The organism is uncultured Nitrospira sp. (genome assembly GCA_902500695.1).
Lineage (GTDB): Bacteria > Nitrospirota > Nitrospiria > Nitrospirales > UBA8639 > Nitrospira_E.
The window spans coordinates 18,481-64,906 of sequence record CABVRQ010000018.1 but is presented as its reverse complement, the minus strand read 5'-3'; the positions used below and the strand labels follow the sequence as shown (position 1 = coordinate 64,906).

The window sequence follows — 46,426 nt, the reverse complement described above, 5'->3', positions numbered from 1 at the left end:
CTAATTAAGGAAAGACGACAAATCAACTTCTCACTTTTATATTCATTGCCTAATCAACTCCCTCGACTTCCAGCCACTCTTTCTTTTTAAATTTTTCCGTCCGCCCTGGTCAAAGACAGTTCGCGATTTTTCAGAATTTACACCCTACCAGCGTTCAAACAGGTTCATAGCAATAAAAATAGGGGAAGAGCGCTTTTTGGCCGAAGGTCAGTCAAGCGCTTTTCTTGTGGATGGAAAAATACCCGTTGGGAGGTTATTCTGACGGGGACCTAGAATTTTCAGGCTTTGGGGCCTGGAGCGTCCCTAGATAATACGTGAGAGCCTTTGCATCTTTCTCTGAAATTCCCAAATTCGGCATCCTTGTATGCTTTTTCATGGCTTGAGGATACAGAATCCACCGATAGACCCATGTAGGATTGAGGCGAAACCCCGCTCGATCCAATGCAGGGCCAACCACCCCACCTTCATCGTTGAGACTATGACATCCCTGGCATCCGTATTTATCGTTATATAATTGCTTTCCCAGCTTCGCTTGGGCCACACGGTCTTCTTCAGCTAAGGAAAGATCAGGTCGGGATACTTGTGGCTTTTTGGGGCGCTTTAAAAAATTATCAACGGCGGCTTTTGCCGTTTCATACTTTTCATTGGCTACAAGGAATACTTCCTCTTCTGGAATCGTCACTTCTTTCGGTTCGTAACTCTCAAGTTGCTCATCAGTCAACGTTTCTTCATAGGCTGCTTGCGCGGCCTCTGCTTTTTCGGTTGCCGCTTCAAAGGCTGACTTTGCCGTTTCCATTTCTTGCTCTACCGCCTGAAATACCTCTTCTAATTCTTTCTTTCTGGTTTCCAAATCATAGCTCAGCGACATCCCGTGAAGAGTCCGAACGTATCCCACAATTGACCATATTTCTTCCTCCGATAACGTATACTTAAATGTCGGCATGGTGGGTACTGCAAAGTAGTTCTCATCATCAATGACTTTTGGATCCGTCGTATCTTTCATGTCCCGATAAACGGTATGAAAAATTTCTTCATCACTGAAAGTGGACATCTCGGCAGTGGATGCCAGATTTTTAGGTCTGGGGTCCGACATGCGCTCCCAATTAAAACCTTCTCCCTGTTGTCCAGTTTCCCCATGGCAATGGCTACAATAATGGTTATAGAGCTTTCGACCCTTCGCAGTTCTTTCATCCTCAAAAACCGCGCAGCCAGAAAATAGCGTGAAGGTTATTCCGAGTACGGCCACCCCGATGACTGTCATATCGCGACCGCCTCCCGCTACCCGTTTCATACTGATTGCCCCTTTCTCAGTTTTCTGACTATCACCATTTCAAAGGCCGCAGCGAGGGCTAATCCCAAAATGACCCAACCAAAAATGGAATTATCTGCACTCGGTTCTGCCCGAATATACCACCAAGTGGAGACGGCTTTCTGTCCACCTTTTTCCTTTACCAGACCATCGACAACGGCCCCATCCCAAAAGGCAAATGCTACATTACGCCATTCGCCTTCCTCCACTTGAACATCCTGGCCATCTTCAGTTTTCAATAAACGGGAAAAGACCACCTTCCAGGTGCCATCTTGCCAAACCCCTTTTGCCTGAACATCCTGGTGGGGTTGGGTTTCCAAAGTCTTAAACCCTTTCGCGCTCATATCAACTGCCTTGGCACTTTCATTTTTCCAAAACCAAATGTTTACCGGTCCCCCTTCAACCTGCATCATCTCTTGACCATGGGCGAAATGAGCCGGTTTATCACCCACCATAAATTCAAGCGCTGCCGCATCGGCCGCATCTTGGGTAGGATCGGCATATTCCACGAGAATAGCCAGTTCTTGGCCATTATGAACCCCTTTGACCTTGACCGACTTCACAGTCACCTCCTGGATTCTAGGAGGCCAATGCACCTGAGGCGCCAGGTTAAATTCAGAACTAGGAACCGAATCCCATTGTGAAGAATTGGGGTCTTCGGACGGCAAGCTGCCTTCTAATTGATACATTCGAACCGAGACACTACCTGGCTCTTCTGAAGCAGGAGGCTCACTGGCAAAAGCTGACGAAAATCCCAGGACTCCGAACAGCCCAATAATGGATAGTGTCCTTAGGCTTCCTAGTCCGTTCAACATGTCATATTCTCCACTCATTCATCCATAACATGATTGGCTTGAGTCTACTCTTCTTCTTCTTCCCAAGTCCTTGGGGATTGGTGTGCCCCATCATATTCACCCATAATAATTTTCCAAATAAATTCTTCCGGTAATTCAACTTCCCATCGGGGCATAGCTGATTTCCACGGCATTCCTTCTACCGGTAAACCCACCCCCCCTTTCTTTATTCTCCAGAACAAATACGCCTCTTGTAACTGCGCAATAGTCCCCGGGTCACTAAAATTGGCCGGAGGAGGATTAAAGCCAGGAGCAGCTGGACCCTTTCCATCATAATTTGCTCCATGGCAGGGCGAGCAGTAGGCGGCATAGAGTCCTTTGCCCATCATAATATTTTCAGGTGTTTTTGGATAAGGGTTTGATAAACCAACAAATTCACCAGGTGGGGCAGGATGAATGGTCCTGTTTTCAGCAGGCGGCAGATCGCTAGGGGCTAAGCGACTGTAGGTTTGCCATCCCACCAAAAGCGGAAACATAACCAACACAGCCAACCTGGCCATCTGTCCTGCTCCTGTCTGTCCTTTTCCGGATAGAAATCTAAAAATTGGACCCATCATGGCCTCTAAAGAAGGAGCACTCATGGTCCCATAGATCATAATGCCACTCAGAGCAAGGGCTAAGTACAGATAAATTAAACTGGCTGGAAGGGGTGCCGTCACCAACGGAAGAATAAACTTTAAAAATATAAACACTCCAGCAAGAATAATCGCTCCACTAACGATAGGGCCTTTCATGATGTTCTCCTCATTCTGGCTATTCCCTTTAGCGTCCGGCCAATTTATCCGTCTGAGATTTAAGTGGCGAAATGACCGAAGCCACTTTCAAGGAATTGAGCGGTTCTTGTGCAGAATCCATTATATCTTCAACTTTGATACTTATGGGCTCACCACTCATCTTTTGGAGAAACGCTATGACCGAATATATTTCCTGCTTGCTTAAGCCAATGGGATCCTTGTCGATATGGGGCATCTGTGCCGGATATTCTTTTGGAATACCATCATGCCTGAAGTCCAGATAAATATAGGCTTGAGGCTGGGTTAAACTTTCATAGATAAATTCAGGAGCCAGCTTCGCTCCAATTCCATTCAAATCAGGGCACCGAGCCGACTCACTTGGTCCAATGGAATGGCACAAGGCGCATTGTCCTTTGCTAAAAAATATCTTCTGCCCAATTGAGGCCAAATCATCTGGACTTTTCACGCTGGCAAGATCGAATGTTTCTACCGCGGGAGGTAATGAGGCCATTTGTGGAACACTCAGGGCAATCAAACTAAAGACGCCCAATACCATCGCGACGAAACCAAGCACACGAAGGAACATCCCCTTAATAAACAGCAGGATGAGTATACCCACCCCAATGACACACATGCCTATTATTTGCAATAGCGCGACTTCACTCATATTTGCTCACCCATGCTTTCCAAAGATGTACGGCCATTGAGTTTTTCTCTTATTTCATACCCTAATCAAGTTTTTCCACTGAACTTGGGGCACCACCAGCCATCGCCGGAGTTGTGTGGCCAGGAACATCCACAGTAGAAGCCTTTGGTGTCTGAGCTTTGGCTTTATCCCCCAAGGTTGCCACCCAAAAGATAAAAGCGACGATCAGGCAAAACACAAAGGTATTCAGGGACATAAATGCCGCCGCATAACCCAACGCGGGAGAATAGGCATAATCCGAGGTGTCTCTCATGACCCCATAAATGTGCCAATGAACCCGAGATGATGACCGTGCATATCCCATCAGGGACATAAGTAAGATCACCATAACCGCATTTAAGACTAAACTATACCCTGCTCGAATTGGCATTTTTCCCCACACCATTTCGGTTGTCGTCTTCGCACTTTTCATTAACAAAGCAGTTAATGGAGTGAACGTAACCATGATGAACAGGACAATTAACACCTGCGCAACCGAGAAATAATTAATACGGATAATAGCTGGGACAAAATACCCCCAAACCCCGAGGACCACCACGGCGATACCTGCGATGACCAGCAAGGCGCCCATAATAGCTTTGGCCGCCTTGGCCCACCCAGCGGTTTCTTGTTTTCCCGCTCGCCAATACATAATGAAACTCATAAACGTGACGAGAATCATCAGATTCGCTACCGTCATTTTGGCTGACATTACCCCGAAGACACCAAGTAACGGATGATGGGTGCCACCCATTTTTTGTGCTTCGGCCAAGCTCGCTACCAAGGAATGTGGAGTCATCCACACACCAAGGCATAATAATAAGACGAGAAGCATCGCCATGACCGGTTTTTTATATTGGGCTTCAGACCCTGGTATTCTGTAGGTAATTCCCATCCAAAAATAATAATTTGCTCCAAGGAAAAGCACACCTATCAGCATGGCCTGAAGAATAAACAGCCATGCCAAGAACCCACCCATAAGGGTAATCCCCATTTGTTGGTTGTATTGGTAGACCTCCCGCATGAGCCAATAGCCGGCAAATGGGAGTGGCAACATACCAAACACCCCAATAAAATTCCCGACATACCCCATCCAATCGTAATGTTCGCGCTCTTCACGCGAAACCGCTAGTAAATAGCGAACACCTGCATAGGCACCGACTATAAATCCACCCAATACGACGTTTGCGATCAATCGATGGATGTTGACAGGCCACCAGGTAGGGTTTTGCATAGCCATCCACGCCCTTGCCCAAGCATCACCCTCTCCCACCACCACCGGACTGGCCTGAAAGGTTGCCCATGAGTTGGGGACGATCATGATTCCGAGGGCGAAAAGATTCAGAAGAAAGCCTAAAAAAAGATGGAAAGCCTTTTTATTTCCCTGCATATAATCCCACCCATACCAATACATATAGAGGGTGGCCGTTTCTAATAAGAAGAGCAGGCAATACACTAGGAAAGAAGGGAAAAACATGTCGGTCAGGTAAGCCATCAACTTTGGATAGAGTCCGATCAGAAGGAACAAAAGTATTCCACCAAAAAGTGCTGTCGTGGCATAGGCTGACGTCAAAAGTTTTGTAAATTCTTTGGCGAGCTTGTCATACCTGGTTTCTTTTGTTTTCCATCCAACCAATTCACAAATCCATGCAAAAATCGGGACGCCTAGAACGAAGCCAGCCAGCAACAAATGCTGTTGAGCGACAATCCAAACCAGGTTACGACTACCGATTCCAGGTACATCACGATATTCCACCGACATGGCCTGAATTTCAGCCCCTCCAGCCGCTATAGCCAAAGCCGGTAGAAAGAGAAGGGCCAAAAAACTTGCTAACTTAAGCAATCCAGGCATTCTATTCATTCCTTGCGCAACGGTTGTATATCCCAATTGGCCGGCCGATTTCATTCTGGCCCCCCTTCGATCGTTTATTATTTTGTCCAAGGCTACATTCCCGAATTCACAAAACTTAGTCTAGGGTTTTTCTTCAGCCTTGATCGGAACTTGTGTCCCTATTTTATTTTTCTGTTTGGTTTCAGGTGAAAGGTCCATAGATTTTACAGACGATTCTGAATCCGGCGGTTTCTCATCCTGAAGCTTTATTACTACAAGCTCGGCATTTGCCAAAACTTGCTCTGCTTCCATTAATATCTTTTTTGGTTCAACTATCACCTTTTCTTTTTTTTCAAAAGTATAGACATATTCTTCATGTGGATGGGGTGTCGTTGAAGGCAAGAGAACCCAGAAAAGAAACACCAGCACGACTCCTACCCCGGTAAATGCTGTTAGGAGCAGGGGCTGATCCGTTGGTATACGTAAACTATCCCAAAAATTAGCCTGGTCCCCTGCTGAACCGATTACCGGTTTCGCATTTTTCACAAAAGGCTGAGCAAGCCACCCTAGTCCATACAGCCACCCCAAAAGACAAAGAATGAGGGCGACGGTTGCCACACTTCCCCACATGACCAATTCAAGACTTATCTGCTCGGCTACCGGAATGACAAAGATATTCTCTTTAATAGATTCAATAATACTGGAAACCACCGACTGAGCAGTTGCCGTCACCGTGGACACCACGAACATTATGATCGGTATTGCCAAAGCACTAAACACTGCCCATCGAACCCAAAGATGAAGGCCAATGCCTGGCTTCGGATCAACCTTCAACCGGTCAATAAAAACGGTTCTCGCACAAAGGCCAAGCGCCCAAATATCCACCGGTATGGAAACAAGTAACAATAGAAATAGCCCAGCCCCCTCCCAAGGGTGCATGTGTGCCGCGAGCAACAACAAGGCCACAACCATCTTTATTGGAAATCCGGTCCAGAATGTAGGCCAAAAAACAAGAAGTCCTAACTTCGTATTTGACATATGTTTCCAGAGATTAGTCTAAAAAGTGCCGGTTTATAATGGCTGACACAGTAAACACCAAAATAAAGACCATGATTACCGTCCACCCAATCAGAGCGATGGGGCGCTTAAAAATATTTCGCTCTGAATTTGTATCCAAAAAAGGCAGCGCTGCTAAAAACGCCATAAAGGCACCTGGTATGGCCATCGCCCCAAGGAATTGGCCAAACTCGCCACCAAAAATTTTCAATCGAAGCAACTGAAACAAGAACAAGAAATACCACTCCGGCTCAGGATGGTAATCGCCAGGATCAGGAGTTGCCTTCTCCAGCAATACCACCGGCTCAATGAAGGCCAGTGAACAAATGATTAAAAATACAGTGGCCATAGCCACAATATCTTTCCAGATCTGACGAGGAAAGAAGTAATCCGTTTTTGCTTTAATCTCTTCAGGAGTTCCCCTGAAAGGACCTGCGGGGCCAGCCTTTCTAAAAAGAAAAATATGAAGGCCGGCCAACCCTGCTAACGCTGCAGGCAAGACCATGACATGGATAACAAAAAACCGGCTCAGCGTCATTTGGCCTGGGGTTGGACCTCCCTTAAGGAATCGAGCCAAAAAATCCCCAATAACTGGAGTTTTATCCATGATTTCTACACCCACCACCGTTGCCCAGTAGGCGCGTTGATCCCACGGAAGAAGATAGCCAGTAAAACCAAAACCCATCACAATGCCAAATAATGCAAGACCCACTAACCAGACCAGTTCTCGCGGCTTTTTATAGGCTCCCCATAAAAATACTTGAGACATATGCGCAAAAACCATAACCACCATGGCAGAGGATCCCCAAAAATGGTAGCTCAACAGAAACCATCCGTAATCCACCTCGTGAATGATGTATTGAGTACTCGCATAAGCATGATCTGTACTGGGGACATAATAAAACATCAACAAGATCCCAGTAACGACTTGAAGAATAAAGATAAATAACAACACCGAGCCAAAAGCGTAAGCCCAGCGAGACCCACCTGGGATTGGCTCATTCAGCATTTTGGCCTGAATTGTTTTCAGACCTACCCGCTCATCAACAAATTCCACAACCTTTTCAAAAGCATTTTGTGGACTTGCGACTTGACTCTCTTCCTTCATGCGCCTTTCACCATTCCATCCTAGGCTTTTATAGAAGCCGAATTTGGTTATTAACCCCGGCTTTATACTCCACATCAATTATTTTTACTTCTCCACCGGCATCAACTTGCAGAGGAAGGACGTCGAGCGGTCTTGGTGCCGGCCCATCGATAACTTTTCCAGCCTCATCATAAATACTCAGATGACAAGGGCACAAAAACACCCCATCCGGAAAATTTTTCGTCTTTCTCCATTTATACCCACAACCAAGATGAGGGCATTTCCCAGAGTAGCCGATATAGGGAGAGTTTGATTTGTTCACCCAAATAACATCCCCTTTATCATCGAAAAACTTCCTATCATTTCCCTCATATACGGCTTTTTGTACCGCCGGAGTCGCCTTGACTACCCAAATATTTTTTTCAATCTCTTGTTCCGGCATAAAGGCTTCTTTAAACCCGCGGGTAAATTTAAATTGGAATCCAATATTCTCTTTATTCACCTTTTTGACATTGCCAACCGAAAACCAGGCATTATCGTAGGGTTTAAACATGGGCTTCATAAGATACTTCAAAACAGGAAACACTAAAGGCAACGCAATTAACGTCCCAATTGCATGCGTCATATTGGTAAAGAACGTTCGTCGTGGAACACCCTGCTCTAACCGCGGAAGAGGAACCAGGATTTCTCCAGGCTCAACATGCAAATGATCTTCTAAGTGCGCAATTTCAACTTCCTTAATTGTGACGTACTGATCCCGCTCAAGGATTGGAAATCGACCAAATTCCTCCTGTGAACACCGAAGGACAATTTCCTCCTCATTCACTACCTCCTGAACCTGGCAGATAGGAACCTGGCGTTCGACTCCCTGACCATTTAATTCCCGTACAATTATATGGCTAATTTCGTGGGAAAGAGGGTCAACGATAACTTTAGAAATCTTCCCGACTTCTTTGTCCGCACACAATGCTTTTGCTGTCAATTTTGGTTGCATAGCCAGAGGAAAACCTTAGATTTGGATTAGTTCATTTTAATTGGCTTCGGAGTTTTTACCGATTCATCTTTTAAAGAAGCCAAAAAGGCAATAAGCGCATCAATTTCTTGTGGGAACATGAGATCTTTATACTTATCAGGCATTTTCCCTTTATCGTAATCCTTATCAAATCCTTCTGCTTTCCAAGTCTTTGGATCTAAAATCTTTTCTTTCAACTGTTCAGGGGTCATGAGATTACCAATATTATCCATCTCAGGCCCACGCTTCTTTCCACCTTGACCATACAGCTTATGGCAGTTATAGCATTCTTGAAGTTCCCATTGATCCTTTCCCATTGCTACGAGATCACCAGAGGCGGCCCCACCCCCTCCGCTGCCCGTGGTAGCCGCAACCTCTACTTTAACCTCAGCCCCCAGGGAACTCAGTTGCTTGGAAATAGCCTTAGCCCGTTCATCCAATTCCTTTGCCCTGGCTATCAATTCATCTGCCTTCCCTTGCTCTGTTTCAGCCCGGCGAAGCTTTAAGACTTTTTCAATTTTTCCCTTTTCATCTTCTGGGTCAAACTGAGGCAGAATCGACGCCCCGGCAATATAGAGACCCGAAAGCAGTAGGTAAAATACAACCAACGCCCCAACCGCCTTCACCCCTTCCAACCGTTTCATCGCTGGAGCATCCAAAAGAATGAACACCAAAGCCCCTAGCATCGCATAAAGAAAAAACATGATCTGAAAGACTGGTGGGAAATGAGTATATTTGGCCCCAACTACCAACAACACTCCAATAATGACCCCCAAGGCGGTCTTTTTCATGACACTCTTGGCAAAACTTTGGTTAGCCATTTGTTTCCTCTTTTTTCAAGCTTCTCATTTAGCTTCAACTGGGACTGCCGATGCCATTGACGTTGCAGGCTTCGGACTCCCAGCTCTTAGCGTGACAAGAATAGCAAAACTCACAACAGCGTAAAACACAATAGTCACCCCAGTTATCCACCATGCCGAATAGGCCAGGGTCGGGGTAAACGCTTCAGGAGTAAAATCCGGAACGAGGTTATAAACATGGTAATACTTTCGCGTCAACGAACGTACTGTTCCCATGAGGCCCATTGTCCAAATCACACTAAAGGCTAGGAAGATGAGGACAAACTGTGAAGCGAAATCAATTTTTCCCCAGATGATTGTCCCTCGCTTAATGGCCCTGTTATATAACAGATAATTGACCACAGTCAGGAACACGAGTGTAAAGGCTGCCGCATTTTTTGCCGGCATGAGCGCTAATTCACTAGCCCATGAAGGCAACTCGACTTCCTCGGTTGCCAGACCTTGGGTCGGGACAAAACCATGAGGGGTCATCCAAATCGCATCGGCCACCACGATCATCAAAAAACCGACCTTGATCATAGTGAATGCCGAAACCGTGAAATTCTTGAGACCTGGAACCTTACCGAGAACCACAGGTAGAAGAACCAGGATTCCCAGGACGATCAAAGACTGCCACTCAGGTGGAGGAAACATTTTCCATGTAAATCCCATGATGGCTGGCATAAACACCACCACCACCGCGACGAATCCAGATATTCGTACCTGCTCCACACCCTGAATTCGCTTAAGGCTTAACCAGATATAATAATTACTGGCTAAAAATATCAGTCCAATCATGGCCCCCTGCATTTCAAAAAACATCGACAATTGGTCAGCCATCATGTAGGGACAAATGGATGCGTCATAATCACACAACTCGTAGGCTAGGAGATAACCCATGAACGGAAGAAGCAAGAGCGCCCCTACGCCGATCATGTTCCCCACAAACCCCATCCAGTCGTAATAGGCTCGCTCCTCATCTGTTTTTGATCCCATAAACATGTAGGCCGCAATAAGTCCGGCAATAAATCCACCAAACGTGACATTTCCTACCAGGCGATGAAGATTGAGGGGCATCCAGCTAAAATTAGCCATTTTGTCCCACAAGCTGGCGGTCTGAATAAACTCCACCAACGACAGACCTTCCACAGCTTTAGCTGGGGTATTCATAAATGAAGTCGGACCGTCAATGACAAAGAGCGTCACCGTTCCCACTATATTCAGTAGGATGCCAAGAGCGATATGCCGCCCTTTTTTTGCTCCTTTCATGGAGTCCCATGAATAAAAATAGGTATACAAAATTATTGTTTCAAGGATAAACAGCAGAGGGTAGATAACCGCAAACACAAGGAAAAAATGCTTGATCAACCATGTCGAAAAGTCAGGATATGTCCCGAGCAGGACAAAGATGAACAAACCTCCAGTTAAAGCAGTCATACTGTACAGAATGACTGTGACTTTAATAACTTCCTTGGCCAGACGGTCATACTTCGGATCGTTATTTTTATACCCAAGCCATTCAGCAACCACCACGAAAATCGGCGCGCCTAAAATAAATGCCGCAAACAGGATATGAAGTTGAGCGACGACCCACACCGCCGTTCTATTTCCCGAATAGGGAAAATCTACAAGTGGAGCATCAGGCACCTGGCCAAAGGCAACAGCCGCCCCACTCAGGCCCAACGCTAATACTATCCATAGACTTCGATTCAGTGTTTTCAAGGGTCCCCGCCCTCCTTCTTGTTCATTCAATTCCTGGATTACTCTGCGGCTTTTTCAGCCTCTCCACCGGCAGGTTCTGCGGCAGCAGGAGCGGCACCAGCTCCTCCCGAAGGAACCCATTGTCCTTTCGCAACATCATACTCCTTGCCCTTGAGCCCAAAGTTGGCTTCATACGCAATGACTTTCCAAATGGCGTCCTCTGAAAGCTTGCTCTTCCATGCTTTCATCTTTGTCCCAGATACCCCCTCAGATACTCGCCAAAACCATACCGCATCAGAATATAGCTCCATTTGCTCAGTTCGTCTGAAATCGCGAGCACCAGCCTTAACGGGTTTTCCATCTTTACCATGGCAACTCGCACAATTCACATCAATATTTTGCTGCCCAGTAAATATGGCTTCTCCCTCTTTTAAAATTTCGGGATTATTCCAGTAGCCTGCGGGCATATGCTTGTCCGCATATTCCGGTGGAGCAGGAGGAGGAGGTTGCGGCGGACCTTCACCACCACCACCACATGCTGACATCGACAGGCCAATGACGGCCAACCCACTAACTAAAAGACTTTTTACAAATTGAAACTCGTTCATTGTTCCCCCTCGTTTACCTGAATCTTGGTTTGCCAAATTCCACATCACCCTACCAAATCGTAGTCTCCCTAGACTTAATGACCAGAATCGCTCCTACTACATTTCTTCCTTCCGGTTCTTTTCCTCTTTTTATGCCTAATCAAACCCTTTCCACTTGTTCCTACTCAATTCCGCCTAGTGGTCTACAAAATTACCGAAACTTCTTCCAACGTAACGGCCCCAATAGCATGATCCAGAGTTTGGTGCCGAAATAGAATGGCAGAGGTTAGTTCCCCCAAATTAAGGAGAAGGATGCTCTCCGTCTTCGAATCATCGTAGCCACGCTCAACTTGCCCTGTCGACCCAATCTCTCCTGATTGAATGTCGAAGGGAGCCCTCGGATTTCATTGTGCAAGTGAAGGATAACTTTCTATAAACCATAGGCATAGGCTTTCCCATTCTCCGAAATATCTGCCAGAGCAACCCTCACGGAAACAACAGCCGTTTCAATGCCACCCCCGTCAATTTGGCCATCGATCGATGGTCTACCTCTGAATGGCATAATCACACTGCCCGGAAAAAGCGTCCAATCGGAAAGAAGCACAGCTAGAAAGAAACGACGGGATTGCACCACAGGCATACACCCTACATTCTTCAGCTTTCACAAGCCTTCGCAATTCTTCCAACTGAAAATCCCCTGGCAAACGCCTTTTTACTATTAAAAAATACTTCGGCTGCAATAGGTCTCTTGGGCCCAAAAAAGTTCAGGACTTCTATCACAGTCAGAAGCCAACCGTCAATTATTTCTTCCGTTCTTGCGCGCTCTTTCCCGCGTTCCATGCTTGTGTTTTAGGAAAATAAACATACCAGTCCATGAGTCGAGAGAGAAATAAATTTCCCATCCCACCTAGAGCCCGATTACAAGTAAAACCTGTTTTGGATAATATTGATGATTCAGAACGTTGAAGGGAAAACAATGCTTGCGGGAATAGTATCGTTAAGAGTTTGACTCAGACTTCTTCCACTTTTTCGCCCAGTCCTCCCACGATCGACCAAACGCCGTATCTTGCCCTGAGAATACGATTCCAGCCACATCTTGATATAAAACCATTCGCGGATGCTGATCCCCTGGCAGGAATAGCTGTATATACGGCTGAGGAGCCTCCTCCTGACGATCAAATACAAATCCCATAACCTGCTCCCCCTTTTTGAGTTCAATCGTCACATCGCCTCGATAATCAAACGCGAGGCTCATGGCTTCGTGCAATTCTTTCTCATTCGAAGGTTGCAGGCACCGGCCTTCCCATGACTCAGGAGAACCGATTGAGGATATTTCTAGATCCATGGATGACCCTTTACTTCCCGCTAAGCGTTGAGGCGATTACCAGATGATCCAGAGTTGAGGAAGGGAAAGATAAAATAGAAAGTAGGAGCTCACACAGCATTGGGAAACAGGGTTGCCCTGACGGTGCCAAAAAACCCACCCCATGAGCTGAAGGTATCTTTCACGGCCGAAGCTTCATATCCACAATGCACCATACAATCGCGGCATTGTTCATGTCGTCCCGTTCCATAACGCTCCCACTCCGTTTCTTCCATTAATTCTCGAAAAGTGGATGCGTACCCATCCTGCAATAAATAACAGGGGCGCTGCCATCCAAAAATATTATACGTGGGATTCCCCCAAGGGGTGCATTCATACTCCCGCTTCCCCATCAGGAATTCAAGGAATAACGGAGATTGGTTGAACTGCCACCCACGCTTTCGTTGAGCCAGTAATTGCGCAAATAACGAATGCGTTCGATCACGGCTTAAAAAACTATGCTGATCCGGAGCCTTTTCATAACTATACCCAGGAGAAATCATCATGCCTTCCACACCCAACTCCATCATCTCATCAAAAAATCTCCTGACACGAGCAGGCGCCGCATCATTAAATAATGTCGTATTGGTCGTTACGCGAAAACCTTTGGCCAAAGCGGCTTTAATGGCTTTCACGGCAACGTCATAGACGCCATCTCGACAAACAGCATGGTCATGCTCTTCCTTGAGACCATCCATATGGATACTGAATGTGAGGTATTTCGAGGGAGTATAGTCCTGCAATTTCCTTTCAAGCAGAATGGCATTTGTACAGAGATAGACATATTTTTTCCGCTTCACAAGCCCCTCGGCGATAGCTGGCATTTCAGGATGAATGAGAGGCTCTCCTCCAGGAATACTCACAATGGGCGCGCCACATTCATCGGCTGCAGCCAAGCATTGCTCAGGCGTCAGGCGCCGGTTCAAAATATGGTCTGGGTATTGGATTTTTCCACACCCTGCACATTCCAGATTACACCGAAAGAGCGGTTCTAGCATCATCACAAGAGGGTATCGCTTCACACCCCGCAAGTGCTGTGAGAGAGCATAATGAGCTACGGTGTACATTTGAGACACAGGTACCGACATTGTTATTTCACTCCTCGAGATAATTACCAGATTTCAAGAGCATTCACTTCTTATTCTCTGCATAAATCCCAACACCCAAGTCTGGTATAAGCCGAATGAATGGAGGCGCCGAGCGGGTTCGAACCGCTGAATCGCAGTTTTGCAGACTGCTCCCTTAGCCACTTGGGTACGGCGCCATTACGGGATCATTATAGGAAGTCTATTTTGTCTTGTACAAGAGAAGCCAGGGCTTTCTCTTTCTTTAGTCCTCAAAAGGCTGGAATCATTACTGACGAGGCAACACGGGAAGTTCTCTGGAAACAGATCGTATGGGGTTTAAGGAAAGATCTTCCATTGAGGAATCATTACTGGAAATGCCAACAGGTGTCTCATGGATATTGACGCTAGGGGCTTGACCACCTTGCTCTTTAGCCATCAATTCCACTTCTTCAATTAAAGTATGAAGAAGCTCTTCAGATGGCACCCGTTTATACAATTTCCCCTTTTTAAAGAGAATCCCTACGCCTTGCCCTCCGGCTATTCCAATATCAGCTTCTTTCCCTTCGCCGATTCCATTCACCACGCAACCTAAGACAGATACGGTGATTGGTGTGGTAATATGCCCCAGTCGATGCTCTAATTCGTTAGCCATTTTCACCACATCAATTTCAACTCGCCCGCATGTCGGACAAGCGATCACATTGACTCCCCGGTGACGAAGCTCCAGCGATTTCAAGATTTCAAAACCCACCTTGACTTCTTCCACCGGATCGGCCGCTAACGAGACCCGGAGGGTATCGCCGATACCCTGAGAAAGCAGCCAACCTAATCCAATAGCAGATTTCACAGCGCCGGTCATCGCAGTTCCTGCTTCGGTAATACCGATATGCAAGGGGTAATTGGCTTGTTGGGCAAACAACCAATACGCATCCATCGCCATATGCACATCAGAAGCCTTCAGGGACACCTTCATATTGGTAAAGCCAACATCCTCCAAAGCATGAACGGCATTCAACGCCGACTCGGCAAGAGCTTCAGCTGTGGGATAGCCATATTTTTCAAGAAGATCCTTCTCTAAAGAACCCCCATTCACTCCAATTCTGAGTGGAATGCCATAGTCATTGACGGCCCGAATCACCTCTTCTGTTTTCCACCATGGCCCAATATTCCCTGGATTAATGCGGACACAATCCACAAATTTAGCGGCTTTCAGAGCAAGACGATGGTCAAAATGTATATCCGCAATCAAGGGTGTCGTCATTTGGGATTTAATTTTTGGAAGCGCATCAGCCGCTTCCGCATCAGGAACCGCCACCCTAATCAATTCACATCCAGCTTTCTCTAACCGGTGAATCTGCTCCACGGTCCCGGCGACATCCCTCGGATGAGGAATCGTCATAGACTGGACCGTTATTGGGGCATCGCCACCAATTTTGACCGATCCAACCTGGATTTGTTTTGTTTTTCGTCGAGAAATATACACGAGAATAATCTAACGTATTGCGGCTTGCAGGGAAACCCGGTCATGTAACGCCTTGGCCTGATCATAAATCCCATCTGCCGTGAGGCCATACTTTTCCCGGAGCAAATCCTGAGGACCTTGCTCAATGTACCAATCTGGCAACCCGATCACCTTGGTCGGCATACCCCAACATTCTTCTTCTGATAGAAACTCTAATACAGCCGATCCAAACCCGCCCATCCGGCAACCTTCTTCAACCGTAATTAAACATTTCACTTTTTTGGCAATATCCCGGATAAGGTTTTTATCGAGAGGCTTCACAAACCGTGCATTGATGACAGCCACAGACACGCCCTCTTCTTGTAAACGCTCAGCTGCTTTCATCGCCTCCGAAACCATAACTCCAATCGCAATGATCGCCACATCTTGCCCATCAGACAACAGCTCACCCTGTCCAATTGAAAGAGGAATTGGCTCGGAATCTAATGGCACCCCCAGGCTGCTGCCGCGAGGATATCTGACCGCCACCGGCCCATCATGCACCAATCCTGTTTGGACCATATGCTGAAGTTCATTTTCATCTTTTGGTGCCATAATCACCATATTGGGAACATGCCGAAGAAACGCAAAATCAAAAGCCCCATGATGGGTCGTTCCGTCTTCGGCCACCAATCCTCCCCGATCAATACAAAAGGTCACCGGAAGATTTTGGGTTGCCACATCATGCACAACCTGATCATATGCCCGTTGCAGGAAGGTAGAGTACATGCAAATTACCGGCCGCATATTATCAGCCGCGAGACCAGCCGCATAAGTCACGGCATGTTGCTCAGCGATCCCTACATCAATTAACCGGGAGGGAAACTCCTTTTCAAACTCAGACATTCCTGTTCCCTCGCACATGGCAGCCGTTATCACCACCACCCGGTTATCTTTTTTGGCTTGACGAATCAGTGTTTTGGCCGCGATGGAACTATACGAGGGATGACCTGGCTTTTTCACCGGTTGCCCAGTCTTCGAATCAAAAGGTGAACAGGCATGGAACCAAACAGGGTTCTTCATGGCCGGCTGAAAGCCTAATCCTTTTTTGGTAATCACATGCAGGAGAGTTGGCCCTTTTAATTTCAAAACATTCTCCAGGGTCGGCAATAAATGCTCAAAATTGTGTCCATCAATCGGACCCACATATCGAAATCCTAATTCTTCAAATAGCAAACCTGGCAGCAGAAAGCCTTTGGCCAGCTCTTCTGCCCGGATTGCCATTCGCTTCACGGGTTCTCCAATTTGCGGAATGGTTTCCAGGAGTTGAGAAGTTTCTTCCCGAAGCCTTGTGTAGAATTCCCCGGTAAAGGTCCGATTAAGGTAGGCGGAAATGGCCCCGACGTTTTTGGAAATCGACATTTGATTATCATTCAGGATCACGACACAGTCCCGGCCCATATCTCCGGCATGTTGCAACCCTTCCAAGGTCATTCCAGCAGTGAGGGCACCGTCTCCTACGACGCAAACTACCTTATTGGACTTTCCTAATTGCTCACGAGCCTCCACAAAACCCACCGCAGCGGACACTCCGGTTCCGGCATGTCCGGCGTTAAACGTGTCATAAATACTTTCTTCTCTTTTTGTAAATCCGCTTATTCCCCCAAACTGGCGGACCGTATGGAATTGTTCACGACGGCCCGTTAATAATTTATGTGTGTAGGCCTGATTACTGGTATCCCAAACGATTTTATCGTCCGGTGTGTTCAATAAATACTGCAAAGCCACCGTCAACTCCACCACACCTAAATTGGAGGCTAAGTGCCCACCCACATGGGAAATCACTTCTATAATGAGTTCCCGAATTTCCTGACAGAGTTCAGGAAATTGGTCACGGGAAAGCTTCTTTAAATCTGCTGGACTTTCAATCCTTTTTAACAAGGACATTGCGCATCCTTTCTTGAAAGAACGTAACCTGTTGTAAGGGAATAACTAAAAATGTCCCAATCCCGACATGAATATACAAAATCTTCCCATAGCTGCTATACCCTGTCAAGCATTTAGATACCTGATTTTAGGAATGATCAGCAGAACGATCAACATTTCGCTGACTAAAAATCTGCTGCAGTAAGGCTTGGGCTTCCGGTCGATGAATCCGCTCCCATATCCATCGCTTTTTAAGAGGTGGCGTGTTAACGACCCGCGTTAGCTCCCTCACCGCCTCCAAAGTTTGCTCGTGCTTCAGATACCACTTCGCGAGGTCCAGCCCCGCCGGCGCATACTGGTTATCGAGAGAAACCGCCATTTTCAAGTGCTCCCCAGCTACTTCCTGATCTCCTCCTAACACCCAAGGCAATTCCTCATACATTCGCCCTAACATATGGTGAGCCTGAACATTTTGCGGATCAAGCTCCAACACCCGATGCACATGTTTCTTCAACTTCTGAATTGTCAATGCCGCCGCGACCAAACCCTCCAACTCCGCAGCACTCCCAAGGTTGGCAGCATACAAAAAATGGGCTTCCGCAGAAGACTCACGAAGATCAAGGGCTTTTTCGGCAACCCTGGCTCCCTCCTGGAACGCTGCCAACTTCTGCTCCCGATCAACGTATACCCCATAGCCCAGATCCAAATACAAGCCAGCCAACCGAAGCAAGCGCGTCGGGTCGGCTGAATTTGCGGCTCCTTCCCTCACCAAGGTCCCCAACTCCCTTTCAAGGCTCTCGGGATATTGCTGATCGATCGCATCCTCACTCCACAATGACCCAGAAGGGAGAGAGAGGATTCCTACCATTAGTGAGAATAACCCTAGACGCGCATATTGATGCTTATTTTTAGACCTTGTCAGCACATATTTTTCCTGCATAGCAGATCAACCATTATCTATATCAGAAAGGATAATTGAGCCCCGCAAACACCGCTCCACCCTCCTTACTATACCCCCAATCAACGCGGGCCATGACATTGGGACGAACAATGGCTCGGAATCCCACTCCAGGCGTAACCTCCCAGTTATGAAACTGGCGAAATTCGAAATTTTGATAGGTCCGACCCATATCCACAAATGGCGCCAATTCACATTCAATACTGACGTTAAACATCTTCATCCCAAATAGATGAATACGTTCCTCAACATTAAATGCCACCATATGCTTGTCTATAAATCTATCCCTCCCAAAGCCCCTGAGGTTCTCTTCTCCACCCAAAGAACTTTGCTCGTAAAAGGGAATATCGTTCCCAAAACTTAATTGCGCCATCGCCCTGGCCACAAAAATATATCGCTTAGAGGGACTCGGGATCAGGTGCCTGATATCAAACCCTGACCGAAAGTACAACATATCGTCCTTCTTCCCTGCATCAAAGTTCTGAGCTAATTCTCCAAACGCTTCAAATCGAGTCCCTGCTGTTGGGGTATTAAGGTTATCCCTGGAATCATATTGGAATACAAGACGGTGAGCCAAAATCGTCGCGCCTTTCATTCCCGGATCCCCTGGAAACCGATCCTTAGCATATGGCTCGCTATCGACGCCTCCCGGTTGAATTTCTACATCTCGAAACCTTTGGTTGACCGACAACCGCGTCACATCATTCAAATGAATTCCAAAATTCCAGTGAATTTGAATTTCACGACCCGTATAGTTTGTTTCATTATCTTGAGGAGTGACTTGCCCTAAGCCATAAAACCGCTTGGTCGCATTTTTGAAAAATTGTGCTCCAATATCCACAAAGAATAACCCTTCGATAAACCCAGGGTCCTGGAAGCGAAATTTCAGCTTTCGTTCAATTTCCTCGGTATACGAACCGACCGCCTCCATTTGCCTCCCGCCAGACCAATAATGAAAATAATTCAATGTTCCCCGAACCCCTAAAAAGGAATTGTGAATCAGCATCGGGGCAACGAGAGACCGGAGGTTTCCTTCCGCATCTGAATTCAATACCGGCGCAATCAGCCCAAAGTCCTGCCCGTCATTTTTTGAAGCAGAAACCGCAGGAACCACAAAAAAAGAATTTTCGGCGAGAGCGATTGATGAGGGAAGGATAGCGCCGCCCACAGCCAGGCGGAATAACGCCGGGCCCCAGAAACGAAACGATATCACAAAGCCGACCCCTTAGGACGAAGTCCCCAGGTCGGCTTTTGAACGAAGTTTCTCGAGGAGGGCTTCAAACGATGAGGCGTTAATAATGCGAGAAAACTGTCCGCGGTAATTTTTCATCAAGCTCACTCCATCAATCACCACGTCATACACCCGCCACTCCCCATTTTTTTGCAACAGACGATAATCCAAGGGTATCTGCACTTTTGGAGACACCACTTTGGTCTGGACTTCAGCAAATTCTCCCTTTTCCCGCTCCTTCAAGTATTCCACTTCCTCTCCCGAATACCCGTCTACATTGCCGACGTAGGAATTTGCCAAAAACTGCTGAAATAAGGTCACAAATTCTTGCTGCTGCTCTGGACTTAACCCCTTCCATTGAGAAGCCAGAGTGCGCTTGGCCATTTCGGCATAGTCAAATCGCCGACCAATGATTTCTTCCAGCTTCGCGCGCCGCTCCACTTCTCTCCCAGGATCCTTCAACGCTTGATCCCTCAGCACCACAAATACCTGATCAACGGTCTCCTTGACCGCTCCCGTTGGAGTACCTCCTCCCCATGCGCCAGTCAAACAGGCAAGAGAAACTACCACCCAACCCAAAAAAATTACCGCCACCTTTTTTGAAAAATTTCCACACTGAAACATTCGAGATGCCTTTTGTCCAATCTTCATCGTTGATTCAGGCTTCCGAACCAATTCCCTTTGCATATTCCTCCACCTCTATTTCACTGAACGAGTATCATTCCACATTTCCGTGGATAAATTGACTAATCACCTGCTCTAGGTCAATCCCAGATTCAGTGTCCACAATGGTCCCACCTGTCTTCAAACGTTCACCAGCCCCCCCGGGAGATAATTCCATGAATTTTTCTCCTATAATGCCACGAGTCTTTATTGAAGCAATTGCATCATCAAACACTGTGATCCCATCCTGGATCGCAAGAACCACTTGAGCCCGATCTTCTTTCAACCCGATATTTTTTATTCGGCCCACCTCTACTCCGGCAATTTCCACTGAAGCTCCGTTTTTCAACCCGGAAGTGGAAGAGAATTCAGCCTGGAGTTCATAATAATCCCCACCGACCAGTTCAAGCTTTCCCAATTTAATCGCCAAATACCCAAGACAGATGATTCCCACCAACACAAAAAGGCCGACGATTAATTCAAGTTTTCCACGTTCCATCATAATAATTCAGTTAGGTTAATTGATGTTTTATTGAGGAAAAGACCAGGAAGGATAATTTTCATAGTTCAGCGTGTCATAAATTTTGCGCTGACTCCTTAACCCACCATCAGGAGCCACGATTCAGACAGGAGCGAGATGAATGCCATCATTGACGGAAATAAACTCACGAACCACAGGATCGGCAGTCTGTCGAAATTCCTCTGAAGGGCTCATAGCAATAATCTTTCCATTCTTTAACATAGCAACCCAATCAGAGATAGGGAAGATCTCTGGAATTTCGTGACTCACCATAATACCGGTAAACCCAAAGGTTTTATGCATGGCCAAAATGAGATCATGGATGGCATGGGCCATCAACGGATCCAACCCCGTCGTCGGTTCATCGAACAGAATGATCTCAGGCCCCATCACCAGTGCCCTAGCCAATCCTGCACGTTTCTTCATTCCTCCGCTCAGTTCTGCAGGAAATTTATGGCCCATCTTGTCCAACCCTACCCTCTCCAGCATCTCTGGTACCCATCGACAAATTTCCTGTTCAGCCATCATACGTTTTTCTCGCAGGGGGAAAGCGACATTATCAAATACATTCATGGAATCAAACAAGGCAGCCGATTGAAACAACATAGCAAATTTTTTTCGTATGTCATTCAATTCCTGTTCATTGATTTTCGTAAGGTCTGTTCCATCAATAATGACTCTGCCTCGATCAGGGCGAATCAATCCAATGATGTGCTTGAGCATCACGCTTTTCCCCTCACCGCTCGGACCGATAATTGTCGTAATTTTACCTTTAGGGATATCGAGAGTGACCCCTTTGAGCACAGCTTGTCCCCCTAAGGTCTTTTCCACCCCTTCGAGTTTAATGACAATCGGTAGACTTGCAGCCATGCCTAACGTTACATAAGAACAGAGGTTAAAAAATAGTCCCACACCAAAATGAGAACTGCCGCTAATACCACAGATTCAGTGGTAGCTCTCCCCAGACCCTCGGCACTCATCCTTGTGTAATACCCCTTATAGCAGCAGACCCAGCTGATTATCAGACCAAAACTAATGGACTTTAATATTCCCCCATAGACATCTTTCCATTCCACCGCTGATTCGATTGAACTCCAATAGGATCCCCCACTGACTCCGAGCAACTTGACCCCAACCAGATACCCTCCCCAAATTCCCACAACGTCAAATATAGCAACCAACAAGGGTACGGAAATAAGAGACGCGACAACCTTAGGAGTAATCAAATACTGTAAAGAATTGATCGCCATAGTCTCCAACGCATCAATTTGCTCGGTAATACGCATGATGCCGATTTCTGCGGTCATGGCGGATCCCGCGCGAGCCGTCACCATCAATGCGGCCAATACCGGGCCCAGTTCACGGATCATGCTTATCGCCACAGCAGACCCTAGCAAACCTTCAGACCCAAACTTTCTCAGGGAATAGTAGCCCTGGAGAGCTAAAACCATCCCGGTAAATAACGCCGTCAGAATCACAACAAAAGACGACTTGAAACCCACAACATACATTTGCTTGATAATTTGAACGATCCTCACGGGTGGTCGGAACAACCATCCAAACGTCCGGATCAAGAACACAAGCATGGCCCCCATTTCCTCTATCAAGGAAAGAGTCCGCTTCCCAATGCGTTGCAACAATATCATGGAATTTTCGAGCGGGATTTATTGATGGCCATAGAGAACGTTGGCGTAGAAATAATGTCAAAAAAAATGTCGAAAAAATTAGAAAGCTGGATACCCGCCTGCTTGGAATTCCTGTACAAACGAAATAATCCCTTCCAACATCGAGGAGTAAATAGGACCAGTATTACTCCTCCAACCCATCCAAATGGTTTGAGAAACACATTGAAGTCTACCGGCAAATCTTCGTTAATACCATCAGAGATCGAACGAACAATCAGAAAAGGAAGACCATGATGCTTCGCCACCTGCCCAATTGCTCCACTCTCCATATCGACAGCCACTGCTCCTGACCGTTTTCCCAGAATCCCTTTTTGTGAAGCCTGTGTTAGCACTCGATCCGTCGTCACAAACCGGCCACTTTGAAGAGGATAACCATCCATCAATTGGATACTTAATGATACCTTGACCCAATCAGGATGACACTTGATTGGTTGTAGATCAGAATCAGACAACAAATCTCCAGATTGTCCCAACAGAAGAACCTCCTGACCAATGACCAGTGATCCGATTGGTGAGGAATTAAGAGCCCCGGCAAAACCTGTAGAAATAACAAGATCCCATGCTTCGCTCTCTAAAATTTTCTGGGTAACCGATCGTGCCTTGTCGGGACCCATTCCTGTCTGAATGACCAAAACATGGGTTGATTTAGCCTGACTCTCTAATCCGGCATGACCCAGGCAATTAACAAAGCTCCCTTGGGGAAGAACTCGACCAATAGCGTTAAACTCTACTTTGGTTGCTGTCAATATGACGATTCTGGTCAGAAGAGGCTCCTGCCATATCATACGCGAAAGGGAGATATGCCAAAAACGAGCAGTCAGGTCAGAAATTACACAAGCTTACTGATGTGTCTGGCCACTTGTGCGGCCTTTCGTAAATGGTCAGCCCTTGCTTCCCCAGTCATTTTTATATTCCGGTACATACTCAGGGCCCATATGGGGAAATACTTAGAATAACCATGGTACCGTAAATAAAAGACTCTGGGGAACCCGGTACCTGTATGAAACGGCTCATCCCAAACACCATTCTCACGTTGATGGCGAATGAGCCAATTGACTCCACGGACAACACTAATGGAGTCTGATTCTCCAGCCTGGAGAAGTGCCATAAGAGCCCACGCCGTTTGAGATGCCCCACTTTCTCCTCGGCCGGCCTTCTGCGTTTCAGCATAGGAATCACAAGATTCCCCCCAACCCCCATCAGGGTTCTGAACGGACTCCAGCCAAACCACGGCCTGCTGAATCCAGGGCACCGTCATATCAATACCTATTGCACGAAGACCTGAAAGGACACACCAAGTCCCATAAATATAATTAACCCCCCATCGGCCATACCAACTTCCGTTTGGCTCTTGTTCCTTGCGTAAGAACTCAATTGCAGGGTTCACAGCAGGGTGAGACTGGTCATACCCTAACGTTCCTAACATTTCCAAACATCGCCCGGTTAAATCGGCGGTACTGGGATCCAGGAGAGCCTGATGATCCGCAAAGGGAATCTTATTGAAAATTAATTTATTGTTATCCTTATCGTATGCTCCCCACCCACCATCGGACCCCTGCAACGCCAAAGCCCATCGAAATCCTCGTTGAATGGCCTCGTCAGAACCGGATAAATCGACAGGGTAAATCTTGGCCAGCCCCGTCACCACAGCTGCGGTATCATCAACATCGGGATACCATTCATTTTCGAATTGGAAGGCCCACCCACCACACCGAGCTTCCGGAGCCGACACAGCCCAATCTCCCACTTTTTGACATTGACGTGATCGCAACCAGGCATCTGCCCGTCGCAATGACGTATGGTCCAGCGCAAGGCCCCGTTCGATCAACGCATTAATAGTTAATGTTGTATCCCACACTGGAGAATGACAAGGCTGTAAATGCAACATAGCGGGAGTTAGTGTGCTTCCCGGATTCGAGTAAATTTCAAGGTCTTCAATTTCCCTCAATGCTTTCTGAACCAACGGATGATCCGTAGAATATCCCAAAGCTCGAAGCGCATAAATCGAATAGGCCATAGCGGGATAAATGGCCCCTAACCCGCCTTCTCCATCCATATGTTCAATTACCCACGCCTGTGCACTTTTCAACGCCTTTTTCCGAAGGGCCTTTATCGGGTAGGCTTCATATACACGAAGCAACCCATCGACCCACACAAAAAAATTCCGCCAACTTACGAGGGTGGAATCCCGGTTCAGCGGTGGTACCTGGGCAAAGTCTACCTCCTGACGAGGCTGAAGAAAAAGTTCATCAATCCCTTGTTCTTTGGAGATTGCGCAAATGGGGCGATGGGCAAAAACAATTAAAAGCGGAATAATGACTACACGAGACCAATACGAAACTGCATATAAATTAAAATAAAACCATCGTGGGGCTAAGAATATTTCAGGAGGCATACACGGTATCCCCCGCCAATCATATTGCCCGAATAATGCTAAGGTAATTTTTGTGAAGACATTGGCCTGAACAACACCACCTTTTCCGAGAATTAAATCCCTCGCACGTTGCATCACAGGCTCATCAGGAGAAACCCCAGTCAGTTTGAGCGCAAAATAGGCCTTTACCGATGCACTGATTTCTGAAGGCCCTCCGGAAAAAATCGGCCATCCTCCATCCTCGAGCTGGGTATGAAGTAAATACCGAGTCGCTTTCCGCTCTTTTTCAGGATCAACCATATCCAGAAAACGTCGAAGCATCACATACTCAGATGTCAAAGTCGTATCCGCTTCCAACTCCTCAACCCAAAATCCCTGTTCAGGATCTTGCATGCCCAATAACCAGTCCTCCCCTTTTTGAAGAGCTGACTCCAGAGCACTCATATGCCCAAGATTGGCAGTTCGTTGGAGGGTAGGATCCTGAGAAACCTCCGGATGCAGGTTATGAGAAACCAGCTTAAGGGGCGGTGGCTTTTGCTTTCCCCGATAGGGTATTAACTTTGGGGTCAGGGTTTCAAAAATATTCCCCGATAACCGTACCAAGAATTGCTTGAGCAACTTCATGCAGCCGTTCTTTCAGAGATTCAATTTTTAATAATGCGATTGTGGGGGAATGTTAACAACCAATGTGAGATTCACTGGACGAAAAAAGCCCTGCTTAAACAGGGCTTTATAACGAAACGGGACTAGACTGTCAAGCCGATGGCTCCTCACCAGGAAATAGGTTCTGAATTAAGACCCTCCCTAGGTTGAAAGTAGAACAATTCGATCACGGTGGTGTTTCACCTGACGAGTTCCGTTCCGCGTGTCAAATACCACGGGAGCGTGATCAACAATCAACTGGTAATCAAAGGCAGAATGCGCGGTCAAAACCAGCGCACAGGAACTGCGCTTTAATAATTCATCATTTACCTGTTGAGATTTATATTCCTGTCCTTGAATAATAAGGGAAGGAGTATAGGGGTCCGAATATTGCAAATCGGCGCCTTCCTGTTGCAGCAGCTCCATGACTTTTGTGGCAGGCGACTCACGTGGGTCTTCGATGTCGGCTTTATAGGTTACTCCCAACACGAGGATGATTGAACCTTTTAAGCATTTCCCTCGTTGATTTAAAATCCGCTGAAGTTTATTCATCACAAAATACGGCATATTTTCGTTGATTTCCCCAGCCAGCTCAATGAATCTGGTATGGACATCATACTCTTTTGACTTCCACGCTAAATAATATGGATCAAGCGGAATGCAATGCCCACCCACACCAGGGCCAGGATAAAAAGGCATAAAACCGAAATTCTTCGTGGCCGCAGCATCAATCACTTCATAGACATTAATGTTCATTCGGTCACACAGCAAAGTGAGTTCATTCACTAAAGCGATATTCACTGAGCGAAAAACATTTTCAAATACCTTAGCCATTTCCGCTACCCGTGGCGAACTGAGAAGAAAGATTTTCACGATGGATTGCTCGTAAAAAGTTTTGGCAACTTCCCCGCATGCTTCTGTGACACCACCCACCAATTTAAATGTGTTATGAGTTTTAAACTCAGGATTTCCTGGATCAACCCTTTCTGGCGAAAAGGCAACAAACAGGTCCTTTCCAACCGTTAAGCCTGTTGCCGTTAAGGCGGGCAAAATGACCTCCTCGGTTGTTCCAGGATATGTTGTGCTTTCTAATACCACGAGCATATTGGGATGTGAATTATCGGCAAGATGCCCGAGAACTTTCACGATGGCCGAGATATCCGGTTCTTTATTTTTGGTCAGGGGAGTCGGCACACAAATAAGGATAACATCGCACTGCCGTAACACAGAGAAATCGGTTGTCGCCTCTAATCTTTTTTGCTCAACGACTTCTCGCAAATCAGAGTCCACCACATCCAATATATAATTACGCCCCTGGTTCACCATTTCCACTTTGGCGGCCACTTCATCCACCCCAAATACCTGGTACCCAGCCTTGGCCTGAAGAACGGCTAAGGGAAGCCCCACATAACCTAACCCAATCACTCCAACCTTGGCTGACCGATTTTTAATTTTATCGAGTATTTCCACTTGTGCCCTCCTCCTTGAGGCTTCTTAAAACGATTGAGTTAAAGTTCAGGAAAAATCAACTTTTTTTGAGCCGATTCCCATTGAATGCATAGCGCACCAACACAAAAACCTATGTCGACACATCATTCGTCACGTTGGTGATGACCTTTTGCTCATTAATCGTCCACACGTCGCAGGTCGTATCTCCATCAATATTTCCGATCGCAACGGCCGTAAAACCTAATGCACTCACAGCATCTAGATTCGGGTCTGTACAACCAGGGGGTAATGTCCCAAGATTGGCATTGCCTATTTTGTAAAAATATCGTTGCGAGGACCCACTCATGGCAAATCCAATCGCGTTAAAATCATCTATATACCCATTATTTTCAGCGAAATAGGCAATTTGTGCGGTATGAATTGCTACCAAATTGCTTTTTGCCTCTGTTTGTTTGGCTTTGGCTTGGTAACGCAAAAAATTTGGAATGGCTATAGTCGCCAATATTCCAATAATTGCCACCACAATCATCAGCTCAGTTAAACTGAATCCCTTTTGGTTATTGAGTTGAGTCAGCATCCTATGAAACCTCCATGGAGGAGGACCCTCCAGCAGATTGTTATATATCTCACCCTCGGAAGAGGGTACACCTAGTCTACTCAAGTAGCCAGGGTTCCGATGATAATCAATATGGCAATGGAACTTCGAAACGCTACCAAATTCATATAACTGCCCATTTCAGCGACTCAAAGACGAGAGCTTCATCGTCGTGCAAGGCTAATAAAGAAAAGGCGTGACTGTTTATTCGCCAGAAAGAAAGCAAATCTTAAGAATCAGCCGCTGAAAATGATTCAGACGCCAAATCTAACACGACAGCCCAGACCTCTTTTAAAAATAAACTGAAGGAATCTCTTGATAAATTTATAGGCTAAACCAAACGGCTAAATATCTAGAAAGGTGAGAATCTAGGGTGCCAAGGTAGACTGGTGGGAAAGAGTAGGAATGGGTTCCCCAAAACCGGCGTCACGAAACCGTTTCCCCAGAGACTTATTTGTTGAATCGAGTTGCAGTGAATGAAGCCAGGCCTCCCGTGCCTTATTTCGCTCATCTTGTTTTAAGAAAATATCCCCCAAATGTTCATAAATTACAGGATCATCGGACACCAAAGAGACCGCTCTCTGAATCGTTTCCAGGGCTTCTTCAATACGCCCAAGTTTATAGAGTGCCCAGGCCAAACTGTCTACGTAATACCCATTATGCGGCTTTAAGGCAACGGCACGTTGCGTAAGCGCCAGGGCCTGTTCACCATTGATGCCACGATCGGCATAGCTATACCCCAAATAATTCAAGGCATCCGCATGCTCCGGATCCAACTCCAGAGTCTGCTTCATTTCACCAACCACTTTATCGAAAAGGTCTAATTTGTCATAGGCTGTGCCTAAATTAAAATGGAGCTCGGCATTTGAAGGGTCCTGGTGAATACCCTCCTCTAATCTGACCTTGGCCTTGTGATAATCTTCCATCTGAAAATAGGTCAGCCCTAATAATAAATACGGCTCTGGCCGTTTGGGATTGAGGTTAACGGCTTGATCCAAATAGGAAAGCGCTTCTTGGTTCCGTTTCAACCGATAGGACACAAAGCCTAAATGCAGAATACTATCGAAAAAAGTGGCGTCTATTTGGATATTAGTTCGATACGCTTGAATCGCGCGTTCATAATCCTTCATTTCCTCATATAACAATCCCAGAAAATCCCGAACGCGCAATTCGTTAGGTCTCACGCGCAAGATGGCATTCAACTCCTCGATGGCAGCAGGGAAATTTCCCATTTCACCATAGATCTGAGCCTTAAGAATCTGCGCATGTAAATCATCTGGATTTTGCTGGAGGAAAAAGTCCAAATGGTTCAAAGCCTTATCCGTGTTATGTTGGCCAATATACAGCCGAATGACACGCAACCGGAATTCTCGATGATGAGGATTAACCTCAATCAAATACCGCTCCAAAAGGTCAATAGCCTCCTGAGGTTCCTTTGCTTCTTCGGAAATGGTCACTAACTTCAGGTACGCCCTTTCCAAAGTGGGATGAAGAGCAATAGCTTCCTGGAAATGAGCCTTGGCTTCCTGTTTCGTTTTCGCCTCGAGAGCAATCACCCCCAAGTAATAATGCGCTTCAGCGGAGGCAGGCACATGAACTAATAAATCATGGAAGACCGCTTCAGCCTTTTGAAGCTCTTTGATATTTAACAGAAGAGTACCGTGAGAAATGTATATCCGTTCATCCTGAGGAAAGTGTCGCTCTCCTTCAGTCAAAATCTCCACGGCCCGTCCGGTATCCCCTCCCCCAGCAAAGATCTTTGCCAAATCGAAAAACATCGCCGCCTGAGAAATCTCCGACACAGGAATTTGTCTTGCTAAATCCATGGCTTCAGTCAGATGCGACATAGAGAAATGCAGTTTGGCAAGGCGAAATTTCAAAAACTTCGAATTCGCGTCAAATGCCAAACCCGCTTGATATTCCTCTAAAGCGGTTGAGGCATCATTATTCAACTCGGCAAGTGAACCACGAAGGAAGTGATAGTAGGCTTGGGGGTGGGAAGCTTCCCGCGTCATCATAGACGCTTCCTGTCCGTTCAGAGTAGGAGGTGGGGCTGTCCCGCAGGATACCACCAAAAGTGGAATTCCCCACAAAAGCGTCCTCAAACGACCCAACCATCTTGGAAATGTTCGTCTTTCTCGAACCTTCATAGTCATGACTTGTACACGTGTAGAGTTCATACACCGTCCCTCAATAACTCGTTATACTATACCAGCCTCTCGCATTCTCGTTAAGTCATTAAATTTGGCATACCGGTCATGAAATTGCAGATCCACTTCCCCAATGGGCCCATTCCGATGCTTTCTCACCAGGATTTCCGCAATGCCCTTGTCATCGGAATCAGGATTATAAACCTCATCTCGATAAATAAACATCACCACATCCGCATCCTGCTCAATCGCGCCTGATTCACGTAGGTCGGCAAGCATTGGCCTTTTGTCCGTCCGGTTTTCTACTGCCCGACTTAACTGTGAAAGAGCAATGACAGGAATATTTAATTCTTTTGCCAGTCCCTTTAAGGCGCGGGAAATATCCGAAATTTCCTGTTGCCTGGACTCAGAATTTCCCCGCCCTTCCATCAGTTGCAAATAATCAACGATCAAAAGGCTCAACCCATGTTCAGCCTTAAGGCGCCGCGCTTTTCCACGCATTTGCTGAACGGTCAAATTTCCGGAATCATCAATGAAGACTTTGGCCTGCTCAAGTCGGCCGGCCGCCTCAGTCAAGGCCACCCAATCATGCTTGGTCAACTGCCCGGTACGAAGAGCATGAGAATCGAGACGGGCTTGAGAACTCAGCATGCGTAACACGAGTTGCGCTCGAGACATTTCCAAACTAAAAATGCCGACCACAGCATTGGAGTGAAGCGAGGCATATTCGACCATCCCTAAGGCTAAGCTGGTCTTCCCCATACTCGGCCTACCCGCTACAATAATTAAATCGGATGGTTGGAGCCCTGCCAGCAAATTATCCAGGTCCGTAAACCCCGTCGGCACTCCGGTGATCCGCTCTTTTCGGCTATACAGCCGGTCCACAATTTCAACACTGTCTTTAATGATACTACTAACGGGCGCAAACGAGCCTCCCAAATGTCCCTGAGCCAATCGAAAAATTTCCCGTTCGGCAAACTCCAGAAGTTCATTCGTTCCCGTCGTCCCCTCATAACCCCGCATAACCACCTCGGTGGCGGTTCGAACGAGGCCGCGAAGCAAGGATTTATCCCGAACAATATTACTGTGATACCGAACATTGGCGGCACTGGGAACCACCTGCACAATTTCTGCAATATAGGAAGCGCCCCCTATCTGGTCGAGTTCGCCGGTGCCTCGCAAATAGTCTGTCAGGGTGATTTGATCAACCGGTTGATTCCGTTCTGACAAGGCTACCATGCCGCGATACACGACCCGGTTTCCCGTTCGATAAAAATCCTCCTCCGACAAGATTTCCATCGCTCGATTGAGCGCAGCATTATCAAGAAGAATCGCACCAAGAACGGATTGTTCCGCTTCTAGATTTTGAGGAGGAACTCGGACCTCTGGGGTTTCAGATATGGCCATGACTGAATGCTTGTAACCGTTGAGGAAGCTCTTGAACCGACATCCGGGTTTGCCGGGGTTTTTGAGAAGACGGGGTGAATTCTAATAAGAGCACCGATTGTAGGGCGGGAGTCTTTTCCTCAAAAATCATTGCACACGGCATCCCTCGACGCCGAGCAACCGAGTTGACCCATCTCAAAGCGGATTTTGGAGAACCTTCTATCAGTTCTTCAATCACACATATCCCGGCCCTCCGTAATTGTTGGGCAAGAGCAAAGGATGCCTGAGTTTGATGTGGAGAAGTAAAAATTCTCACAGGGTTCAATCCGTTGCCGCCCACCTTTCCTCCGCACTCCAAGGCGGAAAACACGCGGTCCAAATCCAACCCCAATCCAATGGCGGAAAGGTCTCGACCAAACCGCCCAATCAAATGATTGTAACGCCCCCCTCCACCGATTTCACTCCCGAACGTCGAGGTGAAGACATCAAATACGACACCATCGTAATAGTCAAAGCCACGGAATTCTCCAAGATCCAAAAGAATATGGTCCTGCACGCCGTTCGCTATCAATTGGCGATACACCTGCGCCAAACGTTGTAACGGCTTAAGCAATTGAGAATTTTTCCCGGCGATTCGCATTCCCCATTCCAGCACTTCGTCACGGCCAAAACGTTCGGGCACCTGCAATATGTCTTTTACCTTAGAACGAGGTAACCGTTCAGTCTCTAAAATCTTTTCCAGCTGAGGGAGGTCTTTATGGGCTGCCGCGATTTCTGCCTGCTTTCGCGCACTCAGAGGCAGACCTGATTGGGCCAACAGGGCCTTAAAAAATCCGACATGACCAAGAGAAATCTTCCATTCCGGCAACCCGATCCGCTCCAGAAGCCCCGCCAGTAACGTCACGACCTCGGCATCACTTTGAGGGGTATCAATGCCCATGAGTTCAAATCCGACCTGGAATACTTCGCGGTCACGTCCCCGATGTTCCGGTTCATACCGAAAAACCGTGGTCCGATAGGAAAACCGCAAGGGAAGAGTTTCTCCCCCAAGACCCATGGCCACCATTCTGGCAATCTGAGCCGTGGCGTCAGGGCGCAAGACCAGAATTCTTCCCGAAGCCGAATCCGAAAATTTATAGCATTTCTCTAAAATCTCAGGAGCCAAGCCCACGGCTAATACATCAAGATACTCAAAGGTAGGGAGAATAATTTCCTGATAGCCCCAGGTTGAACAATGAGCCAACAATTGATCTTCCAACCTCCGAACGCTTTGCGCCGTATGGGGAAGTAATGTAGCTGTCCCAATGGGGATAAGCGAACGGAGTGGTTTCATGAGGCGTATGGAAGAGAACCTGCCAACTCGAAAAGTTTGGCCAAGATAGTCTGCAGAAAGAAACCGTCAAGCTAGCTGAGATCAACCATGCGAACGGACAGAATATCTTTCTCTTTCTTGAGAAGATCCAACACGGCGGAAGCAAGTGGGGCATCCAGACCAATAATCAGCAGTGCCGATGCACCACGCTCGACTCTCGCACATTGCATTCGGGCAATGTTGACATCATGTTGGCCCAAAATCTGACCAACCATGCCAATCACCCCAGGCCGATCCACGTTATCGATCAAAATCATTTGGCCTTCCGAGACCACCTCAACCTGAAATTGATTGATTTCGACAAAACGCGGTTCTTGACGATGAAAGAGCGTTCCACCCAGGGAATACGTACGAGTACCAGCTTCGACTTTGATCCGGATTAAACTGGAGAAATCTCCGGCATCACTACTTTTCACTTCCTTCACTTCAATGCCACGTTCTTTTGCCACGATAGGGGCATTCACGTAATTAATGACATCTTCCAAAATAGGAGAGAGAAGGCCCTTTAATACCGCGACGGTCACTGGTGCCACGGTAAGCTGAGCCACTTCCCCAAAATACTCAACGGTGACGGATTTAATCCCTCCATCTAATAATTGGGCCTGAAATCGCCCCATACGCTCGCCCAAGACCAAATAGGGCTGCAGTTGGGGAAGTACTTCAGGTGCCACAGATGGAACGTTCACAGCCCCTCTGGCAATACCTCGCTTGAAATAATCAACAAATTGTTCAGCAATACCAATCGCCACATTCTCTTGAGCTTCCTCGGTAGAAGCACCGATATGAGGGGTGCAGATAAAGTTATCAAGAGCCATCAGAGGATGCTTGGGATCCACTGGCTCATTTTCAAACACATCAAAGGCCGCCGAGGCAACTTTCTGGGATTTCAGCGCTTCACATAAGTCCAGCTCATTAATAATACCGCCTCTGGCACAATTCACGATCATGACGCCATCTTTCATCTTTGCTATGGTCTCGGTGTTAATGAGGCCTCTCGTTTCATTGGTCAAGGGCGTATGAACCGATATCACATCAGAACGATGAAACAATTCATTCAACTCCACCACTTCAATCCCCATTTGTTTGGCCCGTTCCACAGCCAAATAGGGATCATAGCCAATTACATTCATGGACCATCCCTGAGCCAACTTTGCAACATACGACCCAATCTGGCCCAACCCTACCAACCCCAAGGTCTTATTATAGAGCTCCGTTCCCATGAACCTGGTTTTTTCCCACTTGCCTGACTTCATGGACATGGTCGCCTGGGGAATTTTTCGACTCATCGAAGCAATCATCGACATTGTGTGCTCCGCAGTTGTAATGGTATTTCCACCTGGGGTATTCATGACCACAATGCCACGGCGGGTAGCGGCCTCACTGTCCACATTATCCAAACCGGTTCCGGCACGTCCCACAATACGAAGACGAGTTCCTGCCTCAATCACGTCTTTAGTGACTTTGGTTGCGGACCGAACAACGAGACCTTCGTATTTGGGAATTTCTTGAAGCAATTCCTCTTTCGTGAGCTTGGTCTTGACATCCACAGAAAATCCCGCCCGCTCTAAGACCTCAACTCCTTTAGGGGAAAGGCTGTCACTCACTAAAATATTCATAGTATCTCCAATAGGGGAGGCCCCACTTTAATTCTCACGAAGAAATTTCGAGCACTCATGTTCTTCATAATGGGGCATCTCATTCACACACGGTGATCGCAAACATATCCGCACCATTACTTGGCGAGTCTTTTGTAACTGGTATTTTCGAAGAGACGTTAGGCTTTTCGTTTCTCGAAATCGGCCATAAAATCAATTAACGCATCAACCCCAGCTTCAGGCATCGCATTGTAAATACTGGCGCGCATCCCTCCAACCGAACGATGACCTTCGAGCGTGGTTAATCCTGCCTCTTTCGCCTCTGCAATAAACACTTTATCCAAATCCGGATTGGCCAAAATGAATGGGACGTTCATCCAGGAACGAGAGGGCTTTTCTACCGGATTGCGGTAAAATTTTGATCCATCAATCGCCGCATAAAGTTTATCGGCCTTCCGTTGATTGATGACACCCATCGCCGGGAGGCCGCCCTGCTTTTTTAACCATTTAAATACCAAACCGGCAATATACATTGCATAGGTTGGAGGTGTATTCAACATAGAATCGGCTTCCGCCTGTTTGGCATAATCGTACACGCTCGGAGTAATGGGCAACACGTCTCCAATGAGATCGTCCCGCACAATAACCAATGTCAAACCAGCGGGACCAATATTTTTTTGTGCGCCAGCATAGATGATTCCAAACCGACTGACATCAATTGCACGCGATAAAATTGTGGATGAAAAGTCGGCAACCAACGGCACCGCGCCGGTATCTGGCACCCAGTGAAATTCCACCCCACCGATCGTTTCATTGGGCGTGTAATGCACATAGGCAGCATCCTGACTTAATGCCCAGCGTTCAAACGGCGGAATACTGGTAAAGTTATCGCTTTCGGAAGATGCCGCAACATTAACGGCACAATATTTTTTTGCATCGCTTACGGCTTTTTTGCCCCACGCACCAGTCAGAATGTAATCAGCTTTATTTTTCCCACGTAAGATGTTCATGGGAATAGTTGCAAATTGTGTGGAAGCTCCGCCTTGCAAAAAGAGCACTTTATAATTAGCAGGGACTCCTAATAAATCGCGGACATCTTGCTCGGCCTCTGCAGCTACCGAGACAAACTCTTTCCCACGATGGCTCATTTCCATGATTGATGCACCGGAACCATGCCAATCCGGCAATTCGGCCTGAGCCTGTTTTAACACCTCTTCCGGCAAGATTGCCGGCCCCGCACTGAAGTTATATAACCGCGACATTATCAGACTCATCCTCCATGCCTAAACTGGCGCCACACAAGAATTACCGGCTTCACCAGCGTGAAAAAGAAGGTACGCTAGCACAGGGTCCCAGACCAGTCAAGAAGAGCACGGAACCTTGTTATTCCAATTTTGGATACCCTACAATGACCCGCGATTGGAGAACGCTTTCATACCAGATTAAGAAGGTTGGAGAATAACTTGGGAACACAAACAGGGCTGAGATTGGAACAGCGCGGGGATGGAAATTACTATAGAGTCATCCTCCATATCGGCAGTACTTTGGTCCCTATTAGTGATGACATTGTTGAGGAATTGCGAACGCATATCGCGCTCACGCCTGATCAATTTTTCCCAATATTCGTCAACAAGGTGGGGTACTCTTCCTACTTACAAGAACAGATACGAAGGGAAGTACAAAACACCGGGGACCTCACCCCTCAAATGTCAGTCATTCAACAGTTCTTTCGGCAGGAGTAGCCTCACATCCCTACCAACCAGAATATCCTCTACCAATTGGCCACTACTTCAATCTGCCCTATCCAAGCAATTTATCCATAAAATTGAGAATTCGCATCTTCCGGTCCGGATCTTTCTCTAAAGACAGGGCCCGTTGATAATGCTGCACTGCCAGTTCCGGCTTATTTTTTTCATCATAAATCCGGCCAACCCCAAAAGTGGCTTGCGCATCATTAGGATTTGCTTTGAGCGCCCGGCTGAAATAATCCATCGCAAAATTGTCCTGTCCCTTATCATATAAAAACCATCCGATCGCGGTCGCAGCTGGAGCAAAATTCGGTTCCAGCCGAAGAGCTTCTTCATATTGTCGTTTGGCTAAATCCAATCGTCCCCTGTTTTCATAAACACCTCCCAAGGCAAAATGGACCTCAGCATCATTGGGAATAATCTCCAGTGCTCTTTTATATTCTTCAATTGCCAATTCCAACTTACCTTGCTCGGCTAGCGCACATGCGAGATTAGTATGCCCAAATGGTTCATCAGGACGAAGCTTCAAAACCTCACGGTATTGGGGTATAGCCATTTCCAACTGCCCCTGGTCCTGGTAAGCCACCCCAAGCTTTAGGCGAGCCGCCACATAGGAAGGGTCTCGCTTAATCGCTTCGCGGTAAGCTTTGACAGCTTGATCGGTACGGTCTTTGACCTGATAAATCTGCGCAAGGAAAAAGTACGGATAGGGAGAATGTGGGGCCAAAGCTCCGACTCGTTCATAGCTGACCACCGCATCCTCCAATCGGCCGGATTGGGTATGAAACACGCCTTCAAATAATAAGAAATTTGGATCATCCGATCGTTCACTCAGTAAGCGCGCCATCCACTCCTTAAGTAATTGCACATCGGCCTCTTCTCCAAAAGCCCGAGGATAGACCTGCCACGCTTCGGCAAAATCCCCCCGCAACATGCACACGACATTCAACGCAAAATACGGCATAGGCCCGCACTCAGCGTGTTCCGACCACCGTCGTGCCTCTGCGTAGACGACATCCCATTTACCTTGACCAATGGCGTCATTGATCACACGCTCATAATCCACACTCATGCCCACATCCTTTGTCGAGTTCAATACTGCCCGAACACTATCGCGTCAGCGAATCTTCAATATCAGGCGACGTCGCCTCCATGAGACTTCCCAGATAGGGATGTCGCTCAAGCATCTTTTGCTTCATAAGCCAGGCCACAGTTCGGTACGACCAATGGCCCTTTACCCCGGACCGCAATTTGGCAATATACTCAACTTCCGCAAAATCCATTTTAAACAAACACCGAACACGAAACCCAAAGGGAATGGCATAGAGGGCTGCCTCCTGATTGCCGACACGCAACCGTTCAATATCCGATCGCACGGCATCCATGGCCTGCCGATACTCTCTTTCCACTCCAGCGTCGGCCAAAACCGACGGCACCTCATACCCATGAATCGTCGTAAAATTCTGCTGAATTTGCTGGCAACGTCGGTGCCGGTGCATATCCCGCCACCCACCGATATCCATCAGAATATCAAAAACAAATGCATACCCTGATCGAAATTCCTTTATTAAGTCGTCATGAGGACCACGACCACGAAGCGCGGCATCGACCACTTCCTGCTTCTCTTTCTCTGACCACTGCTGTACCCATTCAAGGAGTAACCGATAAGGGGCATGACTCACTCGGTACACCAGCGTCGTCACTAATTCATCCAACGGCGCATGCGGTTCCAGTAAATCAACCGGCTGATCCTTGCCTTTCCACGCTTGCGGATCATCATAGCCGGCCGTCTTCAGTCGCCCTTTCACCTGGCGAAACACGTCCCTGTAGACCGAACCCTGATACTCGTTGGCCCCCGCATATCGGGCTAAGGTCGGCGCCAAGGGCTCTAACCCTTTGGTCTCTTCTTGATGCAACTCGGCCCACAGTGTTGAGGGTGACTTGGCACACGCATTCTTCAGATCTTCACCAATCCCCTGCAATTCCGGTAATTGAGCAGACAGCAATCGCGTGATTTGCTTTTCCAATGTACGAATACTGACCACCTGCCCAACATTCGTCATGGCCGCCAGTGGAAGCAGATAGCGAATGACATCATAGGTCCGAGCACCGATGGTCCGAGCATAATCTGCAGGTTTCATCGTCTCCGGCCTGGGATATCGCTTACCCAGATGGGCTTGGATCGGATCTTTCAACAACCGATAAATGTTATAGAGACTTCCAAGGATACCGCGATATTCGCCTTCTATTTCGCTATTGGCAATCTCGTTGGGCACGTAACACCCGGCTGCGGCAAAGTTTTGATAGCGGCTGGACTTGGCCTGTCCATCCCATAGCGGTTCATCCTCAAGACGGATCGCCGCCAGCTCGGAAATCTGTTCGAAACACACCGTCGCGTGACCCAAATCGGCAATCGAGCCATGCCCATAAGCAAAATAAAACTGCTCCCAAAAATTTCCGGAAGAATGAGAATGGACCCATCGTAGACTATCCTCAATAGAATCGGGCGAACGGCTATATCGAGCCAAAGCATACGCAGATTTTTCCGGCGGCATCGGCGCGAGAGCAATCACTTTTCGATTTCGTTGTTCGTCACTCATCAACTCAACCCTTCCAATCTCCTCACGAAGAAGACACACTCGAAACAGAAGAAGGGGACACTATAGTCAGACAGAAGTGACATCTCAAGTCAGGCACGATCTCTACGCCAGGCATACTCCAAATACCTTGAAAGTGACTGACACCTACACTACACTCCCCGGGATCTTCAGGGAATAATTCTATCTTCAATGAATATCTCCGATCGACAATCGATACATGGCCAATGGTCCTCCCGATGGACCTTTATCCTCGCGGCCACGGGTGCGGCCGTGGGCCTGGGCAATATCTGGAAATTCCCCTACCTCACGGGACAAAACGGAGGTAGTGCGTTTGTTCTGGTGTATATCCTCTGCGTGGCAGCCCTGGGGATTCCCTTGATGATGGCCGAAATTTTGTTGGGCCGTAGAGGACGCTCCACACCAATTCGTTCCATGCAAATCTTGGCTGAAGAAACCAACACCACTCAATCGTGGCAGATTGTTGGATGGTCCGGCACTCTGGCAGGCATGCTTATTCTTTCCTATTACAGTGTCATCGGCGGCTGGACCCTAGCATACATCTTCAAATCCGCAGGGGGAACGTTTACTGGCGCCAGCGGTCAATTTGCGGCCGAGACCTTCAGCACTTTTGTGGGGAGCGGGACTACCCTCTTCATTTGGCACACAATTTTTATGGTTTTAACCATGGGCGTCGTGGCAGGTGGCGTCAAAGGCGGTTTGGAACGAGCGATTCAATTTCTCATGCCAACGCTTTTCATTCTTTTGCTGCTCATGGTCGCCTACAGCATGACCACGGGGTTTTTTGGCAAAGGTCTGGAATTTCTTTTTACCCCGGACTTCAGCAAATTGACCGGCGCAAGCATGCTAACGGCCATGGGACAAGCCTTCTTTAGTCTCAGTCTCGGCATGGGCACCATCATGATCTACGGCTCGTATGTCCCCAAGGACACTTCAATTGCCTCCACCTCCATTATCATTGGCCTCGCCGACACCCTCGTCGCCTTATTAGCCGGCATGGCCATTTTTCCAATCGTATTTGCAAACAATATGGAACCCGACTCCGGTCCAGGTCTCATTTTCCAAACACTGCCCGTCGCGTTTGGCAACATGCCGGGCGGCCTCGCCTTCGGTTCGCTCTTTTTCATTCTCCTGCTTGTGGCCGCCTGGACGTCGTCAATTTCATTGATCGAACCCCTGGTCACATGGCTCATTGAAACCTTTGGATTATCCCGAATCAAGGCTTCCCTCTATTCAGGGGTAGCCACTTGGCTGTTTGGACTGGGAACAGTCTGGTCATTCAACTGGTGGGCAGAAATCACATTCTTCGGACTAACCTTCTTTGACCTGTTAGATTTTGTGACATCCAATCTCATGCTTCCCCTGGGTGGGATTCTCATTGCCCTCTTTGCCGGGTGGCTCATGAAGGCCGAAAGCACCAAATCCGAACTCAACATTCATAATCCCAGCCTCTACTTTGCCTGGCAGACCCTCGTACGTTACATCGCCCCGGTTGCTGTGTTTATTGTCCTTCTCAACGCCATCGGCATTCTATAGCCATAGAACGACAACTTTGCCTAATCCATTCGCGCACGCATAAGGTACGCATCCTGATTTTTGGCGAATATCTTTCAAGAATTCGGGAAACTCAACCGACAAGACCCTCAGGAGAGGAGAATCCCCATGAGTGAAATTTCTGCATTAGCTGCCGCCAACTTCCTCAACCGAGCTGCGCTTCCTCTTATCCAAGCCGCCACGATACCCCAAGGCAATCCGTCATCATCTTCTTCAACCCAGGACACGGTATCGCTGTCCTCGGAAGCTAAAACACTTCACGCTCTGCACAAGTAGCCTCAAATTGAACGCGCCTAGGGTACCTGAAATCTTCAGGCCAGGGACGACTAGAACCTTTAGGTTCCCCCCTTAGAACTCTCCTTACTTCTTGATTAATTATTTAGATGAATTCATTCCAGCAAGCTTAAGGCCAATTTCAGTTCAGGAAGAATGGCTATCTCCTTGAAGTGAAGCCGGGTCGACCCACTCCCTCCAGCGGGCGGCCACACCCGTAATCCCCCTGGCGGGTTTAGACAGTCAGTAACCCACAGCATTGCACGTTCATAATCCCTACCCTTAAAGCCTCGAGACCACCAACCAACCCCCGGAATCAATCTGGATCGCTGCTCTCTGTGCGTCCGCGCGATCATTCAGAAGATGTCGCTGGAAGCCGTTTGAGTTTCATAAATTTCTTTTGCCGTAAACCCTCACAGCTTGGTTGCGCTGTAGAAAATGGAATTCTTGTGGTTAGAGGGAAGAACCAGATTTTGTGAGGTTGAGGAAAATCTCTGGACGAATTCGATCAGCGTCATGTCTTATGAGATGGGGTGGACTGATCAGACTGGGTTGATTGACCCATGGGGAAGGCTTGCTCTGAAAGATGAGCCAGTTGATTCGCCCGGTTGATGAGTTTATCTAACTCGCGAACCGCAAGCGACAGTCGCTTGAGGGGATCCTCCCCAACTTTCTTGGAGGGATTATTCAGATGTAGGGGAGAAGATTCCATTTTCTGCGACCTCAATAGTCTAAAGATTGTAACCCTTTAGATTAAAAAGTTCATTGAATTGTTGGTTCCATTTATGAGAAATTCCTGCTCATTAATGGAGTTTCACGAACACCATCATGAGAAGATGACGAAACCTGACCTCAAATAATGTCCAATTTGTAAATCCTCGACCATATTCATGTGTATACATCCTGTGCAACCGAAAGGAAATTCATGTTTAAAGGTTTAAAAAGGGAACACTGCTTTATAGGTGTGACTGGTATGATATGCATTCTCCTTATGGTCGGAACAACTTGGGGGTCAGATATTGATGCGAGAAATCGTGTGACCAAGGGCACCCTCGAATTCGGATTTCTCACCGGGTATTGGCAAGGGAATAATGCCTTTAGCAACGAGCCGTCGGCCAATCGCAGTGCCGTCTACTTTCTACCTCAATTGGGTCTGGTGTTGACGGATGAGATTGGTTCAGGTTGGACATCGGGTAATGTCGAACTGTTAATTGAACCGTTGGCTGCGCACTATTATGAACCATTTAGCGCCTCGGCGTTCGGAGGCTCGCTAGTGGTGAAATATAATTTCCTCAATTTTGGACGTTGGATGCCATTTTGGGATGGCGGAGCAGGCATGTTGTGGACGGATCTGGGACCCCGGATTCCCGAACAAAGCACGCAATTTAATTTCGTCCTCCAAACGGGTCCGGGCGTGTCGTATTTTGTGACGGAGAACATGGCGGTGACCTTTGGTGTTCGCTTCCATCATATTTCAAACGCAGGGATTGGCGAACGGAATATTGGGTTGAACGGCTGCCTTTTCAATGTCGGGGTTTCCTTTTTTACACCGTGACATGTTGGTGTTCAAGAATCTGCAATGGTTAGGGGCCAGGCTAATCATGCACCCAACTCGGGAAAATTCCGGATCAATCCTTCCCATGTTCGTCTCTTCTAAACGAGTCCAACATTTTTGACTACACGAAGGGGAAAGTGTGAGGAGGAATGTGGAAAACGGGAGGCAACTTTATAGTCGGAAAGGATGCATCTATGATGGGTCTCCCTAGCCTCTCCCCATCGAGGATTTGAACAACCAGGGTTTTCAGAGCAGTTTTGTGGGAAGCGGATTCGGCCATTCTTCATGGGCGAATTGAGAGTTCTGACCAGGAAACGATCTTGGAATAGCTGCTTACCGAACGAACATCCTGTCGTCGGCCACTGCCACATTAGACCTACAGATTTAGGTGCTGCCGGGGAACTGTGTCGAAGACAGGCTCAGCCCATCCATGAGCCAGACAGCCACCTGTCCTGTACTGCGATTATGCCAGATCACGTCGGCCTTCCCATCTCCATTTGCGTCACCCACCTGCGCAATACGCCACCCCGAGGGCATACCCGCCAGGAAGCCCGACATTTCAATGGCCGCTCCGTTCATCAACCAGATCCCCACCTTCCCGGTACGGGTATTACGCCAGACCATATCGGTCGTCCCATCGCCGTTCAAATCACCAAAGCCCGCTTTCTCCCATTCCGGCGCCGTCCCTCCGAGGAATCCCACTGAGGCGATCGTCGACTCATCCATCATCCAGACGGCTGATACCCCGCCGGTATGGCGCCAAATGATGTCCGCCAGACCATCCGCATTCATATCACCTATCCCAACGATCTGCCACGCTAATGGCACGCCGGGCAGGGAACGGAATCGGCTAATTGAGGTCCCATCCATGAGCCAAACCGCAACAGCTCCGTTATCCTTGTTGTGCCAGATGAGATCGGCACTTCCATTGCCGTCCATATCGGCTACTCCCTTAATCACCCAATCCAAGGAAGCGCTCCCAGGGAAACTGGCTGACGTGATCGTCAACCCGTTCAAAAACCAGACAGCAACCGCACCATTGAGAGTATTGCGCCAGACAATATCAGCCTTGCCGTCATTATTCACATCACCCACTCCAACGATCTGCCAATCGGATGAAACCCCGCCCAGGAATCCGGACGAACCAAGCAGACCGCCATTCATGAACCACACCGCCACCTCACCTGTTCTCACATTCCGCCAGACAATATCCGCCTTGCCATCTCCATTGATATCGGAACTAACAGGGGCACGGGGAACCGGTTCCTCCGAAGGAGGCTGTAGGCCGAGGAATACCCCAGATTCTGAGGTGAAGCTTACCCCCTTTGGCAGGATCAATCTGATCGTCGCACTTGGATCGCTGACATCGATGAGGTTATTCATCTCCACTCTGGCCGACAAAAACGCCTCAATGGGCAGGTCCTGCCCATCAACAACGGTGACCGTCACCTCCAACACCTTTGGCTCCGGTAAAGGAAGGCCGAGGGCCTGATCACTCACATCTCCCAAACGAATGATCGCATTGGTAAAGCAATTGGACGACAAATCCTGACAGGAAGGAAACCCATCGACTCTCATAGAAAATCTGATGTTCGCAACGGACACGCCTGAATCCAGCTTAAACGTCAACCGGTCATTGATTTGAATGGAGGCCAATCCCATTCCCTCCTGTGAGCTTTGATCGGGAGTCGTCGAGGTCACTTTGAGCGCGAGTGTTCCGGTGGCTAAGTTGGCTGTGGCATAAGCAGAGCCGGCTTCACCATCAGGTCCGATCACCGGACCCGTGTCTAATTTGATTTCAGTACGTCCATTTTCCTCGGTAACTGAATCTCCCCCAATCGGCCCCGAAACACCAATCTCGATTTTATAGGCGAGGCCTTGGGACGGAACAGACAGGCAAACCATTCCCAGCAGAATGAGGGCCATCATGGTCCGAGTCAGACCGGGTAAGTAGGGTATTACGTGCTTCGACATCAATTGATTTGACATAAGTGATTACATGAGCAAGGTTGACTACCCTTATCGGATAGACCCCTCCATTCTTAAAATTTAAACACCACATTTCCGATTCTCCCTCCTTCACTATTTTATAATTCTGCTACCAGACTCCTTAAAAACGCTGGGAATTCTCCTTCGCATGGAACACCAATAGAGACATTTTTTTATTATTTCCGAAAGGCCATTTCCCTATGCGGTGATCGAATTCAAGAATCACCAATAGGAGACGATCGTCCTCTAACCTCAGCCCTCTCTTCTACAAAACCTCAACCAAAAGTTATGGAAATTCCGGATTGAAAACAGGAGGGATCCGAATTCTGTTTGTTTCTTCGAGCGAAAGAAGGGTCAGGTTTTGGTTAAAATGGGTAGGACGTTATCCTAATCGGAAGGGTTTTATCCCGATGCAGAGCGCATGAACCAGACGAAAACGTTTTTATCAATTATCAGGAGGAGGAAGGCCAAACCATTCAGGCAGAAGGGGAAACCCAACACCGCAGTGGAAACAAGGGATAAGTCATGAAAAACTCAATGAGGAACATAGGTTGATCTAACACAGAAGATCAAGGAGAGACCCTCCTTATTTTCAGAGACAGGTCTCTTCCCTATTCTCAAGAGAACTAGATGGGGCAACGGAGCCTGCAGCCAGCCCTGCTTCATTTCCGGCATGACCCCACATTGCACATGATTCTTCCCCCCCTAATGCCTTAACGTTTCCACAGGAAAAGTGAGAAAAGCCTTTCCATGATAAAAGCCTCACATCCGAAGATGTGAGGCTTTCATAAAGAGACAGGATATCCTACCGCTTAAACCTGAGGTTTCGCCTTTTATTGAAACTACCGGACTGACAGCCCGGGTTGCTCTGAGTTTAATAAAACAACTTTCCCCTGCAGAGCTACAATGAAACCATCACTCCCATCATTGTCTTGAAGGTTTGGCTTTAAACATCAATCGATGCCACATCACGAGATCATCCCTATTGAATTTCCCAGTCAGTGGAGGTGCCGCGCGGGAATTTGGTATCCATGACGTCTTTCCCGTTCATTAACCACAGCGCCACCGCGCCACTAGACCGATTCTGCCAAATGACGTCATCCTGCCCATCCGCATTCACATCACCTAATCCCGTGATCTGCCAGTCCAGGGGCACTCCACCAGGAAATCCGACAAAGGCCACTTTGAGCCCGTTCATAATCCAGATGGCCACCGACCCATTAAGCTTATTGTGCCAGACGATATCGGCAGTTCCATTGCCATCCACATCACCGATTTCCTTGATGACATAACTGAGTGGCGCACTCCCTGGAAATCCAGTCGACGTGTGGGTCAAGCCGTCCATTAACCACACCGCCACTGACCCGGTCGTCGTATTTCGCCAAATCACATCGGCTCTTTCATCGGCATTCACATCACCGACACCGGCGATTTCCCATTGCACAGGCGCACTGCCGGGGAAGCCCGAACGGGCAATGGTCGACCCACTCATAAGCCAGATCGCCAATGCCCCGTTGACCTTATTGTGCCAGACGATATCGGCAGTTCCATTGCCATCCACATCGCCGATTCCCTTGATGACATAATTGAGAGACGCACTCCCCGGAAATCCAGTCGACGTGTGAGTCAAACCCTTCATGAACCAAATCGCGACCGCCCCGGTCGTCGTATTTCGCCAAATCACATCGGCCTGGCCATCCGCATTCACATCGCCCATCCCCATAATCTGCCAATTGGATGAAACTCCACCCAACACACCGGTAGTGGTCACCGCAGCATCCTTCATGAGCCAGCCCACCACAACCCCATTGAGGCTATTTCGCCAAAGCAGATCTGCCGTTCCATCAGCGTTCAAATCGTTGGATAATCTTCTTTCACCGGCATTATTCGCAGTAATGGTCAGATCTGAACTTGGGAAGAATTCCCCGTCGGTAGCGGTCAACCGCAAGACATACGTGCCGGCTAGGCTGAAACTGGCCGTGGTACTCAGCGCCGACTCATTAGCAAAGTTCACCGTTCCCGGACCACTCACTTTACTCCACTTGCTGGTCACGGTCCCCGGCGTGACCGGAAGCCCATCATCAGTCACCGTGCCATTCAGTGCAGCCGTATTCGGTAACGCTATTGTAATTGAAGGCCCCGCATTCACCGACGGCGGTTGATTCCCGGGATTCTGGGTAAACGTGGCCGTCACCGCCTTCGCCGCCGTCATACTCACCGTACAGGTGCCCGTGCCGGTACCATCACACCCGCTCCCGCTCCAGCCCGCAAACGTCGAGCCTCCCGCCGCCACCGCCGTTAACGTCACCGACGTCCCATCGGCGTAGCCCTCGGTACAGTCGTTCCCGCAAGCGATGCCACCGGGCACACTGGTCACCGTCCCATTGCCCGCCCCGGCTTTCGTCACCGTCAGGGTCTGTTGCACGGGAGTAAACGTGGCGGTCACGGTCCTCCCTGCCGTCATACTCACCGTACAGGTGCCCGTGCCCGTACACCCGCTGCCACTCCAACCCCCAAAGGTCGAGCCTGCCGCCGCCACCGCCGTCAGCGTCACCGACGTCCCATTGGCATAGCCCT

At 47.9% G+C, this 46,426-nt stretch carries 40 protein-coding genes and 1 tRNA gene; 4 read left to right on the top strand and 37 right to left on the bottom strand.

From position 1 onward, the window contains the following. Positions 1–253: 253 nt before the first annotated feature. From AAH187_RS06925 to serC, 32 genes are all read right to left on the bottom strand, one after another. Positions 254–1,291 carry a c-type cytochrome gene (locus tag AAH187_RS06925; protein ID WP_342347713.1) on the bottom strand — a complete coding sequence of 346 codons (1,038 nt, stop codon included), beginning with the start codon at positions 1,289–1,291 and terminating at the stop codon, positions 254–256. Further along, positions 1,288–2,124 (bottom strand): ethylbenzene dehydrogenase-related protein, encoded by an 837-nt coding sequence (locus tag AAH187_RS06920; protein WP_342347712.1) that lies wholly within the window; start codon positions 2,122–2,124, stop codon positions 1,288–1,290. Before AAH187_RS06920 ends, AAH187_RS06925 begins: the two co-directional genes overlap by 4 nt. Before the next feature lie 44 nt (positions 2,125–2,168). Next, entirely contained in the window at positions 2,169–2,897 is a 729-nt protein-coding gene (locus AAH187_RS06915) for a cytochrome c (RefSeq protein WP_342347711.1), read from the bottom strand. 28 nt (positions 2,898–2,925) lie between these two features. Further along, positions 2,926–3,564, bottom strand: coding sequence for a cytochrome c (locus AAH187_RS06910; RefSeq protein WP_342347710.1), 639 nt, complete (start codon positions 3,562–3,564; stop codon positions 2,926–2,928). Between the two features lie 61 nt (positions 3,565–3,625). Next, a complete protein-coding gene (locus AAH187_RS06905) occupies positions 3,626–5,488 on the bottom strand; it encodes a cytochrome ubiquinol oxidase subunit I (protein ID WP_342347709.1) in 1,863 nt (620 codons plus the stop codon). Positions 5,489–5,554: 66 nt separating this feature from the next. Continuing rightward, positions 5,555–6,319 (bottom strand): hypothetical protein, encoded by a 765-nt coding sequence (locus AAH187_RS06900; protein WP_342347708.1) that lies wholly within the window; start codon positions 6,317–6,319, stop codon positions 5,555–5,557. Between the two features lie 145 nt (positions 6,320–6,464). Then, positions 6,465–7,577 (bottom strand): cytochrome bc complex cytochrome b subunit, encoded by a 1,113-nt coding sequence (locus AAH187_RS06895; RefSeq protein WP_342347707.1) that lies wholly within the window; start codon positions 7,575–7,577, stop codon positions 6,465–6,467. Positions 7,578–7,605: 28 nt separating this feature from the next. Then, the gene (locus AAH187_RS06890; protein WP_342347706.1) at positions 7,606–8,550 is read right to left on the bottom strand and encodes a ubiquinol-cytochrome c reductase iron-sulfur subunit; all 945 of its coding nucleotides are present in this window, start codon (positions 8,548–8,550) and stop codon (positions 7,606–7,608) included. Positions 8,551–8,576: 26 nt separating this feature from the next. Then, positions 8,577–9,389: a cytochrome c gene (locus tag AAH187_RS06885; protein WP_342347705.1), complete on the bottom strand. Its 813-nt coding sequence runs from the start codon at positions 9,387–9,389 to the stop codon at positions 8,577–8,579. Positions 9,390–9,413: 24 nt separating this feature from the next. After that, positions 9,414–11,129: a cytochrome ubiquinol oxidase subunit I gene (locus AAH187_RS06880; RefSeq protein WP_342347704.1), complete on the bottom strand. Its 1,716-nt coding sequence runs from the start codon at positions 11,127–11,129 to the stop codon at positions 9,414–9,416. A 38-nt stretch (positions 11,130–11,167) separates the two neighbouring features. Then, the gene (locus AAH187_RS06875; protein ID WP_342347703.1) at positions 11,168–11,716 is read right to left on the bottom strand and encodes a c-type cytochrome; all 549 of its coding nucleotides are present in this window, start codon (positions 11,714–11,716) and stop codon (positions 11,168–11,170) included. A 409-nt stretch (positions 11,717–12,125) separates the two neighbouring features. Beyond that, positions 12,126–12,335, bottom strand: coding sequence for a hypothetical protein (locus AAH187_RS06870; RefSeq protein WP_342347702.1), 210 nt, complete (start codon positions 12,333–12,335; stop codon positions 12,126–12,128). 357 nt (positions 12,336–12,692) lie between these two features. Then, positions 12,693–13,040 carry a hypothetical protein gene (locus AAH187_RS06865; protein WP_342347701.1) on the bottom strand — a complete coding sequence of 116 codons (348 nt, stop codon included), beginning with the start codon at positions 13,038–13,040 and terminating at the stop codon, positions 12,693–12,695. Positions 13,041–13,129: 89 nt separating this feature from the next. Continuing rightward, positions 13,130–14,146 carry an adenosyl-hopene transferase HpnH gene (gene hpnH, locus AAH187_RS06860; RefSeq protein ID WP_342347700.1) on the bottom strand — a complete coding sequence of 339 codons (1,017 nt, stop codon included), beginning with the start codon at positions 14,144–14,146 and terminating at the stop codon, positions 13,130–13,132. Between the two features lie 100 nt (positions 14,147–14,246). Next, positions 14,247–14,322, bottom strand: a tRNA-Cys gene (locus AAH187_RS06855). A gap of 89 nt (positions 14,323–14,411) precedes the next feature. Beyond that, on the bottom strand, positions 14,412–15,608 hold the full coding sequence (gene ispG / locus AAH187_RS06850) for a flavodoxin-dependent (E)-4-hydroxy-3-methylbut-2-enyl-diphosphate synthase (RefSeq protein ID WP_342347699.1): 1,197 nt from the start codon (positions 15,606–15,608) through the stop codon (positions 14,412–14,414). Between the two features lie 9 nt (positions 15,609–15,617). Further along, positions 15,618–17,513 (bottom strand): 1-deoxy-D-xylulose-5-phosphate synthase, encoded by a 1,896-nt coding sequence (gene dxs, locus AAH187_RS06845; protein ID WP_342347698.1) that lies wholly within the window; start codon positions 17,511–17,513, stop codon positions 15,618–15,620. Positions 17,514–17,640: 127 nt separating this feature from the next. Further along, complete coding sequence (locus tag AAH187_RS06840) at positions 17,641–18,417, bottom strand: TRAP transporter TatT component family protein (RefSeq protein ID WP_342347697.1); 777 nt, start codon at positions 18,415–18,417, stop codon at positions 17,641–17,643. A gap of 37 nt (positions 18,418–18,454) precedes the next feature. Further along, on the bottom strand, positions 18,455–19,663 hold the full coding sequence (locus AAH187_RS06835) for a BamA/TamA family outer membrane protein (RefSeq protein ID WP_342347696.1): 1,209 nt from the start codon (positions 19,661–19,663) through the stop codon (positions 18,455–18,457). Positions 19,664–19,675: 12 nt separating this feature from the next. Beyond that, positions 19,676–20,368 (bottom strand): ABC transporter substrate-binding protein, encoded by a 693-nt coding sequence (locus AAH187_RS06830; RefSeq protein WP_342347695.1) that lies wholly within the window; start codon positions 20,366–20,368, stop codon positions 19,676–19,678. 31 nt (positions 20,369–20,399) lie between these two features. Next, positions 20,400–20,846, bottom strand: a complete 447-nt coding sequence (gene mlaD, locus AAH187_RS06825) for an outer membrane lipid asymmetry maintenance protein MlaD (RefSeq protein ID WP_342347694.1) — start codon at positions 20,844–20,846, stop codon at positions 20,400–20,402. Between the two features lie 120 nt (positions 20,847–20,966). After that, on the bottom strand, positions 20,967–21,734 hold the full coding sequence (locus AAH187_RS06820; RefSeq protein ID WP_342347693.1) for an ABC transporter ATP-binding protein: 768 nt from the start codon (positions 21,732–21,734) through the stop codon (positions 20,967–20,969). Positions 21,735–21,742: 8 nt separating this feature from the next. Further along, positions 21,743–22,510, bottom strand: a complete 768-nt coding sequence (locus tag AAH187_RS06815; protein WP_342347692.1) for an ABC transporter permease — start codon at positions 22,508–22,510, stop codon at positions 21,743–21,745. Continuing rightward, complete coding sequence (locus AAH187_RS06810; protein WP_342347691.1) at positions 22,507–23,295, bottom strand: hypothetical protein; 789 nt, start codon at positions 23,293–23,295, stop codon at positions 22,507–22,509. Before AAH187_RS06810 ends, AAH187_RS06815 begins: the two co-directional genes overlap by 4 nt. A gap of 83 nt (positions 23,296–23,378) precedes the next feature. Beyond that, positions 23,379–25,547, bottom strand: coding sequence for a squalene--hopene cyclase (gene shc / locus AAH187_RS06805; RefSeq protein WP_342347690.1), 2,169 nt, complete (start codon positions 25,545–25,547; stop codon positions 23,379–23,381). Between the two features lie 180 nt (positions 25,548–25,727). Then, on the bottom strand, positions 25,728–27,035 hold the full coding sequence (locus AAH187_RS06800; RefSeq protein WP_342347689.1) for a nucleotide sugar dehydrogenase: 1,308 nt from the start codon (positions 27,033–27,035) through the stop codon (positions 25,728–25,730). A gap of 109 nt (positions 27,036–27,144) precedes the next feature. Further along, positions 27,145–27,591, bottom strand: coding sequence for a prepilin-type N-terminal cleavage/methylation domain-containing protein (locus tag AAH187_RS06795; protein ID WP_342347688.1), 447 nt, complete (start codon positions 27,589–27,591; stop codon positions 27,145–27,147). Positions 27,592–27,977: 386 nt separating this feature from the next. Then, entirely contained in the window at positions 27,978–29,627 is a 1,650-nt protein-coding gene (locus AAH187_RS06790; protein WP_342347687.1) for a tetratricopeptide repeat protein, read from the bottom strand. Positions 29,628–29,810: 183 nt separating this feature from the next. Further along, positions 29,811–31,166, bottom strand: coding sequence for a replicative DNA helicase (gene dnaB / locus AAH187_RS06785; protein ID WP_342347686.1), 1,356 nt, complete (start codon positions 31,164–31,166; stop codon positions 29,811–29,813). After that, positions 31,153–32,478 (bottom strand): ATP phosphoribosyltransferase regulatory subunit, encoded by a 1,326-nt coding sequence (gene hisZ / locus AAH187_RS06780; protein WP_342347685.1) that lies wholly within the window; start codon positions 32,476–32,478, stop codon positions 31,153–31,155. Before hisZ ends, dnaB begins: the two co-directional genes overlap by 14 nt. A gap of 71 nt (positions 32,479–32,549) precedes the next feature. Next, positions 32,550–34,133 carry a phosphoglycerate dehydrogenase gene (gene serA / locus AAH187_RS06775; protein ID WP_342347684.1) on the bottom strand — a complete coding sequence of 528 codons (1,584 nt, stop codon included), beginning with the start codon at positions 34,131–34,133 and terminating at the stop codon, positions 32,550–32,552. 158 nt (positions 34,134–34,291) lie between these two features. Beyond that, on the bottom strand, positions 34,292–35,374 hold the full coding sequence (serC, locus tag AAH187_RS06770) for a 3-phosphoserine/phosphohydroxythreonine transaminase (protein ID WP_342347683.1): 1,083 nt from the start codon (positions 35,372–35,374) through the stop codon (positions 34,292–34,294). Between the two features lie 201 nt (positions 35,375–35,575). On the opposite strand from serC, the gene AAH187_RS06765 reads away from it, so the two are divergent. Continuing rightward, complete coding sequence (locus tag AAH187_RS06765; protein WP_342347682.1) at positions 35,576–35,854, top strand: hypothetical protein; 279 nt, start codon at positions 35,576–35,578, stop codon at positions 35,852–35,854. 58 nt (positions 35,855–35,912) lie between these two features. Here the strand turns inward: AAH187_RS06765 and AAH187_RS06760 are convergent, their stop codons facing one another. Both AAH187_RS06760 and AAH187_RS06755 read right to left on the bottom strand, forming a co-directional pair. Beyond that, positions 35,913–36,932: a tetratricopeptide repeat protein gene (locus AAH187_RS06760; RefSeq protein WP_342347681.1), complete on the bottom strand. Its 1,020-nt coding sequence runs from the start codon at positions 36,930–36,932 to the stop codon at positions 35,913–35,915. Between the two features lie 37 nt (positions 36,933–36,969). Continuing rightward, a complete protein-coding gene (locus tag AAH187_RS06755; protein WP_342347680.1) occupies positions 36,970–38,460 on the bottom strand; it encodes an FAD-dependent thymidylate synthase in 1,491 nt (496 codons plus the stop codon). Between the two features lie 189 nt (positions 38,461–38,649). Here AAH187_RS06755 and AAH187_RS06750 point away from each other — a divergent pair, with 189 nt between their 5' ends. Both AAH187_RS06750 and AAH187_RS06745 read left to right on the top strand, forming a co-directional pair. Further along, positions 38,650–40,014, top strand: a complete 1,365-nt coding sequence (locus AAH187_RS06750) for a sodium-dependent transporter (protein WP_342347679.1) — start codon at positions 38,650–38,652, stop codon at positions 40,012–40,014. Positions 40,015–40,140: 126 nt separating this feature from the next. Next, positions 40,141–40,308: a hypothetical protein gene (locus AAH187_RS06745; RefSeq protein ID WP_342347678.1), complete on the top strand. Its 168-nt coding sequence runs from the start codon at positions 40,141–40,143 to the stop codon at positions 40,306–40,308. A 511-nt stretch (positions 40,309–40,819) separates the two neighbouring features. On the opposite strand, the gene AAH187_RS06740 is transcribed toward AAH187_RS06745, so the two are convergent. Further along, positions 40,820–41,017, bottom strand: coding sequence for a hypothetical protein (locus AAH187_RS06740; RefSeq protein WP_342347677.1), 198 nt, complete (start codon positions 41,015–41,017; stop codon positions 40,820–40,822). Between the two features lie 261 nt (positions 41,018–41,278). Between AAH187_RS06740 and AAH187_RS06735 the strand changes: the two genes are divergently transcribed. After that, the gene (locus AAH187_RS06735) at positions 41,279–41,860 is read left to right on the top strand and encodes an acyloxyacyl hydrolase (RefSeq protein ID WP_342347676.1); all 582 of its coding nucleotides are present in this window, start codon (positions 41,279–41,281) and stop codon (positions 41,858–41,860) included. A gap of 384 nt (positions 41,861–42,244) precedes the next feature. Here AAH187_RS06735 and AAH187_RS06730 read toward each other — a convergent pair whose 3' ends face one another. Together AAH187_RS06730 and AAH187_RS06725 are read right to left on the bottom strand one after the other, a co-directional pair. After that, positions 42,245–43,834 (bottom strand): VCBS repeat-containing protein, encoded by a 1,590-nt coding sequence (locus AAH187_RS06730; RefSeq protein WP_342347675.1) that lies wholly within the window; start codon positions 43,832–43,834, stop codon positions 42,245–42,247. Positions 43,835–44,831: 997 nt separating this feature from the next. Continuing rightward, the coding region (locus tag AAH187_RS06725; protein ID WP_342347674.1) for a hypothetical protein at positions 44,832–46,426 on the bottom strand (1,595 nt) is incomplete at its 5' end.

Excerpts from the sequence above, each read along its gene's own strand:
- serC (WP_342347683.1), bottom strand. The coding sequence starts at position 35,374 with ATGTCGCGGTTATATAACTTCAGTGCGGGGCCGGCAATCTTGCCGGAA.
- serA (WP_342347684.1), bottom strand. The coding sequence starts at position 34,133 with ATGAATATTTTAGTGAGTGACAGCCTTTCCCCTAAAGGAGTTGAGGTC.
- dnaB (WP_342347686.1), bottom strand. The coding sequence starts at position 31,166 with ATGGCCATATCTGAAACCCCAGAGGTCCGAGTTCCTCCTCAAAATCTA.
- AAH187_RS06755 (WP_342347680.1), bottom strand. The coding sequence starts at position 38,460 with ATGAGTGACGAACAACGAAATCGAAAAGTGATTGCTCTCGCGCCGATG.
- AAH187_RS06760 (WP_342347681.1), bottom strand. The coding sequence starts at position 36,932 with ATGAGTGTGGATTATGAGCGTGTGATCAATGACGCCATTGGTCAAGGT.
- AAH187_RS06910 (WP_342347710.1), bottom strand. The coding sequence starts at position 3,564 with ATGAGTGAAGTCGCGCTATTGCAAATAATAGGCATGTGTGTCATTGGG.
- AAH187_RS06915 (WP_342347711.1), bottom strand. The coding sequence starts at position 2,897 with ATGAAAGGCCCTATCGTTAGTGGAGCGATTATTCTTGCTGGAGTGTTT.
- AAH187_RS06870 (WP_342347702.1), bottom strand. The coding sequence starts at position 12,335 with ATGCCTGTGGTGCAATCCCGTCGTTTCTTTCTAGCTGTGCTTCTTTCC.
- mlaD (WP_342347694.1), bottom strand. The coding sequence starts at position 20,846 with ATGATGGAACGTGGAAAACTTGAATTAATCGTCGGCCTTTTTGTGTTG.
- AAH187_RS06890 (WP_342347706.1), bottom strand. The coding sequence starts at position 8,550 with ATGCAACCAAAATTGACAGCAAAAGCATTGTGTGCGGACAAAGAAGTC.
- AAH187_RS06790 (WP_342347687.1), bottom strand. The coding sequence starts at position 29,627 with ATGATGACGCGGGAAGCTTCCCACCCCCAAGCCTACTATCACTTCCTT.
- AAH187_RS06905 (WP_342347709.1), bottom strand. The coding sequence starts at position 5,488 with ATGAAATCGGCCGGCCAATTGGGATATACAACCGTTGCGCAAGGAATG.
- dxs (WP_342347698.1), bottom strand. The coding sequence starts at position 17,513 with ATGTCCTTGTTAAAAAGGATTGAAAGTCCAGCAGATTTAAAGAAGCTT.
- AAH187_RS06820 (WP_342347693.1), bottom strand. The coding sequence starts at position 21,734 with ATGGCTGCAAGTCTACCGATTGTCATTAAACTCGAAGGGGTGGAAAAG.
- AAH187_RS06740 (WP_342347677.1), bottom strand. The coding sequence starts at position 41,017 with ATGGAATCTTCTCCCCTACATCTGAATAATCCCTCCAAGAAAGTTGGG.
- AAH187_RS06815 (WP_342347692.1), bottom strand. The coding sequence starts at position 22,510 with ATGATATTGTTGCAACGCATTGGGAAGCGGACTCTTTCCTTGATAGAG.
- AAH187_RS06875 (WP_342347703.1), bottom strand. The coding sequence starts at position 11,716 with ATGAACGAGTTTCAATTTGTAAAAAGTCTTTTAGTTAGTGGGTTGGCC.
- AAH187_RS06865 (WP_342347701.1), bottom strand. The coding sequence starts at position 13,040 with ATGGATCTAGAAATATCCTCAATCGGTTCTCCTGAGTCATGGGAAGGC.
- AAH187_RS06730 (WP_342347675.1), bottom strand. The coding sequence starts at position 43,834 with ATGTCGAAGCACGTAATACCCTACTTACCCGGTCTGACTCGGACCATG.
- AAH187_RS06885 (WP_342347705.1), bottom strand. The coding sequence starts at position 9,389 with ATGGCTAACCAAAGTTTTGCCAAGAGTGTCATGAAAAAGACCGCCTTG.
- hisZ (WP_342347685.1), bottom strand. The coding sequence starts at position 32,478 with ATGAAACCACTCCGTTCGCTTATCCCCATTGGGACAGCTACATTACTT.
- AAH187_RS06795 (WP_342347688.1), bottom strand. The coding sequence starts at position 27,591 with ATGCTGACTCAACTCAATAACCAAAAGGGATTCAGTTTAACTGAGCTG.
- AAH187_RS06925 (WP_342347713.1), bottom strand. The coding sequence starts at position 1,291 with ATGAAACGGGTAGCGGGAGGCGGTCGCGATATGACAGTCATCGGGGTG.
- AAH187_RS06750 (WP_342347679.1), top strand. The coding sequence starts at position 38,650 with ATGAATATCTCCGATCGACAATCGATACATGGCCAATGGTCCTCCCGA.
- AAH187_RS06830 (WP_342347695.1), bottom strand. The coding sequence starts at position 20,368 with ATGCAAAGGGAATTGGTTCGGAAGCCTGAATCAACGATGAAGATTGGA.
- AAH187_RS06745 (WP_342347678.1), top strand. The coding sequence starts at position 40,141 with ATGAGTGAAATTTCTGCATTAGCTGCCGCCAACTTCCTCAACCGAGCT.
- AAH187_RS06895 (WP_342347707.1), bottom strand. The coding sequence starts at position 7,577 with ATGAAGGAAGAGAGTCAAGTCGCAAGTCCACAAAATGCTTTTGAAAAG.
- AAH187_RS06735 (WP_342347676.1), top strand. The coding sequence starts at position 41,279 with ATGATATGCATTCTCCTTATGGTCGGAACAACTTGGGGGTCAGATATT.
- hpnH (WP_342347700.1), bottom strand. The coding sequence starts at position 14,146 with ATGTCGGTACCTGTGTCTCAAATGTACACCGTAGCTCATTATGCTCTC.
- AAH187_RS06920 (WP_342347712.1), bottom strand. The coding sequence starts at position 2,124 with ATGTTGAACGGACTAGGAAGCCTAAGGACACTATCCATTATTGGGCTG.
- shc (WP_342347690.1), bottom strand. The coding sequence starts at position 25,547 with ATGAAGTTGCTCAAGCAATTCTTGGTACGGTTATCGGGGAATATTTTT.